40 protein-coding genes, 1 other RNA gene and 4 pseudogenes (1 of these 45 running past the window's edge) are annotated in these 57,671 nt (G+C 59.2%); 19 read left to right on the forward strand and 26 right to left on the reverse strand.

All coding sequences use genetic code 11. The features are described from left to right. Window positions 1-87: 87 nt before the first annotated feature. The 3 genes from QBK88_RS17115 to QBK88_RS17125 all read right to left on the reverse strand — a co-directional run bounded on the left by QBK88_RS17115 (window position 88) and on the right by QBK88_RS17125 (window position 2,293). The gene (locus tag QBK88_RS17115; protein ID WP_277962967.1) at window positions 88-1,002 is read right to left on the reverse strand and encodes a LysR family transcriptional regulator; all 915 of its coding nucleotides are present in this window, start codon (window positions 1,000-1,002) and stop codon (window positions 88-90) included. Between the two features lie 185 nt (window positions 1,003-1,187). After that, window positions 1,188-1,592, reverse strand: coding sequence for a MarR family transcriptional regulator (locus QBK88_RS17120; protein ID WP_277962968.1), 405 nt, complete (start codon window positions 1,590-1,592; stop codon window positions 1,188-1,190). After that, window positions 1,589-2,293 (reverse strand): HPP family protein, encoded by a 705-nt coding sequence (locus QBK88_RS17125; RefSeq protein WP_277962969.1) that lies wholly within the window; start codon window positions 2,291-2,293, stop codon window positions 1,589-1,591. Before QBK88_RS17125 ends, QBK88_RS17120 begins: the two co-directional genes overlap by 4 nt. Window positions 2,294-2,485: 192 nt before the next feature. Here QBK88_RS17125 and QBK88_RS17130 point away from each other — a divergent pair, with 192 nt between their 5' ends. Then, window positions 2,486-5,707 carry an AAA domain-containing protein gene (locus QBK88_RS17130; RefSeq protein WP_277962970.1) on the forward strand — a complete coding sequence of 1,074 codons (3,222 nt, stop codon included), beginning with the start codon at window positions 2,486-2,488 and terminating at the stop codon, window positions 5,705-5,707. 31 nt (window positions 5,708-5,738) lie between these two features. Here QBK88_RS17130 and QBK88_RS17135 read toward each other — a convergent pair whose 3' ends face one another. The 5 genes from QBK88_RS17135 to QBK88_RS17155 all read right to left on the reverse strand — a co-directional run bounded on the left by QBK88_RS17135 (window position 5,739) and on the right by QBK88_RS17155 (window position 10,594). Next, window positions 5,739-8,225, reverse strand: coding sequence for a TonB-dependent receptor (locus QBK88_RS17135; protein ID WP_277962971.1), 2,487 nt, complete (start codon window positions 8,223-8,225; stop codon window positions 5,739-5,741). 109 nt (window positions 8,226-8,334) lie between these two features. After that, entirely contained in the window at window positions 8,335-9,306 is a 972-nt protein-coding gene (locus QBK88_RS17140; protein ID WP_277962972.1) for a DUF4880 domain-containing protein, read from the reverse strand. Next, the gene (locus tag QBK88_RS17145) at window positions 9,303-9,812 is read right to left on the reverse strand and encodes a sigma-70 family RNA polymerase sigma factor (protein ID WP_277962973.1); all 510 of its coding nucleotides are present in this window, start codon (window positions 9,810-9,812) and stop codon (window positions 9,303-9,305) included. The genes QBK88_RS17140 and QBK88_RS17145 overlap by 4 nt, the downstream gene beginning before the upstream one ends. Before the next feature lie 129 nt (window positions 9,813-9,941). Then, window positions 9,942-10,271 (reverse strand): addiction module antidote protein, encoded by a 330-nt coding sequence (locus QBK88_RS17150; RefSeq protein ID WP_268145766.1) that lies wholly within the window; start codon window positions 10,269-10,271, stop codon window positions 9,942-9,944. Window positions 10,272-10,273: 2 nt separating this feature from the next. After that, complete coding sequence (locus QBK88_RS17155; RefSeq protein ID WP_268145765.1) at window positions 10,274-10,594, reverse strand: type II toxin-antitoxin system RelE/ParE family toxin; 321 nt, start codon at window positions 10,592-10,594, stop codon at window positions 10,274-10,276. Between the two features lie 143 nt (window positions 10,595-10,737). Between QBK88_RS17155 and QBK88_RS17160 the strand changes: the two genes are divergently transcribed. After that, window positions 10,738-11,472 carry an EcsC family protein gene (locus tag QBK88_RS17160; RefSeq protein WP_268145764.1) on the forward strand — a complete coding sequence of 245 codons (735 nt, stop codon included), beginning with the start codon at window positions 10,738-10,740 and terminating at the stop codon, window positions 11,470-11,472. 64 nt (window positions 11,473-11,536) lie between these two features. Further along, window positions 11,537-12,355 carry an NUDIX hydrolase gene (locus QBK88_RS17165; protein ID WP_277962974.1) on the forward strand — a complete coding sequence of 273 codons (819 nt, stop codon included), beginning with the start codon at window positions 11,537-11,539 and terminating at the stop codon, window positions 12,353-12,355. Window positions 12,356-12,651: 296 nt separating this feature from the next. On the opposite strand, the gene QBK88_RS17170 is transcribed toward QBK88_RS17165, so the two are convergent. The 4 genes and pseudogenes from QBK88_RS17170 to QBK88_RS17185 form a co-directional block, all read right to left on the reverse strand. Beyond that, complete coding sequence (locus QBK88_RS17170) at window positions 12,652-13,527, reverse strand: alpha/beta hydrolase-fold protein (protein ID WP_277962975.1); 876 nt, start codon at window positions 13,525-13,527, stop codon at window positions 12,652-12,654. Next, on the reverse strand, window positions 13,527-14,882 hold the full coding sequence (locus QBK88_RS17175; protein WP_277962976.1) for a FepA family TonB-dependent siderophore receptor: 1,356 nt from the start codon (window positions 14,880-14,882) through the stop codon (window positions 13,527-13,529). Before QBK88_RS17175 ends, QBK88_RS17170 begins: the two co-directional genes overlap by 1 nt. Window positions 14,883-14,924: 42 nt before the next feature. Then, window positions 14,925-15,425 (reverse strand): annotated as a pseudogene (locus tag QBK88_RS17180) (sigma-70 family RNA polymerase sigma factor). Window positions 15,426-15,798: 373 nt separating this feature from the next. Next, window positions 15,799-15,927, reverse strand: a pseudogene (locus QBK88_RS17185) (transposase); the annotation flags it as partial. 65 nt (window positions 15,928-15,992) lie between these two features. On the opposite strand from QBK88_RS17185, the pseudogene QBK88_RS17190 reads away from it, so the two are divergent. From QBK88_RS17190 to QBK88_RS17205, 4 genes and pseudogenes are all read left to right on the forward strand, one after another. Beyond that, a pseudogene (locus tag QBK88_RS17190) lies at window positions 15,993-16,334 on the forward strand (hypothetical protein); the annotation flags it as partial. 441 nt (window positions 16,335-16,775) lie between these two features. After that, on the forward strand, window positions 16,776-20,042 hold the full coding sequence (gene drmD / locus QBK88_RS17195) for a DISARM system SNF2-like helicase DrmD (RefSeq protein ID WP_277962977.1): 3,267 nt from the start codon (window positions 16,776-16,778) through the stop codon (window positions 20,040-20,042). Continuing rightward, window positions 20,039-25,120: an Eco57I restriction-modification methylase domain-containing protein gene (locus QBK88_RS17200; protein WP_277962978.1), complete on the forward strand. Its 5,082-nt coding sequence runs from the start codon at window positions 20,039-20,041 to the stop codon at window positions 25,118-25,120. Before drmD ends, QBK88_RS17200 begins: the two co-directional genes overlap by 4 nt. Then, the gene (locus QBK88_RS17205) at window positions 25,120-31,071 is read left to right on the forward strand and encodes a DEAD/DEAH box helicase (protein ID WP_277962979.1); all 5,952 of its coding nucleotides are present in this window, start codon (window positions 25,120-25,122) and stop codon (window positions 31,069-31,071) included. The genes QBK88_RS17200 and QBK88_RS17205 overlap by 1 nt, the downstream gene beginning before the upstream one ends. Before the next feature lie 117 nt (window positions 31,072-31,188). Here QBK88_RS17205 and QBK88_RS17210 read toward each other — a convergent pair whose 3' ends face one another. Next, window positions 31,189-31,371: a hypothetical protein gene (locus QBK88_RS17210; protein WP_277962980.1), complete on the reverse strand. Its 183-nt coding sequence runs from the start codon at window positions 31,369-31,371 to the stop codon at window positions 31,189-31,191. A gap of 53 nt (window positions 31,372-31,424) precedes the next feature. Between QBK88_RS17210 and tnpC the strand changes: the two are divergent. From tnpC to QBK88_RS17230, 4 genes and pseudogenes are all read left to right on the forward strand, one after another. Continuing rightward, a pseudogene (tnpC, locus tag QBK88_RS17215) lies at window positions 31,425-32,636 on the forward strand (IS66 family transposase); the annotation flags it as partial. A gap of 777 nt (window positions 32,637-33,413) precedes the next feature. Continuing rightward, window positions 33,414-35,516 carry a GNAT family N-acetyltransferase gene (locus QBK88_RS17220; RefSeq protein WP_277962981.1) on the forward strand — a complete coding sequence of 701 codons (2,103 nt, stop codon included), beginning with the start codon at window positions 33,414-33,416 and terminating at the stop codon, window positions 35,514-35,516. Beyond that, on the forward strand, window positions 35,509-35,934 hold the full coding sequence (locus tag QBK88_RS17225; RefSeq protein ID WP_277962982.1) for a hypothetical protein: 426 nt from the start codon (window positions 35,509-35,511) through the stop codon (window positions 35,932-35,934). The genes QBK88_RS17220 and QBK88_RS17225 overlap by 8 nt, the downstream gene beginning before the upstream one ends. An 83-nt stretch (window positions 35,935-36,017) precedes the next feature. Next, complete coding sequence (locus tag QBK88_RS17230) at window positions 36,018-36,461, forward strand: hypothetical protein (RefSeq protein ID WP_277962983.1); 444 nt, start codon at window positions 36,018-36,020, stop codon at window positions 36,459-36,461. A 411-nt stretch (window positions 36,462-36,872) separates the two neighbouring features. Here QBK88_RS17230 and QBK88_RS17235 read toward each other — a convergent pair whose 3' ends face one another. Continuing rightward, entirely contained in the window at window positions 36,873-37,157 is a 285-nt protein-coding gene (locus QBK88_RS17235) for a hypothetical protein (RefSeq protein WP_277962984.1), read from the reverse strand. Next, on the reverse strand, window positions 37,154-38,134 hold the full coding sequence (locus tag QBK88_RS17240) for an integrase domain-containing protein (RefSeq protein ID WP_277962985.1): 981 nt from the start codon (window positions 38,132-38,134) through the stop codon (window positions 37,154-37,156). The genes QBK88_RS17235 and QBK88_RS17240 overlap by 4 nt, the downstream gene beginning before the upstream one ends. A 724-nt stretch (window positions 38,135-38,858) precedes the next feature. Here QBK88_RS17240 and QBK88_RS17245 point away from each other — a divergent pair. Both QBK88_RS17245 and QBK88_RS17250 read left to right on the forward strand, forming a co-directional pair. Continuing rightward, the gene (locus tag QBK88_RS17245; protein ID WP_277962986.1) at window positions 38,859-39,965 is read left to right on the forward strand and encodes an endonuclease NucS domain-containing protein; all 1,107 of its coding nucleotides are present in this window, start codon (window positions 38,859-38,861) and stop codon (window positions 39,963-39,965) included. A 426-nt stretch (window positions 39,966-40,391) separates the two neighbouring features. Continuing rightward, on the forward strand, window positions 40,392-40,757 hold the full coding sequence (locus tag QBK88_RS17250; RefSeq protein WP_245217815.1) for a DUF6124 family protein: 366 nt from the start codon (window positions 40,392-40,394) through the stop codon (window positions 40,755-40,757). A gap of 239 nt (window positions 40,758-40,996) precedes the next feature. Here the strand turns inward: QBK88_RS17250 and QBK88_RS17255 are convergent, their stop codons facing one another. The 8 genes from QBK88_RS17255 to QBK88_RS17290 all read right to left on the reverse strand — a co-directional run bounded on the left by QBK88_RS17255 (window position 40,997) and on the right by QBK88_RS17290 (window position 49,975). Beyond that, entirely contained in the window at window positions 40,997-41,251 is a 255-nt protein-coding gene (locus tag QBK88_RS17255) for a hypothetical protein (RefSeq protein ID WP_158153873.1), read from the reverse strand. 92 nt (window positions 41,252-41,343) lie between these two features. Further along, window positions 41,344-41,735, reverse strand: a transfer-messenger RNA (tmRNA) gene (ssrA, locus tag QBK88_RS17260). 92 nt (window positions 41,736-41,827) lie between these two features. Continuing rightward, complete coding sequence (locus QBK88_RS17265) at window positions 41,828-42,109, reverse strand: hypothetical protein (RefSeq protein WP_277962987.1); 282 nt, start codon at window positions 42,107-42,109, stop codon at window positions 41,828-41,830. A gap of 323 nt (window positions 42,110-42,432) precedes the next feature. Beyond that, window positions 42,433-45,243, reverse strand: coding sequence for an FAD-binding and (Fe-S)-binding domain-containing protein (locus tag QBK88_RS17270; protein ID WP_277962988.1), 2,811 nt, complete (start codon window positions 45,241-45,243; stop codon window positions 42,433-42,435). After that, window positions 45,240-45,911, reverse strand: a complete 672-nt coding sequence (locus tag QBK88_RS17275; RefSeq protein WP_277962989.1) for a lactate utilization protein — start codon at window positions 45,909-45,911, stop codon at window positions 45,240-45,242. The genes QBK88_RS17270 and QBK88_RS17275 overlap by 4 nt, the downstream gene beginning before the upstream one ends. Further along, a complete protein-coding gene (locus tag QBK88_RS17280; protein ID WP_277962990.1) occupies window positions 45,908-47,365 on the reverse strand; it encodes a LutB/LldF family L-lactate oxidation iron-sulfur protein in 1,458 nt (485 codons plus the stop codon). Before QBK88_RS17280 ends, QBK88_RS17275 begins: the two co-directional genes overlap by 4 nt. Continuing rightward, window positions 47,362-48,186, reverse strand: a complete 825-nt coding sequence (locus QBK88_RS17285) for a (Fe-S)-binding protein (protein ID WP_277962991.1) — start codon at window positions 48,184-48,186, stop codon at window positions 47,362-47,364. Before QBK88_RS17285 ends, QBK88_RS17280 begins: the two co-directional genes overlap by 4 nt. A 94-nt stretch (window positions 48,187-48,280) precedes the next feature. Further along, complete coding sequence (locus QBK88_RS17290; RefSeq protein WP_277962992.1) at window positions 48,281-49,975, reverse strand: lactate permease LctP family transporter; 1,695 nt, start codon at window positions 49,973-49,975, stop codon at window positions 48,281-48,283. A 163-nt stretch (window positions 49,976-50,138) separates the two neighbouring features. On the opposite strand from QBK88_RS17290, the gene QBK88_RS17295 reads away from it, so the two are divergent. Next, on the forward strand, window positions 50,139-50,906 hold the full coding sequence (locus QBK88_RS17295; protein WP_277962993.1) for a GntR family transcriptional regulator: 768 nt from the start codon (window positions 50,139-50,141) through the stop codon (window positions 50,904-50,906). A gap of 98 nt (window positions 50,907-51,004) precedes the next feature. Here QBK88_RS17295 and smpB read toward each other — a convergent pair whose 3' ends face one another. Beyond that, a complete protein-coding gene (smpB, locus tag QBK88_RS17300) occupies window positions 51,005-51,487 on the reverse strand; it encodes an SsrA-binding protein SmpB (RefSeq protein ID WP_008373856.1) in 483 nt (160 codons plus the stop codon). A gap of 151 nt (window positions 51,488-51,638) precedes the next feature. On the opposite strand from smpB, the gene QBK88_RS17305 reads away from it, so the two are divergent. Both QBK88_RS17305 and QBK88_RS17310 read left to right on the forward strand, forming a co-directional pair. Beyond that, window positions 51,639-52,073 carry a type II toxin-antitoxin system RatA family toxin gene (locus QBK88_RS17305; RefSeq protein ID WP_268145742.1) on the forward strand — a complete coding sequence of 145 codons (435 nt, stop codon included), beginning with the start codon at window positions 51,639-51,641 and terminating at the stop codon, window positions 52,071-52,073. Then, a complete protein-coding gene (locus QBK88_RS17310; RefSeq protein ID WP_277962994.1) occupies window positions 52,066-52,374 on the forward strand; it encodes an RnfH family protein in 309 nt (102 codons plus the stop codon). The genes QBK88_RS17305 and QBK88_RS17310 overlap by 8 nt, the downstream gene beginning before the upstream one ends. Window positions 52,375-52,414: 40 nt before the next feature. On the opposite strand, the gene QBK88_RS17315 is transcribed toward QBK88_RS17310, so the two are convergent. After that, the gene (locus tag QBK88_RS17315) at window positions 52,415-52,939 is read right to left on the reverse strand and encodes an outer membrane protein assembly factor BamE (RefSeq protein WP_277962995.1); all 525 of its coding nucleotides are present in this window, start codon (window positions 52,937-52,939) and stop codon (window positions 52,415-52,417) included. A gap of 98 nt (window positions 52,940-53,037) precedes the next feature. On the opposite strand from QBK88_RS17315, the gene fur reads away from it, so the two are divergent. Continuing rightward, the gene (gene fur, locus QBK88_RS17320) at window positions 53,038-53,442 is read left to right on the forward strand and encodes a ferric iron uptake transcriptional regulator (protein WP_158154920.1); all 405 of its coding nucleotides are present in this window, start codon (window positions 53,038-53,040) and stop codon (window positions 53,440-53,442) included. Window positions 53,443-53,537: 95 nt separating this feature from the next. On the opposite strand, the gene recN is transcribed toward fur, so the two are convergent. Then, complete coding sequence (gene recN / locus QBK88_RS17325; protein ID WP_277962996.1) at window positions 53,538-55,214, reverse strand: DNA repair protein RecN; 1,677 nt, start codon at window positions 55,212-55,214, stop codon at window positions 53,538-53,540. 231 nt (window positions 55,215-55,445) lie between these two features. Between recN and grpE the strand changes: the two genes are divergently transcribed. Then, window positions 55,446-56,012, forward strand: coding sequence for a nucleotide exchange factor GrpE (grpE, locus tag QBK88_RS17330; protein ID WP_158154924.1), 567 nt, complete (start codon window positions 55,446-55,448; stop codon window positions 56,010-56,012). A gap of 127 nt (window positions 56,013-56,139) precedes the next feature. Continuing rightward, on the forward strand, window positions 56,140-57,671 hold the 5' portion of the coding sequence (gene dnaK / locus QBK88_RS17335) for a molecular chaperone DnaK (protein WP_277962997.1). 388 nt of this gene lie beyond the right edge of the window; the window shows 1,532 of its 1,920 coding nt (coding positions 1-1,532); it begins with the start codon at window positions 56,140-56,142; its stop codon lies off the right edge, out of view.

Below are 57,671 nucleotides of genomic sequence, written 5' to 3' on the forward strand. Positions count from 1 at the left end.
CTGGCGTTCCACGCCCTGGCGGGCGCAACAGCCTTCCATGTGGGACCGGGCGAAGCTCGGGAAGGCCGCACCCGCAGCATCAGGCCGCTACTGAGCCAATCGCTCAATCAAATAATCAATCAACACCCGAATTTTCGGCGGCAAAAACCGCTTCGGCGGGTACAGCAACCACACCGAACCAATATAAGCCCCGCCATCCAGCTCCCAATCCGCCAATACCTGCACCACCTCACCGTTCTGCAGCGCTTCCCTGGCGACGAACTCCGGTAAATTGGCAATCCCGAATCCCTGCCGCGCCGCATCCAGGCGCGCACCCGCATGGTTGGCGATATACCGCCCCTTCACGGGCACGACCTCTGTCTCCCCCTCACGCCGCAAGCGCCACCGGTTATCGTCGGTAGTCTCGCCCAGGTAAAGGCAGTCATGGTCCAGCAGCTCGCCCGGTGCCTGCGGAACACCGCGGCTGTCCAGGTACCCTTGCGACGCACACAGCACCCACCGCACTGCCCCCAGCGTCCGCCCGGCCAGCCCCAGCGGCGGCCGTTCCGTCAGGCGAATCACCAGGTCAATGTCTTCCACCAGGGGGTCTACGTCATGGTCATTGAACACCAACTGCACATCCACCTCGGCGTACCGACGCAGGAAGTCCGGAATCAGAGGGTGCAGCACCGTTCGGGCAAAGGCGGTAGGCGCGCTCACTATCACCCGCCCATGGGGCCGCGCAGCCAGGCGCCCGGCAGCATCCACCGCACAGGCAGCCGCATCGAGCATGTCACGACAGTGTCGGTAAACTTCGGCACCGGATTCAGTGACGCGAATGCGCCGGGTGGAACGCTCCACCAACTGGGTGCCCAGTGCCTGTTCCAGGCGCTTGATCTGCCGGCTCACAGTAGAGGGCATGCTGCCCAGTTGCCGGGCAGCTTCAGAGAAATTTCCCGCGTCCACCACACGAGCGAACACCGCCATGTCTGGCAGTGCTTCAAAGAGATCGGTGGGGGTCATGGCATCCTCGCGCTGAACATATTTATGTCACAGCAGCATAAATGATGCGCAGGGGCAGCACGAGGCCCAGGCGGGTGCTGTTATATCGGTGTCGCCCGGCTTGGCATCGTCTCGTCTTCATGCACCACCAACGCCGGGTGCGAGCAAATCACTGCACCTGAAGGTACCTGATAGCTGTAATACCCTCACCCCTGCTCGAACGGCACCCGCAACCGGCTGCCCGCAGACTTCAGTTCCTCGCGGTGCAGAAAAGCCAGCTTCTCCAGCACCTCCACTCCCTGGGCGGTCAGGCTCACCTGCACCTCACGGCGGTCCTCGACCCCGCGTTGGCGCTGCACCAACCCCAGCGCCTCGCAGCGCTTCACCAACGCCACCGCCCCATGGGGCACCATCTGCAGGCGCTCGGCCAATTCACCCACACTGGCCCAGGCGCGACCCGGGAAACCCTGGGTATGCAACATCAGCAGGTACTGTTGCGGCGTCACCCCATGGGCCTGCACCGCTTCCTCGGAAAAACGCAGAAAGCGTCGCAGCTGATAGCGAAACTCCGACAGGGTCTCGAAATCGGATTTTTCCAGGGCATCACTCATCGACGCGGCTCCTGGTTCAAACGGGCGAGGGTGGCCGTGACAATTGCCTCCAGGTCGTCGGCCTCCACATCGATGAACTCATCGCGCTCATCCAGCACCGCCTGCAACGCCTGGTGCAATTGCTGGCTGGCTGGCGACACCGCCCGCGCGGCGCCAGGGTTCGGTACATGGCCGTGAGGGTAACGGTGGCGGCTGAAGGCGTGGAACAGCAACGCGCAGCCCAGCAGCACGGCGGAATTCAACAGCACCGGCTGGAGTACAAATGTATACCCGGCGGCATGAACGCCAGGCCCGCCCAATACTGCGGTCAACGCCACGGCACCGGAAGGCGGATGCAGGCAACGCAGGGCCAACATCAACCCGATTGCTACCGACACCGCCAGGGCCGCGGCGATGATCTCGTTGCTGATCCACGCCGCGCAGGTCACGCCCACCAGCGAGGCGACCAGGTTACCCCCCAGCAATGCCCATGGCTGCGCCAACGGGCTAGCCGGGGCCGCGAACAGCAACACGGCGGACGCGCCCATGGGAGCGATCAGCAAAGGCAGGTCGGCGCTCAGGCCCAAAGCCCAGGTGCACAGGGCGGCGGTAATGCCGATGCCCAGTAGTGCGCCAAAAGCGGCGCGCAGGCATTCGCGAGGGCTGAGGTGCAGCGGGGCAGGGCGCCAGCGCTGGAGGGACGAGTGCAGGGTGCGGAACACGGTGTGGGACCTCGGGCAGCAAAAAACGCGCATTTTATATCACGTCGTGATGTATTGCGTGAATCCCTGCCGCGCTCGGGCGATCAGGCGCGCATATGCCGCAGCAGAGTCGCGGGAAAGGATCCACCGCGTGATGCCTGTTATCCTTGCGTATCAGGAATTCAAGCGTCAGCGCTTACAAGGACGTCTTACATGACCTCGCCACACATCGTGCGTTACTGGCACGCAGTCGAATTGCTGCAGCCCCAGGCCGTTCCGAAGCTCGCCAAACGCGACGGAGCCTACCAACCGTTCTATCAGGACATACCCGCGTCCTCGGCCGTCCTGCCGTGGATGCCGGCCAATCCCCTGAGCCGCCAACCCCTTCCCGACAAGCGTGTGTGGAGCCATACGCTGTATGCGCACCTCTACAATAACCAAACGGTTTCGCGCCGCCTGGAAGCGCTCTACGGTGCCGACGTTGGCTACAGGGAACCGCAGAACAAGCGCTGCGCGCTCTACTCACTCAAATTCAATGACCAGGGGTTCATGCTGGCCGACAGCCTTGTGCTGTCCAATGAAGCGTGGTTCGTCGGGCGTGCGATTCACGGCGAGGACTGGCGACGTGGCTTCGAACACACCCAGGACTACCTTCGTGAACAACTCAGAACCCAGCTTGGTGGCGTGGTGCAGGCTGCGGACCTGGCCTGGCTGACGGACTTCATTCGTCAAACCTTGAAGGTCGACGAATTCTTCGGCGATGAGCCCCGTGTCCATCGCTTCCGCTCGGCACCGGTCAACCCGAAGAAACCCGAGCAGGAAGACGATCCGTTGAACAGCTTTCTGCTCAGTGATCTGGCGGACATGGCTGACGCGGTAGAGCGTGGCGAGACCAGTGAGCCGCTGGCGCGTTACCTGAGCCTTCACGACCCCGAACAACGCCTGCACCTGGACAAGCCCGAAGCCGATCTGCCCTTGCTCGAGCGCCTCGCGCCCTCGCGCTATGCGGCAGGTTGCTGGCCGGCCGAAAAGCACCTGGGCCTGGTTCACTCCCAGCAACTGGCAGTCAACAGCCTGCTGGCGCTGAGCGACGAAACCGGCATCATGGGCGTCAATGGCCCACCGGGTACCGGGAAGACCACGTTGCTGCGTGACCTGATCGCGGCGGTCGTGACGCAGCGCGCCGATGTCCTGGCCTCGCTGGGCAGGGCGTCGGACGCCTTCGTTCAGGACGGCCGCGAAATGGCCAATGACGGCGGACGCGCGCGTGCAGCCTATCAACTCAACCCCTGCCTGTTCGGGTTCGAGATGGTGGTGGCTTCCTCCAACAATGGCGCGGTGGAAAACGTCACATTGGAGTTGCCCCAGCGGGACAAGGTCGACCCCACGTGGTTACCCGACGCCGAGTATTTCAGCGAACTGGCAGCGCTCACCAGCGGCAAGCCGGCATGGGGCCTCATCTCCGCGGCCTTGGGCGCCAAAGCCAAACGCACCCGGTTCGTCGACCGTTTCTATTATGGGCAAGTGCCTGCCAAACCAGCGAAGGGCAATGGCGAGGCCGCCGCACTGAAGCCTGATGCGGCTGACAGCTGGGCGCTGGAGGATGACCTCGACGCCGACGACGCCGCACCGGACACCCCTGGCGACCAGCCTGCTCCCAAAGGCATGCGCGAATGGCTGGCCGAGCAAGCGGCGGACATGAAGGCGCTCAGCTCGGTTGAAAAAGCCAACCTCTGGCGCGCCGCGATCAAGCAATACCAGGACGCCAAGGACGCCGAACACGCGTTGCGCACCCAGGTCAGCGGCATCAGCCAGAGCATCGAGGCATTGGGCACGGCCAGGGCGCGGGTCACGCAGATGCAGCAGGACCTTCAGGCGCTGGTCGCGCAGCGCAGCGATGTCGAGGGTGAACAAGCCCTTGTGGAAACCCAGCAGCTATCGCCGGCCCGCGAGAAGCTGCAACACGAAGTGCAGACTTTGGCATCGCACCTGGCGGCAAAGCCGAGCTTCATGGCCAACCTGTTCAGCCTGTGGGGCACGCACCGCAACTGGGCCTCCCGTCAGCGGTTGCTCGACAGCGCCCACGCCCTGGCCAAGGACGCTTTCGACAGCATCCAGCGCCAGGTGCAGCGGCTCTCGGGCCGTATCAATGAACTGAGCCAGCGAATGGCTGCGGCCGAGGTGGAGATCACCGAAGCGGTACGGCATGTCGATGTGCAGCTGGAAAAGGCCCGCCACCTGGCGCAAGCCGGGCAGGCCGAGCACCTGTCCAGTTGGCTGGAGAGTGGCCTGGCGGGACGGGGCAGTGACATCGAACTGCGAGAGCCGTGGGTGGTGGAAGGCTGGCGTCAGGCCCGCGCGAAAGTCTTCATTGAAGCCCTCAAGCTGCACCGCACCTTCATGCAGATCGAGGCCACGCGCCTGGGCGCCAACCTGGAATTCATCACGGGCCTGATTACCGGTAGTCGATACGGCGGCGTCTCCCAGGCGGTGGTGCGTTCGGCGTGGGCGTCCTTGTTCATGGTGGTGCCGGTGCTCAGCAGCACGTTCGCGTCTTTCGCCCGTTCCTTTGGCAGCCTGGGGTGCGCGCAGATCGGCTGGCTGCTGGTAGACGAAGCCGGTCAGGCCACGCCCCAGGCGGCGGTGGGTGCGCTATGGCGGGCACGCCGGGCTGTGCTGGTAGGCGACCCATTGCAACTGGAGCCGATCGTCACCGTGTCCGACGCGGTGCTGGAGCATATGCGCACGCACTACCAGGTGGACGCCCATTGGCTGCCCAGCCGCCACTCCGCACAAGCGCTGGCGGACCAGGCCACCACCTGGGGGCGCATGGCGGGGCCAAGGGACGAGAAATGCTGGGTGGGGTTGCCCCTGGTCGTTCACCGCCGCTGCGACGAACCGATGTTCGAACTGGCGAACCGCATCGCCTACGACGGCGCGATGGTGTACGGGACCGTCGCCCCATCCCCGGCCAAGGAAACGCCGGCTCGCCTGCTGACCGGGTGGGTGCACGTCAGCGGCCCGTCCTCAGGAAACTGGGTGGCCAACGAGGGGGTTGCGCTTGAGCGCCTGCTGGCGGTGCTGCAAACCGATGGCGTGGCCATGGACAGCATTGCGGTCATCACCCCCTTCCAGGACGTGCGCAACCAGCTCAAGGAACGCCTGCCCGCCAAGATGGTGCGTGGCACCATCCACACCATGCAAGGCAAGGAAGCGGCGGTGATCATTCTGGTGCTGGGCGGCAGCACTGAAAGCCCCGGCGCCCGCGAATGGGCAGTGTCCAAGCCCAACCTGCTCAACGTCGCCGCTACCCGGGCCAAGCGTCGCTTGTATGTGATTGGTGACCGGGGTGACTGGCAGCAGCGCAAGCTGTTCTGTGACGTCATGGAGTGGCTGCCGGCGCACCCGCCGATGACGGCGGGTTGCCCTGCTTGAACAATGGGGGGCTGCGCTGACCGCCAGCCCCTCAATACTCCCCGCGCACGGTCAACATGAAGTTGCGCGGGTCGCCGTAGAAGTTGCCATTCGATGAACTGGACACCGTCCGGTAATACACCTTGTCGAACAGGTTGTTGCCATTCACCGAAACGCTCCAGTGCGGCGTCACCTGGTACTTCACCATGGCGTCATACACCGCGTAACCCGCCTGGGTGTAGTCGAACGGCACGCTGGTCTTGCCCAGCGTGCCATCGCTGAGGTACGGGTAGGCCGAGCCGCTGACATAGGTCGCGCTCTGCAGGGTCACGCCGCCACCCACGGTCCAGTCTTCGAAGCGGCCAGGCAGGTTATAGGTGGTCCACAGTTTGGCTTCGTGCTTAGGCGTGATGGTGCTGAGGGCGACATTCTCGGTTTTGTTGCGGTTGTTGTTGTACACATAGCTGGCCATCAGGTTCCAGCCCTTGGCCAGTTCACCCGAGGTTTGCAGTTCCACGCCCTTGCTGATCACTTCGCCCTGGTTCAGGTAACAGCAACTGCCGCCCCACAGCGCCGACTCTTCCGGGTAGCTGGGGTCCAGCACCGCGCCGCCGTCGCGCTTGGTATAGAACACGGCAATGCCGGTATTCAGGCGGCCCTCGAAGTGCTCACCCTTGAGGCCCACTTCATAGGTCTTGCCGACCATGGGGTCGACCACACTGCCGCTGCTGATCGGCCCCTTCAGGTAGCTTTGCTGCGGATTGAAGATCTTCGAGTAGCTGGCATAGGCCGACCAGGTATCGCTGAGGTCGTAGATCACCCCGCCATAAGGCACCAGCCGCGTAGGTTCGCGCATGTCGATGGTGCTCTGCACCACGCCGGCATTCTTGTAGGTCTGCTCGAAGTGGTAGCGGGACAGGCGGCCGCCCACTATCACTTTCAACGGGTCGGCCACCTGCAGGGTCAGGCGCGAGTACAGCCCGTACTGGGTCTGGTCATTAGGGCTGTAGACCCGCGGCGTGACGTAGCTGATGGGGTTGGGGTCCCACGGTTGTGGGTCGAATACGTTCACCGCCTGCTTGATGTTGGACAGCACCCCGGAGCCCTTCCATTCGCTGGACACCTGCTGCCAGTCACCGCCCACCACCAACTGATGCTCGTGGCCAAAGGCGTCGAAGCTGCCCGACAGGTTGGTATCGAACAGGTTCTGGCTGGTCCAGTAGCGGTTGTAACTGCCGTTGCGGACCGGGCCGGTCATTGTCGTCGGGTTCAGCGCCCCCGTGGTCACCGCCGCCAGCGCCGTGCCTGAGTCGTGGGTGTTGGTGTAGGAGAGATTGGCCTTCCAGCCGTTGTTGAAATAGTGGTCCAGCTTGGTGAAGATTTCCTGCGACCTCACATCGCTGTAGGCCCACTTCTGGCTAAGGCTGGTGTGGCGCGGCAGGCCGATGTCACTGCCATCGCTGTAGCGCGGCAGGCCGGCGTAGTTGCCCGAGTGCACGCTTTCAAACATGCCGCCCAGGGTCAGTGTGGTGTCGGGCGTCACGTCCCATTCCGCCACGCCGTAAACGGTGGGCTTCTCGGTGCTCATGTTGTCGATGGCGTACTGCCGGTCGGTATACGCCGTCACCAGGCGGCCGCGCAGGGTGCCGCTGTCATTGAGCGGGCCGGTCACGTCGAGCATCGAGCGGTAATTGTCCCAGGTGCCGGCCGCGGCTTCGAATTTCAGCTGGTAGTTGGGCAGCGCGCGCTTGCGCACCACGTTGATCACCCCACCCGGGTCGCCCACGCCGCCGAACAGCGCGCCCGCGCCGTGCAGCACCTCCACATGGTCGAACTCGACCATGTTGTACAGGCGCAGGGAATAGAAACTGGTGGCGTTGGACGACAGCGCCATCGGCGCGGCCCCGTCGATCTGGATGCTGTCGATGGTGAACCCACGGGAATAGAAATCGTAAGCCGACGCACCGGTCTTCGACACAATGACCCCAGGCGCGTAACGCAGTGCATCTTCAAGCTCGGTGACAGCGGTATCGTCGATCATCTGCCGGGTCACCACCGACACTGACTGGGGCGTGTAGCGCAGGCTGGTCGGCGTCTTGGAGCCGACACTGACGGCGCCCGTGGTATAGGAATGCGAGTTCTCGGTCATCTCGCCCATGCCCTGGCCGCTGATCTCGGTGGTGCCCAGTTGCAGCGTGTCACCGCCCACCGGCATGACGATCACCCGGTAGCCGTTGCCGTCAGGCACTGCTTGCAGCCCCAGCGGGGTCAGCAACCGCGCCAACGCCTGCTCCAGGGTGAAATGCCCCACCAACCCCTCGCTGTGCTTGCCGGCGGACACCGCCGCATCGATACCCAGCATCACACCCGCCTGCTGGCCCAGGCTGCCCAGCACAGCGTCCAGGCTGCCCGCGGGAATATTCAGGCCCAGCGCCTGGGTTGCGCCGGGCGCGCTGTCGGCAGCCATGGCGGGGCAATTGACCAGGCTGATGCAGAGCCCCAGCAGGGCGCCGGCCAGCGGCGTGAAGCGAGTGTGCATGTAAACGTTCCCTGTACGACAAGAGTGGTGAATGAGCGCTGCACGACAGCGCCGTTTGTAACCCTTGATGCGCGAGAACGAAAAAACTGCCACCTGGGTGAAAAAAACTTCACGCCGCCTGCAACGTCGCCCAGTAGCCCAGCACCCGATTGACCTTCACCGGCAGCAAGCGCGTCAACAGATCGAGGCTGGCCTCAGGGTTATCGAGGGAAAAACTGCCCGACACGCGCAACTGCGCCACGCTGCTGTCACAGCGCAAGATGCCCCGGCGATAGCGGTCCAGCTGCCGCGCCACGCTCACCAGCGGCATGCGCTCGGCCACCAGCAACCCCCGCGTCCAGGCCTCGGCCGTGGTATTCACCGCGGTGACCGCAGTACTGCCGCCAAGCGCAAATGCCTGCCCCTGCCCAGCCGCCAACGTCGCCACCGCGCCGCTGGTGCCGGACGTCACCTGCACCTGCCCGCTCAATACCTGCACCAGGCTTGCCGGCTGCTCGGGCAAGTCGCGCGACACCACCAGCCGCGCGGGCCCGGCCAGCTCGATTGACACATCGCGGGTACGCACCGTGAGCGCGTCCGCGCCGGTAAACGACAGCCACAACCGCCCACTGTCCAGCATCAGCCGCGAAGGGGCGACGTCCAGCGCGGTACGGGTATCCAACTGCACCGCCAGGTGGCTGCCCAGCTGCAGGGCGCGGCGCTCGCCGGTAGCCGTGGCGTAGTCACTGGTATAGGGCGCCAGCCACTGATGTTCACGCGCCTGCCAGCCGCCATAGGCCAACACCCCCACACCCACCAGCGCCTTCAGCGCCCCGCGTCGCGTCGCCAGGCTGCGCGCCTGCAACGCTGAACGTACATGCTCGGCAGGCATCGCCCCCGCGCCAGCGCGCAGGTCGCGGTTCAGCCCGTTCAAGCGCTGCCACACCCGCTCATGCTGCGGGTGCTCGTTGCGCCAACGCAGGCACGCCTGCTGATCGGCGGCACTGCACACGCCCGACTGCAGCGTCACCATCCACGCCAGGCCCTGCTCCAACACCTGAGGGTCAATGGCACCCGCTTCGCCGGCGCGGAACAGACTCATGCCAGGTAAACCGCCGCATAACAGTGCCGGTAAGCCTTGAGCATCGCCTTCTGCACCACATTCACCGTCAGGCCCAGTTGCTCGGCAATCTGTGGATAAGTGAGACCGTCCAACTGCGACAGCAGAAACACCTCTCGCACCTTGCTGCCCAGCCCATCCAACACACTACCGATCGTCTCCAGCGCCTCGATCACCAGCAACCGGGTTTCCTCCGACGGCACCTCGCCCGCTGGCGCCAGGCTCAACGACCGCACATACGCCAGCTCCAGTGCCTGGCGCCGAAAATGCTCGCCGCACAGGCGGCTGGCCAAGGTGCGCAGGTAAGCGCGGGGCTCGGCAATGGTCGGCAGTTGCTCCTGGCGCAGCAGGCGTACAAATGTATCCTGCGCCAGATCCATGGCCTGATGGTGGTTGCCCAGCTTGCGACGCAGGATTTGCACGACCCAGGCATGGTGGTTGCCGTAGAGGGATTTCACCTGATCGTGGACCGTTGCGCTTGGCAGCATCTTGGGTGGGGCCTGGGGAGGGGGGGGTGTTTATGATAATGATTTGCAATAGCGAATGCTATATGGGAGCGCTGCTTGCAGAAGCGGCAAGCCCCCATTCATAAACACCGAGTCATCCGGTCGAGGCTTTTATGCCGGCTTCACCGTTAGCTCAACCCCTACAGCGAGCATGAGGCGCATCACTGTGTCGTAACGAACGTGGGTTCCACCCTTCAGTGCCTTGTAAAGGCTTTCACGGTTCAAGCCCGCGTTTTGCGCCAGCCTGTTTACGCCCTGGGCCTTGGCCACTTCGGCGATCGCTTGCATCATGATTTCGGGGTCGTGCTCTTTCATCGCTTCGGCCAGGAACGCACTGATGGTTTCAGGGCTGTCCAGGAAGCGGGAGGCCTCGAAGCGGCTGGTATTGCCCAGGTTCAGGTTGAGAATGGGCATGTCTTCGGGTTTGTTTTGGTTACTCATAATCATGCACCTCGCAGTGCGTCTAAAATTTCTTTGGCGCGTTTGATGCCCCGTTTTTGATCCGTCTTGTCGCTGCCGTAAAGCATCAGGTAGCGAGTCTGTCCAGAGCGGACGTAATACACCCGGTAGCCAGGCCCCACGAAAACGCGCATTTCACTCAGACCGTCGCCGACGGGCTCTGTATCACCAAAGTTTCCATTCTGCGCCCGCAAAATCCTGGCGGTGACGGCTGCCTTTCCCTGCACGTCCTTGATCCTGCCGAGCCAACCAGCGAATTCTGGCGTGGTATCTATTGCGTAAATGGGATTATTGTTTTCGGTCATGCACTAAGAGTAGCCTACTGGCTACATCTGTGTCGATGCACTGGCACAATCCTGCTTTGGTGTACCCACTATGTGCATCCTTCGTATCAGCGCACAGCCACCAGCAAGCCGCTGATCAAACTCCCCCTCGAAAGGAATCTGGCATGACCGCTGAAAAAGAAGAAAGCAGCTCCTCCTTGATGAAGATGGTAGAAGCCATCGCCATCAGCCCCCAGGACGCCCGCGAACTGGTGAGCCAGTACCAGACCCAGGTGCGCAAAGCCTCGCCGTCCGCCAGCGAAGAAAAGATCCAGGACGCCGTCGTCGACAAAATCATCAGCCGCTATTCAAAACTGGCCGCCACCTCCGGCGCTGCCACTGCACTGCCGGGCGTCATCCCGGGTATCGGCACCGCTGTGAGCGCCATTGGTGGTGGGGTAGCGGATATCTCGGTGTGCATGAAACTGCAGATCGACATGACCATGTGCCTGGCTGTCGCCATCAACGGCAAGATGTCCAACGAAGACGCCAAGCACATGTCCTACATCATCGCGCTGTACGGCTCCCTGGAGCAGATGGGCTCCAGCAGCGCTACCCGCATCGCCAGCAAGGCGGGTGTGCGGATGGTGAAACAGTACCTCAAAGGCCCGACGCTGCAGGTCATCAAGGAGCTGTTCTCCAAGATCGGCATTACCTTCACGCAGAAGGCCGCGGCGAAAGTGATTCCGTTCGGCATCGGGGTAATCGTGGGCGGGACGGCGAACTATGCGCTGACCACTTATGTAGGCAAGGCTGCTCGGGATACGTTTCGGCTGACCCTGAAGGACGAGGAGCCTGTGGAGGAAGTAGTGGTGGATGAGGCGATAGAGGAAGCTGTACACACCCAGGCTGAGGTGTGACACCCAGAAGGTGTCTCGTACTTCTACCGAAAACCTGTACTGGCCCCGCACCGGAGCGAATCACATGACATGGATAATCCCCAAAGCCAGCGCCTACGGCGGCATTGTATTGAACGCCACCGGGCAGGTACTCCTGCGCGAGCCAGCCAACCACTACGACGGCTACGCCTGGACCTTCGCCAAGGCGCGCCCTGCCACCGACGAACAACCAGAGCAAACAGCCCGCCGCGCGGTGCGTACCGAGCTAGGGCATGACGGCAAAATTGTCGGCGTACTTCCAGGGCTTTACCAAGGTGGCACAACCAAGAGCGCATTTACGCTCATGGTATCCGATGCTGCGCACGGCACCACTGACGACCATACCTGGAACACCTGCTGGGCTGATTTCGAACACGCCCGTGAGCTCGTCAGCCAAACAACCAATGCTGTCGGCCGTATGCGCGACCTGCAGATACTCGAGGCTACCCAGCACTGGTTCAAGAGCAACCGCAAGGGTATCGCCGCATTCGAGGCGCTTGGCTCGAAAGGCTGGGCGGTGAAGGGCGACTGGGCCACCAAGGAAATGCCTGAGCAGTTCGTCACCTTGCCGATGGACATGGTATTCGACGCCGAGGAAGCCGACGCCATTCGCACGGGGTTCATCCCCGCGGCCATGGAGGAAAGGTGGTTCTGCTACTACGTGGACAACGTGCTCTACCAGCACCGTAGTTGGACGGGGGCCATGGTGGACCGGATACGATTTGTCGAAGAGGGGGATGGCATTCGGGCGCTAGAGGCAGATGTGAACAGAGCGCCGGAGCAGTATGCGCGGGCGGATGATGCGGCGGATGTGCGGCGTATCGAGATGCTGGTGGGGCTTTTGGCGAAGCGTAGTCTGAGTTGAAGTGGTGCAGGGTCGTAGTTCGATGGGATAGCGCATTGGTAATGCCTACACCGTCTGTGGATAACGACTACGGCAATATCTGTTTTGGTAGTGCGCTCGGCACCGTCCTCTCAGAGCAGCGCTCTGGGGGGACGTCGGGATTAGTGGTGGCTCGATAGGTGACGGCCGTTTCGCGCCCATCTTGATTCCCAAGCATGAGCGCAGGTACACCGGTTTTGACGACGATAAGATCGTCGCCATGTACGGCCGAGGCATGACGATCAGCATGTAATATGCACATCAACGGCCTAGCCCGGCTATTGCTCAGTCGCAAAGCGCAACGCCGGCAGCAACGACGCATTGAACATCGCTCCATGGCTGAGTACCAGCTCCCGGTAGTCCACCGCGACATTCGCTCGCCCCGCCAGACCCTGGGCCAATTGCCGCGCCGCCTCAGGTGACACTTCGCTGGCGCCCGCCGGCCCACGCCCCACCTTGGGTGCCGTCCCACGCATCATCAACAGGCGCACCCGGTTTGCAGGCGCAAGCTTCTGCTGCTCACCGAGCAGCACGCCGTTTCCCCACCAGACTGAGGGATCCGCCACGGCATACGCCTGGAAATCATGGGTGTGCGTAAACAGCACATGCAACGCGAACAACCCGCCAAACGAGTGCCCCCACAGGGTCTGCCGCTGTGGATCGACCTTCGCCAAGGCTGCCACTGCCGGCTTCACCCGCTGCTCAATCAGCAGGGCAAATTGGTCCGCCCCACCGCTAGGCCGAGCGTCTGCCGATGGCGTGCCCAGGGGCAACCCGGGAGTATCGTCATAAGCCCGCGCCACCACATCGAACCGCGCATTCACGGCATAGCCGATCAGCACCAGCACTGGCAGAGTGTCGCCGTGAACCTGCCCCAGCAACTGATCATCCAACGCGGCCAATACCGCGTTTCCATCCAGCATGTAGAGCGCCGGATACCCCGCCGCCGGTGCCGCGCGCTTGGGTACGCCGACCCAGACGCGGTAGTGCCGCTTGGCGTCCACGGAGTCCAGGTCAAGCTGGGTGAAGCGGTATAGCGATGAGCCACGCTGGGCAATGTTCGGCGTGCTGGGCAGCGACAGGTCAGGACGAGCAGACGCCGTAGCGACCGCCCCCGAGAAGAACACCATCAGCAAAAATCGGATAAGCATCATCAGAACGATACCGTCAGGCTGGTGTAGATCGCGCGACCGTGTTGGTTATACGACGCCGCCCCTGCCGTGCTGGAACTGCCCTTGCGGAACAAGCGCTTATCAAAAATATTGCTGACCCCTGCCCCCAGCCGAACGCTTTTGGTCACGTCGTAGCCCAGGTTGAGACCCACCAGGCTATAGCTGCCCAGTGTCTTGCTGTTCACGCCACTGGCGGCCTCGGAGTTGGTGGTGGCGTAGGTCGGCGGTTTCTGCCGGCCGTAGGAGGTCAAGCTCAGTTGCGATGACAGCTTGGGCGTCATTTGCCAGTCGAGCATTGAGTTGAGGGTGTATTTGGGGATCAATGACAGTGGGTTGCCAGTGTCTTTGTTTTTCGACTGGATCATGTAGGTGACGTTGTTCGTCCAGGTGATGTTGTCTGCCACCGGGATCTGCAGCGTACCCTCGATCCCTTCGGTCACGGCTTTCTTGGCGTTGGCCCATTGGTACACGTTGTAGCTGCCGGCAGTGGCCACCGAGTCGTTCAGGTCAACGGTGATTTTGTTGCGGTAGTCGTTGCGGAAGTAGTTCAGGCCGGCCACCCAGCCGTCACGTTTGAACTCCAGGCCAAGTTCCTTGTTGACGCTGGTTTCCGGGTTGAGGTCGGCGTTGCCCAGGATGTAGCAGCCAGTGGTGTCGCTGACGCCGCAGCCTTTGCCGTTGCTGACCAGCATGTAGTTAGGGTTGAGCTGGTAGAGGTTAGGCGCCTTGAAGGAGCGGGCAATGCCGGCCTTGAACGTGTAATAGTCCCAGAAGGCCTGAGAGAAGTTAAGGCTGGGCGACCAGTTGGGGCCGAAGTCGGAGTGATCGTCCATGCGCACGCCAGGGGTGAGCATGGTGCCGGGGGCTACCTCGATGTTGTCTTCGGCGAACAGCGAACCGATGTTCGCACCCACTTCGCTGTTGCGGGTGCCGGTGGCGTAGCCGCTGATGGTGTTGCCCGCGGAAGTGGTGGCACTCAGCGACGCAGGATCATTGAGTTCCTGGCGAGTCCACTCGCCGCCCAGGGTCAGGGTTTGCGGCATGGCGGTGGCAAGCGGCAGGTTGAATTCGCCGTGGCCCAGCCAGTCCTTGAGTTCGCTGGTGGTGAATGTGTTGGAGTTGATCAGGCCTTCGGAGCCGCCACCCAGGCCCTCGTCGAGGCGACGGTTGCGGGTGTTTTCGTATTGCACGTAAAACTTGCTGGTGCCGAAATCCCAATCGCCGTTGTGAGTAATGGAATAGGTTTCGCGGTACATCTTGTTGGTTTCGCGGCCCAGATAGTCGCCGGCCAGTTTGGTGGAGGTGTCGAGATTGCCCTGGCTTTCACCTGCATACATAGCAGCGGCTTCCAGCGTTCGTTGATCCAGGGGCGGTGGGCATCAATCTTCCGTCAGCAGCAGGCAATGGGTCATGGCGCGAATCATGTGCTTCTTGACCGTGGTCACTGACACGCCAAAGCGCTCGCTCGTCGCGATGTAGCTCAAGCCCTCAAGTTGCACCGTAAGGAAAATCTTGCGCGTTCGCTCCCCAAGGCCGTCGAGCATGGTATCGATCGCCTCCAACGTCTGGAGAATCGCCAGCCGGGTTTCTGGCGATACCTCCACCGATTCGGGGCGCAGTGCCAACGCTTCCAGATAAGCCTGCTTAATGGCCCGCCGCCGAAATTTGTCGACCATCAACGCGCGGGCGATCGTACTCAGATAAGTGCGTGGCTCACGCACGTGGTCAGCATTGCGCGAAAGCAGCAAACGTACGAAGGTATCCTGGGCCAAGTCGGCTGCATCGCTTTAGTTACCGATTCGGGCGCAGAGCCATCCTTTCAGCCAGCCGTTATGTTCGTTGTACAGCAAGCGAAGGGCGTGGTGATCGGTAGCACTCATGAGCGGGCAGACCAGCTGTATCAATAGTAATGAGTTGTATTATCTGTTGATTCTTTTGCTTACTGCAAGGCTGGGGCTTGGTGATCTGGATTTTGGGAGGGGTGATGTGCTGCACGGAGGTCATGGTGGGAGGGCGCTGATGCAGTATGCGCGGGCGGATGATGCAGCGGATGTGCGGCGTATTGAGAAGCCGGGTGGCTGTTGGCGAAGGGTAGTCTGAGTTGGGTGGGCGCAGGGGGAGTGGTTAGATTCGAAAGTTGCATTTCCGCGAACGATGATCGTTGGTAAATTTCCATACCGGTGCTACGCACAGAAATAAGAGTAATCAGATCGGAGTGATACCGCCGCGTTCTTTTTGAAGCTGGCTCACCTATCGGCGCAGGGCTGATTCAACCAGCCCAAGGGAACGGGCTGCCTCGGCGTGGCTATAGCCTTGGTCGAGCGCCAGGCTGGCGGCTTTACGTTTGATTTGGAGGGTAAAGGTACGTCGTTGCTTCGTCATCGGACACCTCTCTATGGCGAGCATTCTCGCCTAAATGGGTGTTCGGTTTCATTAGACCACTACAGGTGGAGCAGGGCGACCGGAGTGATGGTGGGGGCTACCACATCCACGCTGCCTACTTCTTCAATGGCAACGAGGTGCAGGGCGATGTCTACAAGGCCATCCAGCTCGGTGAGCTATGGGAAGACATCACGCATGGCCAGGGCTACGTGCACAGCTGTAATTACGACAAGGAGAAATACGGTGACGAGTGTGGTATTGGCCGCATCCTGAGGAGTGATCGAGCAATTCGGCGCCATGTCCACAAGGTGGTGAGGTATCTCGTCAAAGATGCTCAGCACCTGCGTTTGAGACCAAAGGGAGCTCGATGCCTGCGGACGGGTCAGGTGAAGCATTCTCGTCGAGGAGGGTGGCAGGACGTCGTCTCCTGGATTCCCGTGACTAGAAGCTCAGTCCACCGAGCAGTGTTAGAAGAGGGGGCCGAAACTCTAGTCGTTTTGCCCGCTAGCCGGCTTGGCAACCAGTTCATGGAGCCGCAATTTGAGCTCGATGACGCCCATGCCAACTACGCCCTCGGACTGCAGAGCGGCATGCGCATCAGCCTTATCTGTACAGGCGGAGGTGATGTGGCAAAACGCCGATGTCCAAGGATTGCGCCCCGGCCAACTGAAAGCAGATCTAAAGCTCAACAAGTAGGTTCTGGCTCGATTCGCTTCAGACGGTTAAAGTTCGTCATCTGCATTAATCGTATCTTTCTATGGCTATTAAGATTTCTCGCGATCAGAGCCCAAAAATCCAGTCAATTGATAGCCTTTCTGCCGTCTCAAAATTAATCGAACGGAATCCCGATGAACAATTCAGACACAGCGGCCAGCCACGTGCCCCGTGTTGGCATGCTCGCCACTGTCCGGAACCGCCGCGGTGTGATCTCCTCCGTTGAGCCCTTCAGTGACAGTAAGACCTCTGCGTTGCTGCACCTGGTTACCATCGAGTTCAGCGATGCCGATGGTGATGCAGAAGAATCGCTTCTATGGGAGCGTGAGCGCGGTCCGGTGGTATTGGAGCCGAATGCTCTGCCTAAAGTCGATCGCGAAGCCCCGATGCAGCAGGATGAGTTTCTGGCTCTGCAGCGTGCCGCTCGATGGAGCGCCCTTACTCCGTTCTTATCTGCAAGTGATCTACATGAGCGCTCGGAGCCAGTGCCTACTGCTCCGGTATATGGTGCGGTCAGCGTTGATGACTTCCAGCTCGTACCCCTGGCGCGGGCCATGCGCATGCCACGTGTGTCTCTACTGCTAGCCGATGATGTGGGTTTGGGGAAAACCGTCGAAGCCGGTCTGATTCTGGCTGAGCTTATCCGCAAGCGTCGTATCCGCCGGGTGCTGATCATTACTCCTGCGGCATTGCGTACCCAGTGGCAGCAGGAGATGGAGGAGAAATTCTCCCTCGGCTTCGATATTGTCGACAAGGCCGCCACCCACAAGCTGCAGAAAGAGATGGGACTGGATGCAAACCCCTGGCGTGCACTGCAGCGCATCATCACGTCCTACCACTACTTGCGCCAGCCTGATGTGCTGGAGCAATTCATCGCCAATTGCGAATCCATTAAACAACGTGGCGGAGCACAGCTGCCTTGGGATCTGTTGATCGTCGATGAAGCCCACAACCTGATGCCGTCCAATTTCGGTGAGGACAGCGATCTGGCCAAAATGCTGCGGCTACTTACGCCGTATTTTGAGCACCGCCTGTTCCTGACTGCCACGCCTCACAATGGCCATACCCGCTGTTTCTCGGGCCTGTTGCAGCAGCTTGATCCGGTCCGTTTCACTCAAACGCCGGACTTTACCGACAAAGAGCGCAAGATGATCGGCGATGTGTTGATCCGCCGACTGAAAAGCGAGATCAACGATCAGGATCGTCAGGCCGGGCGAGTGCCGCGGTTTGCCAAGCGCTATCTGGAGCCGCTGCCGCTTTATATGTTCAAACCGGAGCAGGAGCTGGCGGCTGCCGTTCGCAAGTTTTGCACGCAGTTGAAAGTCATCATTCGCACCGCTCCAGAAGCACGCATGGTGCTCAACTTCGCAATCGAAATTCTGCGCAAGCGCCTCTTGTCCTGCCCAGTGGCTTTTGCCGACAGCTGGTTGCGTTTCAAGGAGGGCTTGGCCGCCAAAGAGGCGCTTCAGGCTACTGAGGTCGCGGCGGCCCGCCGCGCCAGTGAAGAAGATATCGATGATGACCAGGAGCGTGAGAGCCGCAGCCGGCATGCCGCTCAGGTTGTTGGCGCCTGGATGCATCCCTATGTGGATGTATTGCAGCCCGAGATTGATGCAATTGATGCTGCGCTGAAGTCTTTGGGTCTCGACAAGCAACCCGTTGTTCAAGCCAAGCCTAAATCTGATGCCCGCTTTGATCGCCTGCGTGAGCTGATCGGAAAAGAACTGCGTAACGCAGAGCAGTGGAAAGTCGATGAGCGCCTGATCATTTTCACCGAGTACAAGACCACACTCGATTACCTGGTCAACCGGTTGAAAGCAGAATATGGGGCGGACCTCGGTAGCATCTGTCAGCTCTATGGCGGCATGCATGAGGAGGAGCGCGAGGCGGTTAAACGCGCCTTCAACGATCCGGACGCACCGGTACGCATTCTGGTCGCGACCGATGCTGCCTCAGAAGGACTTAACCTGCAGCACACCGCCCGTTTGTTGATGCATTACGAGATCCCGTGGAACCCATCGCGTCTTGAACAGCGTAACGGCCGTATCGATCGTCACGGCCAATCTCGGGATGTCACCATCTTTCACTTCACCAGCGAAGATGACAGCGACCTGCAGTTCGTTGCCCGTGTACTCAGTAAGGTCAACGACATCCGTGAGGATCTGGGCTCGGTAGGTGAGTTGTTCGATGCCGCTTTCCAGCGTCGAATGATGGAGATGAATGAAGGTCATGATGTGCTAGGTGATCTCGATCATCAGATAATCATCCGTAGAAGTGCTACCGAAGACGCTCAGGTACGCACCCAGGAGCGAGGTGAGGACGAAAAGCAGCGCCTTCAGCAACTCTTGGCAGATCTTGATCTGAGCCCTGAAACGCTCAAAGACACACTCGGCGTCGCTATGAGCCTAGGTGCCTCGCGCGAAGTGCTCGATGGCCCGGATGCCAAGGGGCGCATGCGCGTGCGAACACCGCTACCTATGCGTTGGCAGGCAGTGGTTGATGACAGCCTGCGTTTACCTTCGCAAAGAGGTATCAGCGGCGCCATGCCTTGGCTGGTGTTCGACAACCACTTCTTTATCCACAACGTCAATGGACGCCCTGTCTTCCGTCCATCTCCAGATACGGTGCTCTTGCACCTGGGACATCCATTGCTACGTCAGTCGCTCAATGCCTTTGCGCGTCTGCGTTTTCCAGGTGGCCAGGCAGACTTTCAGCCGCCGAGCCGGTGGCTGGTAACGCGTGGTCAGGTGCCGGCCGGTGTCGAGGCGTTGGTGTTGTTCACCGTAGAAGAAATGGCAGTCAACAACTTGCGCGAAACCCTTCATCACTGGACCCGCACCCTGGTTTTGCCAGTGAGCAACAACGCGTTGGGTGAGCCCTTGTCCTATCGCGGGCCGCACCATGGTTTGCTGGCAGAGCAAAGCGCTGTCGACGTAGCTGCTGCGCGTGAGCTATGGGACGAGGTTGAAGACGATGTCAGGGCACTGTTGAGCAATTACCGAGCTGAGCTGACTCAGAGCCTTCGTGGTCAACTCAAGATCGCGTACGAGCAAGCGAAGGAGCATGAGAAAGAAGCTTTCGAGCAACGCATTCGTGAAGTTGCCGCGCTGCAAAAAGCGCAGAGCATCGAGAAGTTGAAGCGAGAGATCGAAGAGCAGCGCATTGCCAGCATCCAGCATCAACTGTTCGACGATGCCGATGCGCTGGCGGAAAAGCGTCTGCGTGATCTGGAGGATGAGCTCAAACGTCGTCAGACCCAGTTCGGTGATCTGCAGGAACGCTTGAGCGAAGAGAAACGTCGGATTTTGGAGCAGGTGCTACCTCGTCGCTTTGATCTGCGTGGTGAAGCCCAAGTCTTCCCGGTCACCATTGAAATTCGTTTTCCGGAGGTTCGGGCATGAGTCTTCACGCAGAAGGATGGGCGCAACTTAAGCACGGCGGCCTATTGATTTCTCCGTCCAAACTGGATGAGTTTTTTCCACGTGCCGCGGCGGAGATGTCCGATTATCAGGCTGAGAAGCTCCGTCGAGCACTCACAGCCTTTGACGGCAGTAATGAAAGTCTGAGCAGTCTGCTGGATTACATTCTGCAGGATCTTTCGGACCTGCCTGCTGATGAATGGCAAAAGGCCCAGGGCTTGGATAGCCGTTGGGCAATACGGAGTTTCACCGGCGCCCAGATTAAACCGCGTCGCCTGTGGCTGGGGCCTAACGGCGAGACTCTAGCCGTGTTCGTGCCTGATGATGGCGGCTCACGCCAGTTTGCAAGCCGATTGGGAGTAGGGCGTTCACGGCAGTTGTTGGGCCGCGTGGTGGAATGGCTGCGCCGTACCGGGCAGGCGCTGGCGCTGGTCACCAATGGTCGCCAATGGCGACTGGTGCACGCCGGTGCCGATTACGACTCTTGGTGTGAATGGGATATCGATCTTTGGTTCAACGAAGGTCAGCCATCTGCTCAGACCATAGTCTGGCGCACCCTGCTCAATCGCAACACGCTGCTGGCGGAGCAGGGCCAAAGCCAATTCCTGCAGGCCATCAGTGCCTCCCGTAAGGGACAGGCTGAGCTCTCCAACGTACTGGGTGAGCGCGTTCGCCAGGGTGTAGAGGAGCTGATCACCGCTTCCCATATCGCCATCGAGCAGGCACAACAGCAAGGGCAGGCTCACGATTACAAGGATCTATACGTTGCAGGTTCGCGCATCATCATGCGCTGCATCATCACCCTGTTTGCTGAAGCCCGTGGGCTGATGCCTGTCGACAACCCGATTTACCAGCAGGCTTACAGCCTGGAGGGGCTGCGTCATCAACTGGATCGCCGTGCTGGTGGCCGGGGCAACGAACGCCTGAGCCAGGGCCGTAGTGCCTGGCCGCGCCTTATCGGGCTGTTCAACCTGATCTACGAGGGCTCTGCTCATGAGCGCCTTACCGTACCACAGTATGGTGGCGCCCTTTTCGAGTCGGGCAATCCGTCCAGCGACGATGGTATTTCCCGTGCGCTCGCGTTGCTGGAAAGTCATCATAACCTGGTCAGCGACCTTCAGGTTCACAAACTGCTGCGCCTGCTGACCCGGACCAAGATGAAGGTGCGTCAGGGCCGCAGCAGTCGCTGGGTGGATGCGCCGGTGGATTTTTCTACTCTGTCCTCGGAATACATCGGCATCCTCTACGAAGGCCTACTCGACTTTGAGTTGAAACAGGCAGCTGAGAATGACCCGGTGATCTTCCTCGCCGTTGGTAATCAGCCAGCTCTGACTTTATCGCAGCTGGACGCCATGGAGGATAAGGACATTAAGCAGCTGTTTGAGGCTTTGAAGAAAAAGGATAAAGCCGGTGACGACAGCGACGAAGAAGGTGAAGACGACTCAGAAGAAGCTGTCGACATCGATGACGGCGAAGACAGCGCCGACGAAGATGTTGAATCCAGCGAAGCCGGAAGCGAAGAAAGCACAAGCGCTAGCGACGACAGCGGTGAAGGGCTGACCATCAGTGAAGATCACCTGCTGCGCGCCAATGCTTGGCTGCAACGTGCTGCGCAGATTGCCGGACTGGTGAAAAAGCCCCGTGGACGCAAAGCCAAAACTATTGGCGATGAAGCAGCTCAGGCACTGGAGAGGGCCGGCAAGCAGTTGTGTGCTCGAATGGTTACGCCCGGCCAGTTTTTCCTGGTGCGTTGGGGCGGCACCCGTAAAGGTGCGGGCACCTTTTACACTCGCCCGCAACTGGCCGCACCCACTGTGCGTCGTACCCTGCAGCCGTTGGCCTATGAAACCGTGCGTACAGAAACTGACCCGCGCACCGGACTGGACGCCGTATTGGACTGGGCGCCGAAAAAGCCCGAACAGATTCTGGCCTTGAAGGTCTGCGATCCAGCCATGGGCTCCGGCTCCTTCCTGGCAGGAGCACTGCGTTACCTCACCGAAGCCCTGACCCAGTCGCTATTCCATCACAAACTGATCGAGCGCAGTGAAGACGGCGGTGTGCCGCGTATGGCTGACGGCAAACTGGCCGAACTGCTTAGTGATGAGCTGACCAAGCTCAACCCCAAGGATGATGCTTTTGAAGAAGCGCTACGCTCCCAACTCAAGCGTCACATTGTGGAAAACTGCCTGTACGGCGTAGATCTCGATCCACTGGCGGTAGAGCTGGGCCGTATGGCGCTGTGGGTGGAAACCATGGATCGTGATCTGCCCTTTGGCTTCCTAGATCACAAGCTTAAGGTCGGCAACGCCCTGGTCGGTGCCTGGTTCGATACCTACCGCGATTACCCGGCTATGGCTTGGGAGCGGGAGGGCGGTGACAAGGACTACCAGAAGAACAAGCCGGACAACCTGATCAACCACTGGTACGAAGATGCAAAGGGCAAGCGCAAGGGCGATGTGTTTACCGATGCGATCAAGGCGCGAGCCAAAGTCGTGCCTGAACAATTGCAGGCGCTGCTCAGCGGTCAGCTGACGCTGGACGGAGGGCTGGATGCTGGCAGTGTGCACGACGAGCTGCTCAAGGTGTTCCGCAAGCTGCACCGCCTGCCGGTACACGAAAACGAGAAACGCGCCGAAGTCTATCGCAACGAGGTGTTGAATAACCCCCACTACCACGCCCTGAAAGCGCGTATGGATCTTTGGTGCGCGCTGTGGTTCTGGCCCGGTGAGCTAATCGAGCAGGCACCGCTGCCACGTGATTTTGCTAAACCAAACGAGCAGGTTCTGACCCTCGCGGCTGACCTGGCGCGCCGGCAACGGTTCTTCCACTGGGAGCTGGAGTTCCCGGATGTTTTCACCGCCACGCAGGACGGCTTTGATGTGTTGTTGGGTAACCCGCCGTGGGAAATCCAGAAGCCAAATTCCAAGGAGTTCTTCTCCAACCACGATCCGCTTTACCGAGCCTATGGGAAACAGGATGCCCTGGCCAAACAGCTGAACTATTTCCGTGTCCGCCCGCAACTGGAGCATGACTGGATATCCTACAACGCCAACCTGAAGGGTATGTCCAACTGGGCGAAGTACGTGGGTAAGCCCTTTGGTGATCGCGTCACCGAAGACAAAAACGGCAAGAAGAAGAAACATGACTTGAATCTGGGCAGTGGCCGTAACAGCTTCGAGTCCTCAGCCGCTGTACACAAAAAATGGCTGCAGCAACGTAAGAAGCACAAGGGCTTTGCCGATACTGCGCACCCCTTCCTGTATCAGGGCTCGGCCGACCTCAACACCTATAAGCTGTTCCTTGAGCAGAGCCATGCCTTGCTGCGAAGTCAGGGACGGCTGGGCATGATCGTGCCCAGTGGTATCTACACCGACAAGGGCACCACCGACCTGCGCGAGCTGTTCCTCGGCCAGTGCGACTGGCAGTGGCTGTTTGGTTTCGAGAATCGCGAGAAGGTGTTTGATATCGACTCGCGCTTCAAATTTTGCCCGCTGATTGTGCAGAAGGGCGGCGAGACGAAAGCTATCCGCGCCGCCTTTATGCACCGCAATGTGGACGACTGGGAGCAGGCTGAGCGCCATGTGCTGGCCTACCCGCGGGCGCGGGTTGAGGAGTTTTCGCCTTACTCCAAGGCCATCCTGGAGATCCGCAGCGAGCAGGATCTGTGCGTGCTGCAAAAGATCTACGCCAGTGGTGTGTTGCTGGGCGACCAGAGCGAAAGCGGTTGGGGCATCAAGTACGCCACCGAATTCCATATGACCAACGATTCCAAGCTCTTCCCACCAAGACCCAGGTGGGAGGAGAAGGGTTATCGACCTGACGAGTATGGTCATTGGCTGAAAGGTCACTGGCACGATTACAGCGGCCCGCAGCACATTCTGGATCGTGAGCCGGGGCTTGTGCTGTCGCGGGATGGGCAGCAAGCGCTGCGGGTCGAGGAGATTGAAGGTGTGGCGTTGCCGCTCTATGAAGGGCGGATGATTGGGCAGTTCGATTTCAGTGAAAAAGGCTGGGTGAGTGGTAAAGGCCGCTCGGCCCTATGGCGTGATATTCCGTTCGAAGAAAAGATCATTGATCCACAGTTCCTAATGAGCTATGCAGACTACGTCTGCGCTGCTGACAAGAACGGAAATCCGAAAACTGCTCGTGGCCTGAAGCCCTGCTATATGGACGTTGGTTCTGCCACTAACTCAAGAACCATGATTTCCTCTGCTGTGTGGGATTTCCCGTGTGGTAACAAGGTCCCGCTATTGATCCCAAATAAAGGGGAGGCAGCTGGACTCGCACTTGTTGCTTGTCTAGATTCTTTTGTGTTCGATTTTGCAATACGCAACAGGCTGGGCGGATTGACGATCAACTACTTTATTGCAGAAGAGTCACCACTACCTCCACTACAAAATGTACCAAAGCAGCTAGTAGAGGCAGCTCTCAGTCTGATTTCCGCAAGCAATCCAATTTATTCCCCAGTGCTGGATTCACTCGCACGCCCTTACGTTAGGGCTGCTATTACAGCGCATGAGCGCACAAGGCTGAGGGTTATTATTGACGCGGCACTATTCGCAATCGCTGGTCTGGACTGGGAGGGGGCTTGTCATATCCTCAAAGAATGTGATCTCCCAGTAGATGAGCTTTCTGGGGATGCAGCGAGAGCGCTGAATCCCAAAGGCTTTTGGCGTCTGGGCAAAGGGTTGCCCCCCGAGGTACGCCATACCGTCCTGTCGCTGATTGCTTTTCACGACCTACAGGATAAAGGTCTTCAGGCGTTCCTCGCTCAGAATGACGGCGAAGGCTGGATGCTCCCCGAGCAGCTGCGTCTGGCCGACTTCGGTCTAGGCCATGATGACCGTGCGCAGCACTATCAGCCTGTAGCCTCGTGCCTTGGTCCGCGTTTCTTCGATTGGCAGCTCAGCGAAGATGCCGAGCACTTCTGGCAGGAATGCGCAGCACATGCCGAGCTGATCCGTCGTATTGTGCCGCTGCCACAGCCAGAGCAAGCCGGCGACGTCGCCGAAGCTCAGGCGACTTTTAAAACAGAATCACCGCAGGGAGCACTGTTCTGATGCTGAACCCCATTACCTATACCGAAGACGTGGTCAGCGACTTTCTGCGCTACCAGCTCAGCACGTATGCCTTTGCTGACGAAAATCTCTACCAACAGATGCGCGAACTGCTCAATCTGGAGCACACCCGCAATACGCCCTTGTTGAAGGGGCCGTTTATTTCGTTGTCGCGCACCTTTATGAAAGGTGCCAGCCTGGAACAACTGGTTAAGGAAGGCGTGCTGCATTCGCATATTCGACAGTTGTCTCCTTACCCGGGTGCCTACCTGCATCAGGAAAAGGCCTTCCGTTCCATCAAAGCCGGTCGGACCACGTTGGTGGCGACCGGTACCGGCTCGGGCAAGACGGAATCCTTCCTGCTGCCAATTATCAGTCGTTGTCTACAATTGCGTGATGATGGCGCCGAGGCGGGGGTAACGGCGGTGATCGTTTACCCCATGAACGCCCTTGCCGAAGACCAGCTGCAGCGGATGCGCGAGCTGCTGGTCGGTACGGGGGTCACCTTCGGCATGTACGTTGGCAAAACACCACGCACGGAGGCGGATATCAATGGCGTGCGATTGGCACCGGGTAGTACGGTGACCGATTACCGCAGCAAGCTGCAGCAGATGCAGCAGCAGAAAGTAGACGTAGCCCTGCATCCGGCAGAGGAACGGGTGAGTCGCGAAGCCATGCGTACCCCTGGCCAGCAACCGCGCATTCTGCTTACCAACGTCAAACAGCTGGAGCTACTACTGACTCGCCAGCAGGATCTGGAGTTGTTTGACAACGCCCTTTTGGAGTTCATGGTCTTCGATGAGGCGCATACCTTTACTGGTGCCGGCGGTGCCGAAACCGCCTGCCTGATTCGCCGTTTGCGTGCCTATTGCGGCAAGGACGAAAATAGCACCACCTGTGTCGCCACCTCCGCCACCATTGCTGACCCGCGCCGCGGTATCGAAGCCGGCCGCGAGTTTGCTAGTCGCTTCTTTGGCGTTGATGGCCAAAATGTCGAGCTGATCGGCGAAGCCTACGAAGAGGATATCTGGGGCGAGCCGCGCACTGTCAGCGCGCCCTTCAATGGCGATCAGGCCATGCAGCTGAAAACCGTGCTGGAAATGCTCGGCACATTGGACCGAGCCGAGGTAGAACCCGCTGACCTGCAGGCATTCCGCATCTGGTTCCAGACCACCAGCGGCATTCGCATGGCCGGTGACAACTGGCGTGAGGCGCTGAACCAGTGGCTCAGCCATAACGAGGTGGTGTTTCAAATCGCCGATGTGCTGCGCCGTGCGCGAGCCGTGGCTACCTTGTTGGAAGAGTTGAACGACAAACTGGGACGCCCGATCACCGAAGAGGAAATCCTGATCTGGCTGGCCCTGGGGGCTGCGGCCCGTAATGGTGACCGGCCGTTGCTGCGCCCAGTGGTACACGGCTTTGTGCGCGGTGTCAGCGGCGCAGTGGTGACCTTTGAAGAAGGGCAAGGGCAGCTGGGGCGACTGTGGCTGTCGGCTGAGGATGCACTAGCTGCGACTGAAGGGCGTGATCCTGAACTGAAAACCTTCCCACTGTCGAGCTGCACGACCTGTGGCCAGCACTACTTCGAGCATGGGCTGGAGGATTTCGATTACACCGGTGATGCGCCTGGCGGTGGCTCCGCAGAGGGCAAGAGTCGTGTTTGGCGTGCCCAGGACATTCCGTTGGGGGGCGTACGTGCGGTTTCACTGGATCATCAGGTTGGCTCCGATGGTGAGGAGGAACCCTCGCGTACTGAGGTGCTCTTCGTCTGCCGTTATTGCGGCACCACACATGACCGGCAGGGTCCTGAATGTATTGGTTGTGGCCGCAACAAGACCTTTAAGGCATTGCACTTCGTACAGCAAAAGGAAGAACACATTGGCCGTTTGACCCGCTGTGTATCATGCGGCGCTCATGGCCGCCGGGTAAGCGGCAGCTACCGTGAGCCGGCCCGTCCAGTACGCGCGACGGGCGTGGCGGATGTGCATGTGCTGGCCCAGAGCATGATCCACCGTGCCGAGCGCAAGCGCCTGCTGGTGTTCGCAGACAACCGCCAGGATGCCGCTTTCCAGGCGGGCTGGATGCAGGATCGCTCCCGTCGTTATCGCCTCAGGGAATTGATCTACAAAAAGCTGCGCGAAGGCGCCGTCTCGGTCGGTGATCTGGTGTTGTGGCTGGACAAGTTTCTGGATGCAGATGATGAGTTGTCGCGGGCGTTGATCCCGGAGGTTTGGCGAGTCGAACCCAAATCGGAAACCAGCCTGGCGCATGCCGAGGAACGCAAGTGGTTTTTGCGCGCCCAGGTGCTGCGTGAGCTGACCTTGGGGGCGCGCCAAAGCACCGGTCTGGAGCCGTTGGGGCGTTTGAAGATCCAGTATCTGGGGCTGGATGAAGCACTTCCGGTTATTCAGAAGTGGGCAAGGGCGTTGGGCTGCTCACCGGCTGACTTGCGCGACGGCATTGCCTCGCTGTTGGATGCCGCCCGGTCCCGGCGCATGCTGTATGACCCTGTCACCCGCATGTTTTCCAAATTCTGGCTGGACGGTGAGAAGGAAGTGCTGCGCGGTTATCTGCCGATCATGCGTGGCGTACCTGAGGGCTTGGTGTTTGAGCGCGATGGTCAGCACGACAAAGGGCGTATTAAGCAGTGGTTCAGCACTTACGACAGTTCTGCCAAACAGGCTGCTGTGAGTTGGGGAGTGAATCCCGATCACGTTCAGTCTTTTCTGGATGATGTTTGGCGCCTCTGTACCGATGAACTGGAGTTGCTGACGCATGTGCAGTTCAAGGGCGCCCGCGGCAAGAACTTGCCAGGCTGTCACGCCGCCACCCAGGTGCATGTGGATCACATGATGCTGGTGCCTGCGTCAGGCATGTATCGCTGCCAGACCTGCCGACGCTTGCATGCCCGGGTCAACCCGGGTATGACCTGTATGGCCTGGCGTTGTAGTGGCAAGCTGGTATTCGAGGCCGAGAATCCAGACAACTACGACCTGCTGCTGCTGGATCAAGAGTTTTCTATGCTCCGTGCCCGCGAGCACTCTGCGCAGATTCCAGGGCCGGAGCGTGAACGCATCGAAAACGCCTTCAAGGGCGAGAGCGAGCGGATCAACACGCTAGTGTGTACGCCCACGCTTGAGATGGGCGTGAACATTGGTTCGCTGGATGCAGTTTTGATGCGCAACGTACCGCCCCTACCGGCCAATTACTGGCAGCGGGCTGGTCGTGCCGGGCGTCAGTTCCGCATGGCGCTGGATCTGACCTATGCACGCACAACCAGTCATGACCGAGCTTATTTCAATGAACCGCTGAAGATGCTCGAGGGGTTGGTGGAGCCTCCCAGCTTCAACCTGTGCAACCCCGTCATGGTGGCCAAGCATGTGAATGCCACGGTACTGACCACGCTGCTGCAGATGCTGCGTAGTAACTGTCTGCCAGGACAACAGGCTGCTGCGCTGCAGGAGGCCTTGTCTGCCTGCTTGCCACTTCAAATCAGACCCTATCTGTTTACCTCTGATGGCATGGTGAGGGTTGAGCCTCTACCGGTTGAAGCGCTGAGCCAGCAGATAGCGCAGCATAAAGCAGCACTCTTGAATGCGGTGATTAAAGCCTTCCACCAGGGGTGGCCGGCTAGTGACCGCGAGGTAGTAAGCCGTGGCCAGTTAGAGGTGCTCATTGGTAGTTTTGCTGAGCAGCTCCAGGGGGTAATCAATCGTCTATTCCAGCGCCTGCAGTGGGCTTTGGGGCAGTTGGAACGGTTGCGTAAGGTGGCCGCTGGCAAGGGCGCACTGGACGCCGATGAAGAGGCCTTGCGCGCCCGCTGCGAAAGGTTGGTAAAAAAACTAAAAGGCGAGGCCAAGCGCAATCGTAGCCAGGCAGAGGGTTTTGATGACACCAATACCTATGGCGTATTAGCGGCTGAAGGCTTTTTGCCGGGTTATGGACTGGATACCGGTGCGGTTACCCTGACCCATGTAGCGCCTCGTCACAGCAGTGACATTAGTGATTGGGAGTTACGCCGTAACACTGCGCTGGCTGTTCGCGAATATGTGCCTGGAAACCTGATTTATGCCAATGCTCACAAATTTGTGCCACGTCACTTCCATCTAATCCCGGAAGAGCCTCTGGTATTTGCTGTGGATGTGGCAAGTGAGTCAGTCCAGGAAACTGGCCCGAACACTAAGGCTGGCAGTGAAGCCAGCTCCATGTCGGTCACGCAAATTCCGGGTGTAGCGATATGCGATGTGGATGCCCCCCATCATTCCTATATTTCGGACGATGAAGACTATCGCTTCCAGATGGCGGTGGCAGTCTTTGCTCAAGACCAGGGGCGGCACTCCGGCGGTAAAGTCTATGAGTGGGGCAAAGCGCAGTTGCAACTGAAGCATGGCCTGCACATGCGTTTGGTGAATGTTGGCGCGGCTTCGCAAGTGCGATCCGGGGCGTTGCTGGGTTATCCGCTTTGTCTGGTGTGTGGTGCTAGCCGCTCGGCCATGAGCAGCCAGCAGGAGCTGGATAAGTTCAATGAGCACCATATCGAGCGCTGCGGCCGCCCCGTTCAGACCATCGCTTTCTACGCAGAGGTGGTAGCCGACGCACTAGTACTGCAGGACTGCGCCTCCCAGGAAACGGCCTACAGCGTCATGGAGTCTCTGCGTCAAGGAGCAGCCGACGTTCTGGATATGGAGATATCCGATCTCCAGGTACAGGTGATAGGCAAACCGGGGAGTGAGTCGGTAGATGCGTTGCTGTATGACCCCATGCCGGGTGGCTCGGGCCTGCTGGAGCAGTTGCTTGAGCACTGGCCGGATGTGGTGAGTGCGGCAAGGCGCTTGGCCGAGGAGTGTCCGTCTGCCTGTGAGTCGTCCTGTGTGGACTGTCTCCAGCATTTCCGCAACACTTTCTATCATGACAAACTGAATCGCCATACCGCGCTTGAAGTGTTCAACGACTGGGGGAGCACCCTGAACTTTGCCCATGAATTGGCGCCTGTTTTGCCGGATGAAACACTGACTCAGCAACCGGGTAATCCCCCTGAGCAACAGCTAGTGGCAATGCTGAAGGCGGCAGGCATGGCTGCGTTTGAGACTGAGCGACCGATTCAGCTATCCGGTGGCATCACGACCCGTCCGGACGTGTATTTTCACGAGCCCAACGATCAGTACGAGGGCGTTTGCATCTATTTAGATGGCATGAGCGAGCACCTGCACGGCAATGCCCTAACAGCCACCAAGGATCGTCAGATCCGTCAGGAGTTGCTGAACAAAGATTACGAGGTGATCGAAATCCAGTTCCAGGAGCTGTATGACAAGACTGTGATGCGTGAGCACATGCGCCGCATTGCGCGAGCAGTGATCGGCAAGGCGAAGGCCAAGGAGTTGGCTGCTAGTGATGACTGGTTTAATTCTGCAAGCAGCTCAGTGGTTGGTGTGGCTGTATCCAGTGCCAAAGTATTGCCATTCAAGACCGTAACCTCGAATGAGGCAGGCTTTGTACCCTATCAGGGCTGCGTACCATTGGTTGGCCTGCAGGTCGCTGCTGGAGCCTGGAGTAAGGAGCAGGACGGATTACTTGAGTTGGCCGAATATGCTGAAAACTGGGTCGTGCTGGATAACGGCAAGTCGGAGCCTGGCATGTTTGTGGCCCAGGTGCTCGGTCGATCCATGGAGCCCCTGGTGCCTGATGGTAGTTACTGCCTGTTCCGACCGCTGCCGGCTGGTACTCGGCAGGGCCGGAAGTTGCTCATCTGGCATGCAGGCGTGGCAGATACTGAGACCGGTGGGGAGTACACCTTGAAAGTCTACTCCAGCGGAAAAACTACGTCTGATAACGGCGAATGGCAGCACGAGCGGATAACGCTCAAGCCGCTAAATCCTGAGTATGAGCCCTTGGTTCTTGAGCCTGAGGAAGAGGGTATGGTTATTGCCGTCGCCGAGTTTTTAAGGGTGCTGTAAAGCAGTGGTTTGAAAAGCTGCAGAAAAAATTAACGTCTCGATAAAGCGGGACGACAAAAGAAAATCACCTGACGGTCGCATGGGTAGCCTTGCTGCTACCCATGCGTTCCAAGGTTCCTATTGATGTGCTGACTTTGAATCTCTAGCCAGTCGGTTGAAAATCCAGCAGGCCAGCAGCACCACGATCAGCAGCGGTGGAAAGCGCACCATCAGAACCACCAGCAGTAATATTGCCAGGTAGCCAGCAAAAATGCCGGCAAACACGAATACTGCGGTGAGTGTGCGTAGCAGCAGCTTCATATTGTCTCCTTACAGGTAGCCTTGATCAGCCAGCGACACACAGCCGTCACTTCCACGAACTGCCCGAGCACGAACTGACCTGCGCCTGCGGTTGCCGTAAACACAGCATTGGTGAGGAAATCAGCGAGCAGCTTGAGATCGTGCCAATGCAAATCCGAGTGATCAAGCATGTGCGCAAGATCTACGGTTGCCGCGACTGCGAAGCCGCCCCGGTCACCGCGGACAAGCCCGCTTAATTGATTGAAAAGAGCATGGCCAGCCCCAGCGTTCTGGCGATGCTGCTGACCACAAAATATGTAGACGGTTTGCCGCTTCACCGCTTTGAAAAAGTACTGGGCCGCCACGGCATCGATATCCCTCGCCAGACCTTGGCTCGCTGGGTTATCCAGTGCGGCGAGCACATGCAACCGCTGCTGAATCTGATGCGCGACAGCCTGCTGGCCAGTCGCGTCATCCACTGCGATGAAACGCGGGTGCAGGTGCTGAATGAACCTGACCGCGAGCCAGAGAGCCAGTCGTGGATGTGGGTGCAAACTGGCGGTCCACCGGATAAGCCGGTCATCCTTTTTGATTACTCCACCAGCCGAGCGCAGGAAGTGCCTACACGCCTGCTCGATGGCTATCGTGGCTACGTCATGACCGATGATTATGCCGGTTACAACGCACTGGGCGCCCAAGCAGGAGTTGAGCGTTTGGGATGCTGGGCCCATGCTCGTCGCAAGTTCGTTGAAGCACAGAAAGTGCAACCCAAAGGTAAAACGGGGCGCGCGGACATCGCGCTGAATCTGATCAACAAGCTCTACGGGATCGAACGCGATCTCAAAGACTGCGCTGACGCTGAACGCAAGATCGGTCGTCGCGAACGAAGCCTGCCAGTACTGGCTCAGTTGAAAAGCTGGATCGACAAGACGCAGCCACAGGTCACTGCTCAGAATGCCCTGGGCAAAGCCATTCGTTACCTCGCAAGTAACTGGAGCAAGCTGGAGCCATACGTCGAGGAAGGCTACCTGCCACTCGACAACAACGCCGCGGAACGCGCGATTCGCCCGTTCGTGATCGGAAGAAAGAACTGGTTGTTCAGCGATACGCCCAAGGGCGCGAAGGCCAGTGCTCAACTTTACAGCCTGGTTGAGACTGCCAAAGCCAACGGGCAAGAGCCCTATGCGTGGCTGCGCCACGCACTGGAGCGCTTGCCAACGGCAATATCGGTTGAAGATTACGAAGCCTTGCTGCCGTGGAACTGCTCGCCCGCATCGGGTAGCTGAGCGCACCACTCACCTTGAGTTCGGTGGGGTTTATGGAGCGCTTACCGTCATCCCGCCAAGAATGCTGAGTGTTATCAGGGATCAAGGCCCCTGCGACCTGTGAGGGTGTCCACTGACGCGGGACTGGCGGTTCCTTACGACCAGGAGCAAGGGCATCTTATGATCTGGCCTCCTGAGCACCGATAGCGGTGGGCGGGAGGAGGCTGCACTGGGTGACGAGACCAGCGCCGCGAGATCTTGAGCCGGGTGCAAGCAACACTGCGATGACCGGGGCATGCTTGACTGTCAGTCAAGTGCAGCCTGATAAGGGCTGCGGCACCATCATCTCTATCGCTGTTGCAGGTGACGCGGCACCAGGAGTCAAAAGGCACTTTAAAGTGTTGCGTTTAAAGGATTTAATATTTTATATTGTCTCGCTTTATTCCTAAGTCTACCTTTAATTTTTATACTTTATTCAATGGCATCGTTTACGGCTATGCTGAACCTCTTAGTTGCGCTACTCGTCTTCAGGTACTCCTCCGTCCTGTAGTTTGTATTGCTCGCTGTTCAATTTTCAGAGTCAATATGGTTGGAGGCTATAAAAATGGAAAGTCTAATAGGTGGCTTGTTCTCGGTTACCATTAGGGTAAATCTATATTTAAGTGCTACAGGTGGGTGTGAGCAAGTCAGAGATTAAAAAATCTATAGGCTTGTGCCTGAAGGTGCGTGAGAATTCTTCTGTTTTGTGATAGGATATCTTCGCCACCACTAAAAATTCAAAGAAGAGATTGGTTAGTAATGGATTACGTAATTTTAAAAGAGTTTGATGAAGTATTTCCCTATCTTAGCCAGATTTCAAAAATTGCCGACAATAATAAGTCTTCTTTTGGGTTCTTGGCTAATTCTGTATATGAGCAGATGGCATCTAAAGGTCAGCTATGGATATTGGTTGATGCGCAGTTGGATTTGAAAGGCTACCTAATGTTTGGTGGTACTATGCCAAGCGTGAAGGTATTTCAAATCTATTCTTGTCATACCGTTCGTGGCCTTAGGCTAGGGTCGCGATTGATTGATGAACTGAAAAAATTCGCTAGAGATAATGGATATCATTCGATAGTTGCGAGAGTTGCTTCAGATTTGCCGGCCAACGAGTTTTGGAAAAAGCTTGGGTTTCAGGTTCATAAACAAATCAGAGGCGGTGAAACTACAAAGCGGATAATAAATGTACGCGGTTTCTCAGTCCGAGATAATGATCTATTTGGTGGGTTGGCCTTGGAGTCAAAGGGTGTGAAACCGATAGGTCCTGTCCTTAGAAAGCAAACATTCGCATTGGATCTGAACCTCTTGCTAGACGTATCCAAAGGAAGGTCTGGTTATGAGAAGATAGTTAAAATAATGCAGGTTGGATTTCAAGGCGGTTTCTCCATCTGTATAACTCCAGAGTTTAAGGCTGAGCTGGAAAGGCAAGCTAGTAAGTTCTCAGACGATCCAGTTTTACGGCTGGCAGGAGCATTCCCGGAGTTAAAGGCCAATGCTGATTTGCAGGAAATATCAGATGCTTTAAGGCAGGAAATCTTTCCAGCACGAGCTGTTCATGGAAAATTTGCTTCAAATGACGAGTCTGATCTTAGGCACTTGGCTTATTGTATATCTGCGAAGATAGATGGATTTATCACGCGTGAGAAAGCATTATTGCGAGCTTGTAATAATATAAAATATAAATATGGATGTGCGATACTGTCGCCAGATGAGCTGATTACCGACGGTGGCACATTAGACACTAATAAGCCCTTAAACTCAGACTTTTCATTTTCAAGCTCTAATTTGACAGAAGAACTGAAAGATTTTTTAAGAAGCTTCATCATACCTGAACCTGTACGTTTGGCACTGGACACGATATCACCGACCACTAACGGACCAGTTTTATATGAGGCTAGGTTGGATGATGAGCTGTTTGGAGTATATTTTTTCCAAAATCCGGTTAAGTCAACTTCGCATGCTTTAGCTGCTTTGTTTTTGGATGAAAGTCTTCCTCAGTCAATTGCGGCAATTGACCATTTCGTTGAAATGGCGTTGAGATATAAATGCGCATTTCCATATCGCATAGATTTTTACATGGGAAATGACCAGGTTTTAACGTCAGATACGCTGGCCAAGAAAGGCTTTTTCAAGTCTACTGATCACTTCGTTAAAATAGTTAGTGACAGCTTTTTGGATCGTAAAAAATGGCCGGATTTCGCTAAAGCCATAAAAAAGCTGTGTGAGTTTAGCATTCCGGAAAATCTTCCGGTTAAGAAAGAGCTTCAGAATACTGGTGTGTTTGTCACTGATTCAAATAACGAGTCTCAAGTTTTTTCATGGTTTGATTTTGAAACTATTATTGGTCCAAGGTTTATTATTAGTGCTGACAGGGATTGCGTGATAGTCCCTATACGCGAAAATTTTGCGAACGGTTTAATTGGTAATGTAAAAAATCAGTTGTCGCTGCTTTCAAGTAATCAGCAAATATTTCTCCTTGAGAAGGCTTATTTTAGATCAACTGTCAAAGAGTCTTTTTTCTTGCGGGGTGGAATCATCGCTTTCTATGTCTCGGGAATGAAGAGCATTCAGGAGATTATAGGATTTGCTAGAATTACATTTTCAGGTGTCGTAAAGCTTGAAGATGCGGCGGTTAAGTTTGATCGGCAAGGTGTGCTTTCGAAGCAAGAATTATTCGAGATTAGTGATGGCGCTGGCAACATTCATGTGTTCACGTTTGACAATTTTATTGAGTTTGATCGACGAATTTCATTTTCAAGGGCAAAAGAGCTAGGCCTTATTAGTAATGCCAATCTGGTCTCGCCCGAGCGGATTGGCGTTGAAAAGCTCAAAGTTCTGATTAAAGAGGCCTATAATGATTGATGCTTTGCTATCTATTAAGCCTCAGCATGTGAGAAACATAAAGTCTGGCGCGAAGACTGTGGAGCTGCGGGTTAAGCCGATTAATCTACCAGTTGACTCTCGGCTTTGGATCTATACGACGCTTCCCGTAGGGGAAATTGGTCTACATGCGCAAATAGATTTTATAGAAAGCTCGACTCCAGAGGAGATCTGGAGTATTCATGGCAAAAGCATTTGCATTTCAAGAGAGGATTTTGATCGATATACTGATGGCAGAGAGCAGGTGACCGCTATAGGCTTGAAAAATGTGAATGTATTGGAGAGAGGAGTTTCTTTAGACTCTATTCGTAAGCAAGTTGGCCGCTTCAATCCGCCGCAGTTTTTTTTGAAGATTGCTCCAGGCAGCGCATTGCGGAAAATGTTGTTCAGCTTCATTTGAGTATTTGTCGCTGTGCGTACAAGCCACGCCCATCCTGGGGGTTATACATAAGTTGGTATCTATTTACAGTTAGCGGATTATCTATGGATCACTTAGAAATTCCAAGGCCCGAAGTATGGGAAGCGCGGCGCGAATGGTATGAAAGTCATATCTTTCACTATGAGGAACTTGGCAGCTATCTTGTCGGAGAACAAGCGTGCGCACTAATAAGTGACACTCAAGCCTGTTTCTGCACTGGCGCATGGGCTAGCGTAATCGTCATTTCTTTTGCCGTAATCGAAGCGCACATAAGAGAAACAAACCCAGGCTCTTCAAAAAAGCAATCGCACGTTCTTCTTGAGGAAAGAGGGTTCGGCGAACGAGTGCAAAGCGTACGAAAACTAAGAAACAGCTTGGTACACGCCAAGCGCGATGCGCCAGCACTAAGAGTGGATCAGCAATGGGATGAAAGAGAAAAATTGGAAGTCATTGCAAAGGAGGCAGTATCCATTATGTTTGAAATTTTTTACTCAAATCCTGGCACATAAGCCGCTAATAATACGCTCAACTACCACTAACCTCGTTCGCTGGAGCTTCCAAAGCTGTGCTTTTGGCCATCCGCTTTTCTTAATGGTTATGCATATTTAAAATGGAAAAATATAGCTATCCCAAAATACGCAGCAGTATTTGCTCTTGGGTTTATTGCAAACTCCAGCGGAGCGCTAAAAAGCATAGTGAGTATTCCGAACCTTCATAAGGAACTGAAAAGGTTTATTTTTAAGCGAAAATTCAATATCGAGAAAATTGTCAAACAATACCGAGTATCTTTTAGAGGCTGGGGAGCTAGGGCTCGCACATGACCAACCAAAAATAATAGTGTGCGGAAAAGGGGGCGGATTTATTTATTGGGCTGACAGTCTGCTTTGGGCTGCAATAGCTGTATGTCTTGAACATTAGGATCAGATTCCCTTCAGCTTGAAAACCCATGACGTTTGCAGACTTTGAGCGAGAAGCCGGATTGTCAGGAGGTAGTAATACCGTGTGGCCTCACTCCGTTGGCTTAGGTGATGTTCTAGAAACCAAGCCAGATGCTTTCTCTGCCAAGTCCAAGGTGTTACTCGCTGCCAGCGAGCTACGATTTCAGCCTGGATGATTTTTGCTTGGCGCAAATGGCGTTTCCGGGTCGCATGCGACCCTGTCAGCACGCCGGCCAAGAACACCTCCATATCGAATGTCCTACTCATGACTGACCTCCAATGTACGCGGCAACTACGTCAATCCGACCGTGTCCCAGCTCAGAGCTGATTTGCCTCCGAGCCACAAGATCAAGGTGCCTATTTACCTGGCAGCATTGGCCGCCGTTGATAGGCGCTCGGTGTTGGGTGATTTGCTCATAGCGCTCACATGCGTATGCTGCTCGTAGCTCATGGAGGCCTTTGAGGTTGTGTGCATGCAGGATGCCCCGCGCAGGGCGGATGATTTCTTGCAGAAGATTTAGGTAGCTTTCGTGTGGCGCAATGAGGTTGCGGCTACCTGCAGGCGACACCTGCCGTGCAAACCCAAGCGCGGTTTGAACATGTTCTTCCACCGCAATCCAGCGAGGTGCCTTGGCGCCGGCGCGGCCGCCTTTGGTGCCATCCTGAATGTTAATCCTGCCTAACTCTTTAGCCTCACGGCTCAGCCGTGGCAGGTCAGCTAGGATGGCCTCACGCAAACGCATGCCTGTGGCTCGCGCTAGCAGAACGATCGCGGCGGCGCGTTGCTGATGTTGGCGGCAAAGTGCATCGACGATCCGCGTAACCTGCTTGCGGTCCTGGCCCTGTGGCACAGACTGTCGGACCCCGGTGCGCTGCATACCCAACGCCTTGCTCGGACTTGGCACCTTCATGCACTGATCACCGCGAAGCGCCGTCATGGTCCTGTTAACGCTGGATAGCCGGTTTTGCGCGGTGTAGACGGCGAGGTCACCGCGCCTAACCACGTCACGCAGATACGCCGCATAGTCGGCCAACACCTTGCGATCAATCTGCCGCGCATCATTGATGCCGGGCCGCTGTTCGGAACGGCACCACCTTACGAATGCCAACCATCGATCACTGTGCGCCTTGACCGTGCCGTAATGGCCACCGCCAAACATGTCTTTCAGCGCCTGCGGTCCTGCGTAGCTCAATTGCCTGCCATAGCCGAAATTACGACCATTGCGTCTACCTACCAATGCCATGTCGGTCACCTCATCTGCCGTTTTCCGATCCTCGCCCCACGTCATCCCGCCAAGAATGTTGAGTGTTATCAGGGATCAAGGCCCCTGCGACCTGTGGGGATGTCCTCTAACGCGGGACTGGCGGCTCCTTACGTCCGGGAGCAAGGGCATCTCATGATCTGGCCTCCTGAGCACCGTTACCGATGGGCGGGTGGAGGCAGCACTCGCTGACGAGACCAGCGCCTGAAGATCCTGAGCCGGATGAACGCAGCAATGCGATGACCGGGGCATGCCTGACTGTCAGTCAGGTGCAGTCCATTCCTTGGTCTGCGGCACCATCATCTACATCGCTGTAGCTAGTGACATGGCGTTTGTCACGCCGATTGTCACGAGGGGAGTTGCCGCAAAGCCGTATGCGATCTGGGCTGCAGCAGTGTTAGAAGCGCCCGTCTCTTTCCAGAAGATAGAGACGGGCACAGGTTGGCGCAAGATTCGGCCAAGCGGATAGGTTGCTGCAGGGCGGCGAGGTACGGTGTAGCTGGCGCTCGAGGGCCAAGAGATTAGAGGGCATCCATCACCGGGGAGGTGACCGGGCGAGCTGCCGGGTACGAATCGCCCTTGGGGAGAACCACTGCGGAGCGGCGTGACCTTTAAGGTTCGGCTCTGACGAGCCCGAAGAGCACCTATCAAAGTCTCTCCCATCCATGCTTCACTACCGCCCACCATAGCGCTCAAGGAATGCTCCGTGCCCATCAAAACCGACGTTTGGACCGTTGGCTCTGCACCAAAAAAGCTGTACCAAAGCAAATTGCCAAGTGAGCAGCTTTTAGAGGAAATGATCGTCAACTCGCCAAGCATTCTGTCCGAAGAATGGATGCTCATAGGCCGGCAAGAACTTACAGATGCGGGTGGGCGCATCGACCTGCTAGCTGTCGCCCCTGACGGCAGCCTTGTGCTGATAGAGCTCAAACGAGACCGTACGCCTCGCGAGGTGGTTGCTCAAACACTCGATTACGCTGCCTGGGTCGATGGTCTAACGGAAAGCGATATCGCTGCGATTTATCAACGTTTCCGTCCAGGGCAAAGCCTCTCGGTCGACTTCCAAACACGTTTTGGCCGTGTGCTGGATGACGATGAGCTGAATGCCAGCCATCAGTTGATAATCGTCGCTACAGAGTTGGATGCGAGTAGCGAGCGGATCGTGCAATACCTCAGCAAGCGCGACATTCCGATCAATGTGCTCTGCTTCCAGGTCTTTCAGGCAGGCGAGCAGCAATTGCTGAGTAGGTCTTGGTTGCTCGATCCGGTGCAGACCCAGGTGAATGCCGCGTCTGCCAGCCAAGGTCTGAGTGAGCCTTGGAATGGCGAGTTTTACTGCTCATTTGGAGACTCGGTTTCACGCTCATGGGCCGATGCCGTGGAGTTCGGGTTCATATCCGGCGGTGGAGGTTCCTGGTACAGCAAGACGCTCCAGCTGTTGTCTGCGGAGGATCGTGTGTGGATCAATATTCCCCAGCAAGGTTATGTGGGGGTCGGTCGCGTGCTCGGCCCTGCGGTCGCAGCAAACGAATTCAGGGTGATGAAGGATGGCGAGGAGCGGCCGGTAATGGAAGTCGCAGTCCGCGCGGACTATCACGCTGAATTCATTGATGACCCTGAGCACTGCGAATATTTCGTCCCAGTCCAGTGGCTACAAACCGTACCGGTTAGCCAGGCGGTTCGTGAGATTGGGATGTTCGGGAATCAGAATACGGTTTGCCGGCCCAAGACGCCGAAATGGAGAGCAACCATCGAGCGATTGAAGGAGCGCTTCCCTCATTTCGATGATATCGCCGCTAGTCAGGTTGTGTAGTGGCGGCCAGGCTTTGGGGTCGATTCAAGGTCGCGTATCATCCAGCGGCGCTTTAACCAGCTCACGCTCGGGAAAATTCCTAGGACGTTTCCCACAACCTCTGCGATAATCGCCTTACAGCTTCAAAAGAATTCCGAAATGTTTCGATAATTTGCGTTTTTTGTTCCCGCTTGCACTGGCTTTTCTGTACGGCTACTCTCAGTCCGCCGCTGCTCATCAGCGGCCGGGTTTAGTCGCTCGAGTCTTCCAGGTAAGCCAATGCTGTCTGTTGATGCCCAGCATCAGCAGCGCTGCTTTATGGCAGCCGTCACAGGGCACTTCGGTGCGCTGGGTTTCCTGGATCCCGGTCGACTAACCTGTGAACGGCTGCCACCTATTCGTTTAGTCGCGAACGGTGGTGGTCCTGATTTTTCCAGGAGATACGCCATGTTCAAACCGGTCCCCGATCCCCCCGATTCAACTTCACCACCGTTACCACCCGAAGCCTTCGCCGCTGAAGGTAAATCCCCATACCCCGATCCCATCCTGTTAAGCCACCACTTCACCGCCCACCACGCCTTCGGCCCGTGCGTCGGCGACATGCCCATCTTCGCCGTGCGCGAGGGCATGCCGTTGGAGGAGGTGTTGGTTCAGGCCAGTTCATATCTGCGTAGCGCCAGTGCGGGTGCTGCCGAGCTGGTGGAGAACTGCCCGGAGGAGTGGCGGGCGTTGGCTCGCAATGTTGAGCATGTGAGTGAGATTGCTCGGGCGTTGGTAGAGGCGGCGGTGGCGGGCTTGCCTCGGGCGGGGTAGGTCGGTTCTTGCGCTGTGGCTGTAGAGGTTTTCTGTTGTGAGGTTGGGGGGAGTTCGGGAGGTGATCGTCGCGTTTGGCTGAAATGCGCGGTGGTCTTTTCTCGAGCTTCGCCCGGTCCCACAAGGGGGGATGCTCGCTGGGGTGGTGCTGGCTGTGTTCGCGCTATGAGCAGGGGCGGCTGGATGTGGCGTTGACGGTGAGCGGGCCGCGGTTGGCTTTGACGCGGCCAGGTCCGCTGCTACGGGCGTGGGGCGGTGGGGAGTTCTTGTAGTCGGGCTTGTACGGCATCATCGAAGATGATGTACAGGGTTTCCACGTCGGCGGGCTTTACCTTTCGCCCGCTTTCGAGCTCGCCGATCAGGGCGATCTGCATTTCCGCTTCGCGCTCCAGATCCGCCCGCGTACTCGCCGCATTCAACGCGCGAACCAGGTCATCGATCTGGTTGCGTACAGGCTTGGCAAGCTTCAACAGGTCCAGTCGTTCTTGGAGCATGGGTGCGATCTCTGGCGGGAATGAAGGGGCAGTAAAACCCCGGAAACAAAAAAAGGCACCCGCTAGAGGTGCCTTTTTCGTGACGCTTTGTTTGGTGGAGCCGGGGGGATTTGAACCCCCGTCCGCCAGTACTCCGCTGTCGGTTCTACATGCTTAGCCGTGTCTACTAGGTTAACCCTCGGCCGCCCGACGGGCAGGGTGCTTCAGGCGAGTTGTGTAAGTTTTAGGCGCTTCGTCCACAACGTACTAGGCGACGATTCTGTTCTATATGACAATCGCTTCGAGTTTACAGACATCCTCTAACGATTGCTGGAGCCGAAGCTACCAGAAGGGAAGGCTAGCGCCGCTTACGCAGCGAGAGCGAATTCCCCGTAATTGTCATCATTGGCAATTATAAAGTTTGCAACAGTGGATTTACGAGTTCTGTTACCCACTCGGCATGCACCTAAAGTTTCGTTACCGGCGTCGAATCCTAATCGGCCCCGCTTTCTGCTCTAGCCTGCCCGCGTGAACGGGCAAGGCGTTCAGTTTACGACAAAACGTGGCAAGAGTCGACCGCTTGTCGTTGACGGCGTGTTACTGGGTCTTGCCGTCGGTGTTGGTGGCCTTTTCGTATTCCTGCAGCACGCGGGTGGACAGGGCGATGCAGGTCTTTTTGTCGCCGCTGGCCTGGGCGGCTTGGGCTTTCTGGATGTCTTCCTTGTTGCTTTCCATGATCTGCGCCGAGGCGCTGCCAGCGGTTTTGTCCTGGTCGTCGATTTTCTGCAGGTTCGCGGCGCACAGGTCGTCGGCGGCGAAGGCGTGGGACGTCAGCAGGGCGGTGGCGATGCACAGGCCGGAGAGGGTAAGACGTTTCATGGGAAAACCTCCTGAACAGGGGGAAGACTCGGCTGCGCAGGGGCTCGGTGCCGAGTGGACGGTGAGCCTTTTCACAGGCCATGAAAGATGGACTTTGGGGCTGTGAAGGGGTTCGAAATATTTGCGCGCGGATAGTCTGAAAAACCTATTTCAATTGCAACTGAATACTTCGGAGTGAGAGGTGGCTGGTTCCCGAGCTTCGCCCGGTCCTACCAGGGCTGCGGTGGCTGGTTCCCGAGCTTCGCCCGGCCCTACAGGCCGGGCCGGGGATTGGGGCCAACCCTGTGGGACCGGGCGAAGCTCGGGAAAAGCACACCGCGGTCTCAGAGCGCACGCGGCCGGGTAACGCGGTCCACCAGGTAGACAAGGCTGTGGTAGTCGATGCCGCTGTGGCTGCTCAGGCCTATTTCGCAGGTGCGGCTGGTGGAGATGCCTTCTTCGCAGTACTGCACGGCGTTTTTGAGGGTGCGCAGGGCGTGGTCGTTGAGCTCGGGGGTGGTGAAGCCTTTGTCGCCGGCGAAGCCGCAGCAGTGGATGCCTTCGGGAATGACTACCTGGGTGCTGCAGCGCCGCGCCAGGTCGATGAGGGCCTGGCTTTCGCCCAGGTGCTGGGTGCTGCAGGTGACGTGCACGGCGATCGGCGTGGCCTGGGGGGTGAAGACCAGTTTGTCCATGAGGTGGGTGCGAATGAAGCGCACCGGGTCGTAGAGGTCCAGGCGGGTGTCGGCCAGGTCTTGCACCAGGCGCAGGGTGCAGGGGCTGGTGTCGCAGTAGATGGGGTCCAGGCCGCCGCGGCTGGCGGTGAGAAGCGCGGCGATCAGTTCCTGGCGTTTGTGTTCGGCCTGCTCGGCGTAGCCTTTGGAGGCGAAGGGTTGGCCGCAGCAAAGGCTGTCCTGGTTTTCCGGGAACACCACCTGGTAGCCGGCTTTTTCCAGCAGGCCGCGGGTTTTGTCCAGCAGGGACATTTGTTCCCGGTCGCTGGCGGCGGGGCCCATGACGCGGGACACGCAGGCGGCCAGGTACACCACGCGCGGGCGGGCGTCGGTGACCGCTGGGGTGAAGCGGATGGAGTTTTCCGGTTGCGGCATGGCCGGGGTCCATTGTGGCACGCGACCTTTGCTGGCGCGGGTGAGGCGGGCGGACAGGCTGGCCAGGCGCGGGGCGCCCAACAGCATGCGGGCGCCGTTGGCGGCGTGCAGGGTGAAGCGCGCGCCGTTGAGGGCGGTAGCGAAGTGCTCGCCCAGCCAGGTGGCGGTTTTCTGGTGGTGGGCGGCCTGGGCGCGCAGTTTTTTCACCAGTTCGCCGGTGTTGATGCCCACCGGGCAGCGTTGGGCGCACAGGCCGGTGGCGGCGCAGGTGTCGATGCCCTGGTATTGGTAGTCGTGTTCGAGTGCCGTGGTGTCGATGCCGGCGCGTTTTTTTGCCTGGATGTCGCGCCACATCACGATGCGCTGGCGCGGGCTGAGGGTCAGGCCTTTTGAGGGGCACACCGGTTCGCAGAAGCCGCACTCGATGCATTTGTCGACGATGTCGTCGGCCGCGGGCATGGGCTTCAGATTTTTCAGGTGAATGTGTGGGTCTTCGCTGAGGACCACGTCGGGGTTGAGGATGCCGGTGGGGTCCAGCAGGCGCTTGAGTTGCCACATCAGCTGGTAGGCGTCGTGGCCCCATTCCAGTTCCACGAAGGGCGCCATGTTGCGGCCGGTGCCGTGTTCGGCTTTCAGCGAGCCGCCGAATTCCACGGCCACCAACTGCGCCACGTCGTCCATGAAGGCTTGGTAGCGCGCCACTTCTTCGGGGTTGTTGAAGCCCTGGGTGAAGACGAAGTGCAGGTTGCCCTCCAGGGCGTGGCCGAAGAGGATGGCTTCGTCGTAGCGGTGTTTTTCGAACAGGGCGATCAGGCGGTTGACGCCGATGGCCAGTTGTTCGACGGGGAAGGTGACGTCTTCGATGATGACCGTGGTGCCGGTCTGGCGCACGGCGCCGACGGCGGGGAAGGTGTCTTTGCGGATGGCCCACAGGCGGGCGTTTTCCACCGGGTCTTCGCTGAAGTCGACTTGGCGTTCCACTGGGAACGGCGCCAGGCTGGCCATGATCTGCGCCAGTTGTTCGTGCAGCAGCACTTGGCTGGCGGCGCGGGATTCGATCAGCAGGGCGCAGGCGCCGTCGGACAATTCCCGCACGAAGGCGGGCATGCCTTTCATGCCTTGTACCGAGCGCAGGCTGCGGCGGTCCAGCAGTTCAACGGCGGCGACCGGTTGGGTCTTGAGCACGGTGACGGCGTTGCAGCAGGTTTCCACGTCGGGGAAGACGATCAGTGCCGAGGCCTTGAAGGGGTGATCGATGACGGTGTCATAGGTGACCGCGCTGATGAAGCCCAGGGTGCCTTCGCTGCCCACCAGCAGGTGGCTGAGGATATCCAGGGGGTCGTCGTAGTCCACCAGAGCGTTGAGGGACAGGCCAGTGGTATTTTTCAGGCGGTATTTGTGGCGGATGCGCACGGCCAGTTCGCTGTTGGCGCGGGTCTCGCGGCCCAGCTCGGCCAGCCTGTCCAGCAGTGCGCCGTGGCTGGCGCGGAAGGCGGCGACGCTGGCCGAGTCTTCGCTGTCCAGGCGGGTGCCGTCGGCCAGTACCAGGCGGATGCCCGCCAGGGTGTGGTAGGTGTTTTGCGCGGTGCCGCAGCACATGCCGCTGGCGTTGTTGGCGACGATGCCGCCGATCTTGCAGGCGTTGATGGAGGCCGGGTCGGGGCCTATCTTGCGCCCGAACGGCGCGAGCCAGGCGTTGGCCTGGGCGCCGATGACGCCGGGCTGCAGGCGGATCTGCGTGCCCTGGCCGCGAATTTCGCGGCCGTTCCAGTTGTCGCCCAGCACGATCAATACCGAGTCGCTGATGGCTTGGCCGGACAGGCTGGTGCCGGCGGCGCGAAAGGTGACGGGCACCTGTTCGCGATGGGCGAGGGTGAGCAGGGCGACCACTTCGTCTTCGGACTCCACCCGCACCACCAGCTTGGGGATCAGCCGGTAGAAGCTGGCGTCGGTGCCAAAGGCCAGGGTGGACGTGGGGTCGTCGAAGCGGCGCGCCGCCGGGATCAGTTGGCAGGCTTCACGCAGGAACGCAGCAGGCAGGCTCATTGGTCCTCCAGAATCAGTACCACCAGGTCTTTGGGGCCGTGGGCGCCGTAGGCCAGTACCTGTTCGATGTCGGCGGTTTTCGACGGGCCGGACACCAGCAGGGCGTTGGTGGGCATGCCGCCCGCCCAGTTGAACTGCCGTTGCACCTGGTAGAAGTTGTCGTGGATCTCGCTGGCCTTGAGCAGGGCGAAATGCACCGGCGGCACCAGGCTCATCAGCCGCGGTTCTTCGCGGGTGGGCCACAGGATCAGGCTGCCGGTGGCGGCGATGGCGCCCAGGGTGCTGGTGAGGCTGGCGGCGGTGTCGTTGAACAACTCGGCTTTCCAGGCTTCCACGGGGCGGTCGTAGGCTTTGAGCGCTGGCAGGTCGGCTTGGTTCTGCCAGTGTTCGCTGATGCGTTGGCCGTGGGCAGTGCCAGGGGCGATCAGCAGGTTGGGCAGTTGCCGGTCGCGCAGCAGTTGCGCCAGCAGCGCGGGCCAAGCGGCGTCGGTGGTCAGGTGGATTTCCGTGTGCACGGCTTCCATCAGTTTGCGCAGCTGGGCGATGCGCTCGCCTTGTGGATAAGTCCACGGGCGAGTGACCAGGCCCTCGTCGAAGTTATCCACAATGGGCGTGGTGCCAATCAGGCTATTGCGCAGTTTGGCCAGGATGTTCTGTTTGGCGCTCATGGGCGGCCTCCCTGTTGGGCCAGATGCTCGCGGGCCATGTCGTGCAGCGAGCGGGCGGCGGGTTTCGGCGCGCTATGGTTTTGCGTCCAGGGGCCGACGTGCTTCGGCGTCAGGTGGCGCAGGCGCGTGGCGAAAAAACTGAAGGCTTTATAGAGCATTGGGTGACGGTTGAGGGTGGCCCAGGCGTTCCAGATCACGCGTTCCTTGCGCGAGTATTTGCTGCCTTGGCCGCGCATGACCGGATGGGGGCTGTCGGGGGCTTTGACGTTTTCTTCGCGCAAGCGGCGCAGCAACGCCGGGATGGGGATTTTCACCGGGCACACTTCACCGCAGGCGCCGCACAGCGACGAGGCGCTGGGGTGGTCTGGCACCTTGGCCAGGCCGACCATGTGCGGGGTGATGATCTTGCCGATGGGGCCGGGATACACCTCGCCGTAGGTGTGGCCGCCCACGCGGGTGTACACCGGGCAGTGGTTCATGCAGGCGCCGCAGCGAATGCAGTTGAGGGTCTGGCGCAGTTCGCCGTCGGCGAAGGCCTGGCTGCGGCCGTTGTCCAGCAGCACCAGGTGCACTTCCTGGGGGCCGTCGCGCTCGTCGGGCTGGCGTGGGCCGCTGATCATGTTGACGTAGGTGGTGATGGGAATGCCCAGCGCCGAGCGGGTCAGCAGGGACAGCAGCGGCACCACGTCACGCAGGTTTTCGACGACTTTCTCGATGCCCGTGACGGCGATGTGCACCGGCGGCACGGTGGTGGACATGCGCCCGTTGCCTTCGTTTTCCACCAGCAGCAGGGTGCCGGTCTCGGCGACGGCGAAGTTGACCCCGGACACGCCGATGTCGGCCTCGAAGAATTTCTGCCGCAGTACCCGGCGGCCGATCTGGATCAACTGGTCGACGTCCTTCGTGTACTCCACGCCCAGTTTGTCATGGAACAGGCTGGCGACCTGGCCGGCGTTCTTGTGAATGGCCGGCATGATGATGTGGGACGGCTTCTCGTGGTCCAGCTGGACGATGTACTCGCCCATGTCGGACTCCAGGCATTCGATGCCGCGGGCCTCCAGGGCGTGGTTCATTTCCATTTCTTCGCTGACCATGGACTTGCCCTTGATCACCTGCTTGGCGCCATGGGCGTCGATGATCGACTGGACGATGCCGTTGGCTTGCTCGACTGTCTCAGCCCAGTGCACCTTGACGCCGTTGCGGGTGAGGTTGCGTTCCAGGGTTTCCAGCAGGTCAGGCAGTTTCGACAGGGCGCGGGCGCGCACGGCGTTGCCCAGGGCGCGCAGTTGTTCGCGCTCGTCCGGGTCGGCGAAGGCCACGGCGCGCTTGGTCATGAGCGAGTCCATGGCGCTGCGGAAGTTGCTGCGCAGTTGGGGATCGCCCAGGGCGGTGTGGGCGCGGCTGCGGAAGTCGTCGTCGATTTCCACGGCGGGGATACGGGCCTGGCTGTTCATCGGCCACCCCCGCTGCGTTGCCACAGGAAGGTCGCCAGGTGCTGGCCGCGCAAGGCCTCGCGTTGCTTCTCCAGGGCGCCGGTGATGTTCATCAGGCAGCCGCAGTCGGCGCTCAGCACATGATGGGCGCCGGATGCCTTCAGGTTGTGGGTCTTGTCGGCCACCATGGCGCCGGAAATGTCCGGCATGCGTACGCTGAATGTCCCACCGAAGCCGCAGCATTCGCTTTCATGGCTGTGCTCCACGCGCTCGACGTTGGTCAATTGCGCCAACAGCGCGCGGCCATGCAGGTGGGTGTTCATTTCCCGGCGTGCCGAGCAAGAGGTGTGCAGGGCCACCTTGACCGGTTGGCCGTTGTCCTTGAGCTGCACCTTGCACACGTGCAGGAGGAATTCGGCCAGCTCGAAGGTGCGTTCCGCCAGGGCCTGCACCTGTTCGAGGGTTTCAGGCTCGTCCTTGAACAGGTCGGCGTAGTGCTGGCGCAGCATGCCGGCACACGACCCGGACGGCACCACCACGGGCTGGTCGCCGGCGAACAGCGCCAGTTGTGCGCGCGCCACGGTTCGGGCCTGGTCGGTGTAGCCGCTGGTGTAGGCCGGTTGGCCGCAGCAGCTCTGGCCTTGGGGGAAGTCCACGCGGATGCCTTCGCGCTCCAGCAGGCGGATGGCGTCCATGCCGGCCTCGGGGTAGAACAGGTCGACCACGCAGGTACCGAACAGGTACACGCGGGCCGGTTTGCTCGCCGGGTACTGGCGCGGCTGGGGAATGGGCGGCGCCACACGGGTGGCATTCGGTACGGCGTTGTAGAAAAGCTCGCTCATCAGGCGTTGTCTCCGGGTGGGCCCGGTTATCCGGCCGCGGTGGGCCGGGGTTATCAGTACCGGCGCCGCCCAGGGCAGCGCCGGGCGTGTTGCATCAATGCACCAGCATGCCGGTGAACCAGTACGCCTGGGCCAGGGTGATCAGGCCGACGATGGTCGCGAAGAACAGGCTGTGCTTGAGGGTGAAGCGGAACAGGTCGGACTCCTTGCCTACCAGGCCGGTGGCGGCGCAGGCCACGGCAATGGACTGCGGTGAGATCATCTTGCCGGTCACGCCGCCGCTGGTATTGGCCGCCACCAACAGCGTGTCGCTGACGTTGATCTGGTGCGCGGTGGTGGCCTGCAATGAGCTGAACAGGGCGTTGGACGAGGTATCAGAACCGGTCAGGAACACCCCCAGCCAACCCAGGAACGGCGAGAAGAACGGGAACGCCGCGCCCGTCGCCGCCAGCACCAGGGCCATGGTGGAAGACATGCCCGAGTAGTTGGTGACGAAGGCAAACGCCAGCACCATGCCGATGGACAGGATGGGCCAGCGCAGTTCGTACAGGGTCTCCTTGAAAGTGGTCAGACCAATATGCGCCTTGATTTTCAGCACGGCCATGGAGATCAGCGCGGCCAGGAAGATCGCCGTGCCGGTGGCGGCGATGGGGTCCAGTTTGAACACCGCGGCGATGGGGGTAGGCGTGGCCGCGATGGGGGCGACCTTGATCACCAGTTGGTCCAGGTGCGGGATGGCGAAGTTGAACACCGTGGCGTACAACGCGCCGCCCGCGGCAAACATGGCCTTGAAGGGCTTGAGGGTCCAGAGGGTCACCAGCACGGTCAGGATCAGGAACGGCGACCAGGCCTTGAAGATCTCGCCAAAGCTGTAGGGTGAATCCAGTTGCACGCGGGGTTTGCCAAAGCCACCGACGCTGGCCACGGCCGCGGCGCCTTCGGCCGTGCCGGCGATGTGGTCGCCGGCGCTGCGGTGCGGTTGCCAGACCTTCAGGAACAGGGTCAGGGCAATCAGGCTGACGAGGGCCGAGGTGATGTCCGGCAACTCCGGGCCGATGAAGTTGGACGTGAAATACTGGGTGATGGCGAAGCTGCCACCCGCCACCAGGGCCGCCGGCCAGGTTTCACGCACGCCGCGCTTGCCGTCCATCATGAACACCAGCCAGAACGGCACGAACACCGACAGCAGGGGCAATTGGCGGCCGGCCATGGCGCCGATCTTGAAGGCGTCGATGCCGGTGACCTGGCCCGCGACGATGATCGGAATGCCCAGGGCGCCGAAGGCTACCGGGGCGGTGTTGGCGATCAGGCACAGGCCGGCGGCGTACAGCGGGTTGAACCCCAGGCCTACCAGCAGCGCGGCGGTGATGGCCACTGGCGCGCCGAAGCCGGCCGCGCCTTCCAGGAATGCACCGAAGCAGAAACCGATCAGCAATACCTGCAGGCGCTGGTCATCGGTGATGGACAGTACCGAGCTGCGGATGATCTCGAACTGGCCGCTCTTGACGGTCAGCTTGTAGAGGAACACCGCCGCCACGATGATCCAGGCGATGGGCCACAGGCCGTAGATGAAGCCGTAGCCGGCCGCGGCCAGGGCCATGTCGGTGGGCATGCCGAAGGCGAAGATCGCCACCAGCACCGCCAGTACCAAGGTGATGCTGCCCGCCACGTGGCCTTTGAGGCGCAGCACGGCCAGGGCGAGGAAAAAGAAAACGATCGGGATGACAGCGGCGAGCGCGGACAGGCCGAGGCTGCCGAGCGGGCTGTAGAGTTGTTGCCAGGTTTGCATGTGGGGTGGCCCCTAATTGTTGTTGGTCAGGCGTCGCACTAACATTGGCAAATTGGTCATACCAATTTACAATGCGCAAGTGCTAGGTTAGAGGCCCTGCTGTCAGTGTGTCAATTTGTCACCCTGATACTTTCGTCGTGGTGGGATGAGTGGAGAGGTAGTGATGGCGTTTGATCAGGTCCGGCAGCGTCGGTTGTCCGACGATATCGTCGAGCGGCTCGAAGGCATGATTCTGGAAGGCACCCTGCGTGCCGGGGAGCGGCTGCCAGCAGAGCGCGTGCTGGCTGAGCAGTTCGGGGTGTCGCGGCCGTCGTTGCGCGAGGCCATTCAGAAGCTGGTGGCCAAGGGCATGCTGATCAGCCGCCAGGGTGGCGGCAACTACGTGGTGGAAACGTTGGGGTCGACCTTCAGTGACCCGCTGATGCAGTTGCTGGAAAGCAACCCTGAGTCCCAGCGCGACCTGCTGGAGTTTCGCCACACGCTGGAGGCGTCCTGCGCCTTCTATGCGGCCAAGCGCGCTACCGAACTGGACCGTGAACGGTTGAAGGTGGCGTTTGAGGCGCTATTGGATTGCTACGCCCGGGAAGACCAGGTCACGCGTGCCGAAGAGGGCGCGGCCGATGCCAATTTCCACCTGGCCATCGCCGAGGCCAGCCACAACGCGGTGTTGCTGCACACCATTCGCGGGTTGTTCGACCTGCTCAAGCGCAACGTGGTGATCAACATTGGTGGGATGTACCAGCAGCGCAGTGAAACCCGCGACATGCTGATCAGTCAGCACCGCGAGTTGTACCTGGCCATTATCGAGGGGCGTGCGGAAGAGGCCCGAGAGATCTCCAGCCGTCACATCCTGTATGTGCAGGAAGTGCTCGACGAAGTCAGGCAGCAGGTGCAGCGCGTGGCACGGGCAGAGCGCCGCAAGGGGCTATGACGCTGTGGGGCCGGGTGAAGCCGGGAACAGGGCGCCTCGGTGCGCCGTGTTCTTTTCCCGAGTTTCGCCCGGTCCCGCAGGTATCGGCCCCTTGGTGACTACTCGTCCTTGCCCTTGGTGCGCACGGCGCGGTGCAATTCGCGGTCGGAATCACGCTCGCGCTCGGTATGGCGCTTGTCGTATTCCTTCTTGCCCTTGCCCAGCGCGATTTCGCACTTGATCAGGTGCTGCTTCCAGTACATGGACAGCGCCACGCAGGCATAGCCTTTCTGTTGCACCAGGGTGAACAGCTTTTCCAGCTCGCGCTTGTTGAGCAGCAGTTTACGGGTACGTACCGGGTCAGCGATGACGTGAGTGCTCGCCGCGGTCAAGGGCGTAATATGGCTGCCCAGCAGCCAGGCTTCGCCATCCTTGAGCAGGACGTAGCTGTCGATCAACTGCGCCTTGCCGGCACGCAGACTTTTTACTTCCCAACCGGACAGGACCAGACCGGCCTCGAACTTGTGCTCGATGAAGTAATCGTGTCGCGCCTTCTTGTTCTGCGCGATAGTCCCTTCGGGGTGTTTCTTTTGTTTGGCCATAGGGGCCGCATTATAGGCAGTCGCGGCGTTGTCGGCTACGGTGTATACGTGCTTGAGCCTGTGCGGGTTATCCCGGACAATGCGCGATCTTTTTTGATCACCTGGGCCTTGTTGTTGTCGACTGGAAGGCACCGGAGGAAATGACGCACTCATGACTACGCATATCCAACGTTCGGCCCTGCTGCCTTACCCCGCACAGGCCCTGTACGACCTGGTCAACGACGTGGCGAGCTACCCCAAGTTCCTGCCGTGGTGTTCGTCCAGCACAGTGCTCGAGGAAACTGACGTACTGATGCGCGCCAGCCTTGAAGTCGCCAAGGGCGGCCTTTCGCAGAAATTTGTCACGCGAAATGTACTGGTGCCGGGCAACACCATCGAAATGAACCTCGAGGAAGGCCCGTTCACCCAGTTGCATGGCCTGTGGGTGTTCAAGCCTCTGGGCGACAAGGCCTGCAAGATCAGCCTGGACATGTCGTTCGACTACGCCGGCTCCATCGTCCGTGCCACCTTGGGCCCGTTGTTCAACCAGGCGGCCAACACCCTGGTGGATGCTTTCTGCCAGCGCGCCAAGCAACTGTATGGCTGAGGCCATGGTCGAGGTCGAGGTGGTGTTTGCCGCCGTCGACCGGCAGGTGTTGTTGAGCGTTCAGGTGCCCGCGGGTTGCTCTGTTCGCGAAGCCGTGCAACGTTCTGGGATCGCCGAGCGGTTTCCCGAAGTGGCGTTGCTGGAGTGCCCTGTGGGCATTTTCGGCAAGGTGGTGGCCGATCCGGCTGCGCAGGCGGTAGAGGAGGGCGACCGTATCGAGCTGTATAGGCCCTTGGTCGCCGACCCGAAAGAGGTGCGACGAATGCGCGCAGCTAAAGCCAAGGCCGCCAGCGGCCCATGAAAAAGCCCGGCATGTGCCGGGCTTTTTTCTGACAGCCTGCTTACTGAGGGTTGGACTCGATAGGCGTAGGCGTTGGTACCGGGATAACCTTCACGTCGTCGACGCTGCGCTGGATCTGGTCCAGGGTTGAGCCCGGCTTGGCGGGTGCTTCCGGCGCCGGTTGGGCGGTGTTGTCCACTGGCGCGGCTGGCGCGGCACCTGGGGTGCCCAGGATGGTCTGGTCTTTGCTCACGCCGGGCATGAAATCACCGGACAGGCTGGCCAGTTGATCATTTTCATTGAAGAAAACGCTCATCCGTTCCTGCTGGCGTTCGCCGCCACCTGGCTGGATACTGTAGAGGTAATCCCAGCGATTGGCATGAAACGTATCGACCAGCAGGGGGTTGCCCATGATAAACCGTACTTGCCGGCGGGTCATTCCCGGGCGTAACTGGTCTATCATGTCCTGCGTGACGACATTGCCCTGCTGGATGTCGATTTTGTAAACCCCGGGGAATGAACAACCGGCGAGTGCGAGCAGTCCCACGAAGGTGAGGCTGAATAGCAAGTGCTTGGTGTTTTGCATCGGTGGGCGACTTCCACTATCTTGGCTGGGACAACGTAAACCCCGATCATACCCGCATTAAGAGAAGCTGCGAAGCAGCATCGGCGAGAAAGCTGACCATGGTTGAAAATAGCGAGTTACGAAAAGCCGGCCTCAAGGTGACCCTGCCTCGAGTCAAGATCCTGCAAATGCTTGACGGCGCAGAGCAACGCCACATGAGCGCCGAGGACGTCTACAAGGCACTGATGGAAGCAGGCGAAGATGTGGGCCTGGCCACGGTTTACCGTGTACTGACCCAATTCGAAGCGGCTGGCCTGGTGGTTCGTCATAATTTCGATGGCGGCCACGCTGTCTTCGAACTGGCCGACGGTGGCCACCACGACCATATGGTCGATGTGGACTCCGGCGAGGTGATTGAGTTCGTCGACAAGGACATCGAGGAACTGCAGCACGCCATTGCCGAGAAGCATGGCTATGAGCTGGTTGACCATAACCTGGTCCTGCACGTACGCAAGAAGAAGTAATCGACTGGCGTAACGAGCGAAGGCGACCCTAGGGTCGCCTTTGTGCTTTCTGGAGCGTGTCGCCAGCCCGTTGTGGCGCCGGGCGGCCGTGATCGTCAGCCGCAGCGGGCAGTGACGACCATCTTCTTGGCGTGCGCCAGCGATTCCTTGGTCAGGTCGATGCCGCCCAACATGCGTGCCACCTCTTCCACGCGCTCTCCTTTATTAAGGCTGGCCACCGCCGTGCGAGTCTCGTCACTGCCGCGCACCTTGTGCACGAACAGGTGGTGGTGCCCCTGGGCCGCTACCTGCGGCAGGTGGGTGACGGTCAGCACCTGGCCACGTTCACCCAGGCGGCGCAGCAATTGGCCGACGATTTCCGCGGTAGGGCCGCCGATGCCCACGTCCACTTCGTCGAACACCAGGGTCGGCACCCGCGAGGTCTGGGCGGTGATGACCTGGATCGCCAGGCTGATGCGCGACAGCTCACCCCCCGAAGCCACTTTCGCCAACGGTTTGAGCGGCTGGCCCGGGTTGGCGCTGACCAGCAGTTCCACTTGCTCCAGGCCGTGGGGTGCAAGCTCGTCGGTGCCGAGGGGGCGCAGTTCGATGGTGAAGCGCCCGCCGGGCATGCCCAGGCGCTGGATTTCCACTTCCACCGCCGCGGCCAAGCCGGTGGCCGCGTGCTGGCGCAGGCGGCTGAGCTCCTGGGCCTTTTCCTGGTAATGGCGCGCGTAGGCCGCCACTTCGTCGCCCAGGCGTTCGACGGATTCGTCGTTGGCGTTGAGTGTCTCGATCTCGTCCAGCAGCTTCTGTTGCAGCGCCGCCACTTCGGTGGGGTGGATGCGATGCTTGCGCGCCAGGGTATAGATGGTGTCCAGGCGCTCTTCCAGTTGCTGCAGGCGCGCCGGGTCAGCGTCGAAATGATCGAGGAAGCGGTTGAGCTCACCCACCGCTTCTTCCACCTGGATCTGCGCGCTGGACAGCATGCTGGCGGCCTCGCCCAGTGCGCGCGGGGCATTATGCACGGCGGTCAGGCGGTTGAGGCTGGCGGTCAGGGCGCTGAGCACATTGCCCGAGTCGTTTTCGCTGCAATGGTCGATGACCTGGCGGCAGATGCCGAACAGGGCCTCGGCGTTGGTCAGGTTCTTGTGTTCCTGCTCCAGCAGCTCCAGCTCGTTCTCGCCCAGGTTGAGGTTTTCCAGTTCCTCCAGCTGGTAGCTGAGCAACTGGTGGCGGGCGCGTTGTTCGTCGCCGGAATTCGACAGGCGGTCGAGCTCCTGACGGGTCTGGCGCCACTTGTGCGCGGCCAGCTGAACCTGGCGGGCCAGGTCGGTGGCGCCGGCGTATTCGTCCAGCAGGCGGCGGTGGGTGTCGGTTTTCAGCAGCGACTGGTGTTCGTGCTGGCTGTGGATGTCGATCAGCAGTTCGCCCAGGGCTTTCAGGTCGCCCAGGGGGCAGGGGGTGCCATTGATATAGCCACGCGAGCGGCCTTCAGCGGTGATGACTCGACGCAGAATGCACGGGCCGCTGGCGTCCAGGTCGCGTTCGTTGAGCCAGGTGCGGGCCTCGGGAATGTCCACCAGATCGAAAGTGGCGAGAATGTCGGCCTTGTCTGCACCCGGTCGAACTACGCCGCTGTCGGCGCGGTCACCTAGGGTAAGCCCCAGGGCGTCGAGCATGATGGACTTGCCCGCGCCGGTCTCGCCGGTGATCACGCTCATGCCGCGCGCGAGCTCCAGGTCGAGGTGTTCGACGATGGCGTAGTTGTGTACGGATAGGTGCACCAGCATGGGGCGGCTCCCGGGCTTAAAAGGTCTGGTTATTTATACAGTGTTTTTATTCGCGCTGACAATGCCCTCGTTTAGCACCATTGGCTCGCATGGCGGCTTTTTTAATCGCGCCGCGGCATTTGCCAATATGCACAAGTGTGCATCGCTGCCCTTGAAGCTGAGAATTGCGACCCCATATAGCGGGCAGAAGCGCGAGTCGAGCTCGCAGACGAAATTGAAAGGAGAACCCTGATGGCTGACGAACAGACTCTGGACGAACAGAATCTCGATGCAAACCAGGCTGGCGAAGCCGGCGCCGATGATCTCGCTGCGCGGGTGAAAACCCTCGAAGAGCAACTGGCCGCTGCCCAGGACCAGTCCCTGCGCGTGGCCGCCGACCTGCAGAACGTGCGCCGCCGCGCCGACCAGGACGTAGAGAAGGCACACAAATTCGCGCTGGAAAAATTCGCCTCCGACCTGCTGCCGATCATGGACAGCCTGGAGCGTGGCGTCGAGCTGAGCAGCGCCGACGATGAAGCGCTGCGCCCCATGCGTGAAGGCATGCAGCTGACGCTGAAAATGTTCGAGGACACCCTCAAGCGCTACAACCTCGAAGCCATCGACCCCCATGGCCAGCCGTTCAACGCCGAGCACCACCAGGCGATGGCCATGCAGGAAAGCGCCGACGTGGAACCCAACAGCGTGCTCAAGGTGTTCCAGAAGGGCTACCAGCTCAATGGCCGCCTGCTGCGCCCCGCCATGGTGGTGGTCAGCAAGGCCCCCGCGCCGGTGTCGCCGTCCATCGACGAGCAGGCGTGAAACTTCTGTTAATGGTGGGCCTTGAAATTCATCCACGGGCCCCCATTTTGATGTCAAGCGTTTAAGTGCTACCGCAGTCAGCCACTACTGCTGCGGCATCCAAATCCAAAGTTTCGGGAGAGTTAACATGGGCAAGATTATCGGCATCGACCTGGGGACCACCAACTCCTGCGTCTCCATTCTGGAAAACGGCAAGGCCAAGGTCATCGAGAACGCTGAAGGCGCTCGTACCACCCCGTCGATCATCGCGTACGCCAACGACGGCGAAACCCTGGTTGGCCAGTCGGCCAAGCGTCAGGCGGTCACCAATCCGCACAACACTCTGTACGCGGTAAAACGTCTGATCGGCCGTCGTTTCGACGAAGAAGTCGTGCAGAAAGACATCCAGATGGTCCCTTACAAGATCGTCAAGGCTGACAACAGCGACGCCTGGGTGGAAGTGAACGGTCAGAAAATGGCACCGCCACAGATTTCCGCCGAAATCCTGAAGAAAATGAAGAAAACCGCTGAAGACTACCTGGGCGAAGCGGTGACCGAAGCGGTCATCACCGTGCCTGCGTACTTCAACGACAGCCAGCGCCAGGCAACCAAGGACGCCGGCCGCATCGCTGGCCTGGACGTCAAGCGCATCATCAACGAACCCACCGCGGCCGCTCTGGCCTACGGCATGGACAAGGCCAAGGGCGACCACACCGTGATCGTCTACGACCTGGGTGGCGGTACCTTCGACGTTTCGGTCATCGAAATCGCCGAAGTCGACGGTGAGCACCAGTTCGAAGTACTGGCCACCAACGGCGACACCTTCCTGGGTGGTGAAGACTTCGACATCCGCCTGATCGACTACCTCGTCGACGAGTTCAAGAAAGAAAGCGGCATGAACCTCAAGGGTGACCCGCTGGCCATGCAGCGCCTGAAAGAAGCCGCTGAGAAAGCCAAGATCGAGCTGTCGTCCAGCCAGTCGACCGACGTCAACCTGCCGTACATCACTGCAGACGCCACCGGTCCGAAGCACCTGAACGTGAAAATCTCGCGTGCCAAGCTGGAATCGCTGGTTGAAGACCTGGTTCAGCGCACCATCGAGCCTTGCCGCATCGCCCTGAAAGACGCCGGTATCGACGTAGGTTCGATCAACGACGTGATCCTGGTCGGCGGTCAGACCCGTATGCCACTGGTTCAGAAGGCCGTTACCGATTTCTTCGGTAAAGAAGCCCGTAAAGACGTCAACCCTGACGAAGCCGTTGCCATGGGTGCTGCCATCCAGGGCGCCGTGCTGGCCGGTGATGTGAAAGACGTTCTGCTGCTGGACGTCAGCCCGCTGACCCTGGGTATCGAAACCATGGGTGGCGTGATGACCGCGCTGATCGAGAAGAACACCACGATTCCTACCAAGAAATCGCAGGTTTTCTCCACTGCCGACGACAACCAGAGCGCCGTGACCATTCACGTGCTGCAAGGTGAGCGCAAGCAGGCTGCCCAGAACAAGTCCCTGGGCAAGTTCGACCTGGCCGAGATCCCGCCAGCACCACGCGGTGTTCCACAGATCGAAGTGACCTTCGACATCGACGCCAACGGCATCCTGCACGTAGGCGCCAAAGACAAGGCCACCGGCAAGACCCAGTCGATCGTGATCAAGGCCAACTCCGGCCTGTCTGACGAAGA

The sequence above is a fragment of the Pseudomonas sp. RIT-To-2 genome, assembly GCF_029623465.1.
Lineage (GTDB): Bacteria > Pseudomonadota > Gammaproteobacteria > Pseudomonadales > Pseudomonadaceae > Aquipseudomonas > Aquipseudomonas silvicola.

Coding starts and splice junctions, on each gene's coding strand:
- QBK88_RS17115 (WP_277962967.1), bottom strand. CDS start 1,002: ATGACCCCCACCGATCTCTTTGAAGCACTGCCAGACATGGCGGTGTTC.
- QBK88_RS17120 (WP_277962968.1), bottom strand. CDS start 1,592: ATGAGTGATGCCCTGGAAAAATCCGATTTCGAGACCCTGTCGGAGTTT.
- QBK88_RS17130 (WP_277962970.1), top strand. CDS start 2,486: ATGACCTCGCCACACATCGTGCGTTACTGGCACGCAGTCGAATTGCTG.
- QBK88_RS17135 (WP_277962971.1), bottom strand. CDS start 8,225: ATGCACACTCGCTTCACGCCGCTGGCCGGCGCCCTGCTGGGGCTCTGC.
- QBK88_RS17140 (WP_277962972.1), bottom strand. CDS start 9,306: ATGAGTCTGTTCCGCGCCGGCGAAGCGGGTGCCATTGACCCTCAGGTG.
- QBK88_RS17145 (WP_277962973.1), bottom strand. CDS start 9,812: ATGCTGCCAAGCGCAACGGTCCACGATCAGGTGAAATCCCTCTACGGC.
- QBK88_RS17150 (WP_268145766.1), bottom strand. CDS start 10,271: ATGAGTAACCAAAACAAACCCGAAGACATGCCCATTCTCAACCTGAAC.
- QBK88_RS17155 (WP_268145765.1), bottom strand. CDS start 10,594: ATGACCGAAAACAATAATCCCATTTACGCAATAGATACCACGCCAGAA.
- QBK88_RS17160 (WP_268145764.1), top strand. CDS start 10,738: ATGACCGCTGAAAAAGAAGAAAGCAGCTCCTCCTTGATGAAGATGGTA.
- QBK88_RS17165 (WP_277962974.1), top strand. CDS start 11,537: ATGACATGGATAATCCCCAAAGCCAGCGCCTACGGCGGCATTGTATTG.
- QBK88_RS17170 (WP_277962975.1), bottom strand. CDS start 13,527: ATGATGCTTATCCGATTTTTGCTGATGGTGTTCTTCTCGGGGGCGGTC.
- QBK88_RS17175 (WP_277962976.1), bottom strand. CDS start 14,882: ATGTATGCAGGTGAAAGCCAGGGCAATCTCGACACCTCCACCAAACTG.
- drmD (WP_277962977.1), top strand. CDS start 16,776: ATGAACAATTCAGACACAGCGGCCAGCCACGTGCCCCGTGTTGGCATG.
- QBK88_RS17200 (WP_277962978.1), top strand. CDS start 20,039: ATGAGTCTTCACGCAGAAGGATGGGCGCAACTTAAGCACGGCGGCCTA.
- QBK88_RS17205 (WP_277962979.1), top strand. CDS start 25,120: ATGCTGAACCCCATTACCTATACCGAAGACGTGGTCAGCGACTTTCTG.
- QBK88_RS17210 (WP_277962980.1), bottom strand. CDS start 31,371: ATGAAGCTGCTGCTACGCACACTCACCGCAGTATTCGTGTTTGCCGGC.
- QBK88_RS17220 (WP_277962981.1), top strand. CDS start 33,414: ATGGATTACGTAATTTTAAAAGAGTTTGATGAAGTATTTCCCTATCTT.
- QBK88_RS17225 (WP_277962982.1), top strand. CDS start 35,509: ATGATTGATGCTTTGCTATCTATTAAGCCTCAGCATGTGAGAAACATA.
- QBK88_RS17230 (WP_277962983.1), top strand. CDS start 36,018: ATGGATCACTTAGAAATTCCAAGGCCCGAAGTATGGGAAGCGCGGCGC.
- QBK88_RS17235 (WP_277962984.1), bottom strand. CDS start 37,157: ATGAGTAGGACATTCGATATGGAGGTGTTCTTGGCCGGCGTGCTGACA.
- QBK88_RS17240 (WP_277962985.1), bottom strand. CDS start 38,134: ATGGCATTGGTAGGTAGACGCAATGGTCGTAATTTCGGCTATGGCAGG.
- QBK88_RS17250 (WP_245217815.1), top strand. CDS start 40,392: ATGTTCAAACCGGTCCCCGATCCCCCCGATTCAACTTCACCACCGTTA.
- QBK88_RS17255 (WP_158153873.1), bottom strand. CDS start 41,251: ATGCTCCAAGAACGACTGGACCTGTTGAAGCTTGCCAAGCCTGTACGC.
- QBK88_RS17265 (WP_277962987.1), bottom strand. CDS start 42,109: ATGAAACGTCTTACCCTCTCCGGCCTGTGCATCGCCACCGCCCTGCTG.
- QBK88_RS17270 (WP_277962988.1), bottom strand. CDS start 45,243: ATGAGCCTGCCTGCTGCGTTCCTGCGTGAAGCCTGCCAACTGATCCCG.
- QBK88_RS17275 (WP_277962989.1), bottom strand. CDS start 45,911: ATGAGCGCCAAACAGAACATCCTGGCCAAACTGCGCAATAGCCTGATT.
- QBK88_RS17280 (WP_277962990.1), bottom strand. CDS start 47,365: ATGAACAGCCAGGCCCGTATCCCCGCCGTGGAAATCGACGACGACTTC.
- QBK88_RS17285 (WP_277962991.1), bottom strand. CDS start 48,186: ATGAGCGAGCTTTTCTACAACGCCGTACCGAATGCCACCCGTGTGGCG.
- QBK88_RS17290 (WP_277962992.1), bottom strand. CDS start 49,975: ATGCAAACCTGGCAACAACTCTACAGCCCGCTCGGCAGCCTCGGCCTG.
- QBK88_RS17295 (WP_277962993.1), top strand. CDS start 50,139: ATGGCGTTTGATCAGGTCCGGCAGCGTCGGTTGTCCGACGATATCGTC.
- smpB (WP_008373856.1), bottom strand. CDS start 51,487: ATGGCCAAACAAAAGAAACACCCCGAAGGGACTATCGCGCAGAACAAG.
- QBK88_RS17305 (WP_268145742.1), top strand. CDS start 51,639: ATGACTACGCATATCCAACGTTCGGCCCTGCTGCCTTACCCCGCACAG.
- QBK88_RS17310 (WP_277962994.1), top strand. CDS start 52,066: ATGGCTGAGGCCATGGTCGAGGTCGAGGTGGTGTTTGCCGCCGTCGAC.
- QBK88_RS17315 (WP_277962995.1), bottom strand. CDS start 52,939: ATGCAAAACACCAAGCACTTGCTATTCAGCCTCACCTTCGTGGGACTG.
- fur (WP_158154920.1), top strand. CDS start 53,038: ATGGTTGAAAATAGCGAGTTACGAAAAGCCGGCCTCAAGGTGACCCTG.
- recN (WP_277962996.1), bottom strand. CDS start 55,214: ATGCTGGTGCACCTATCCGTACACAACTACGCCATCGTCGAACACCTC.
- grpE (WP_158154924.1), top strand. CDS start 55,446: ATGGCTGACGAACAGACTCTGGACGAACAGAATCTCGATGCAAACCAG.